This is a genomic window from Streptomyces sp. NPDC091279 (assembly GCF_044757465.1).
Taxonomy (GTDB): Bacteria; Actinomycetota; Actinomycetes; order Streptomycetales; family Streptomycetaceae; genus Streptomyces.
In genome coordinates this window covers 473,721-531,391 of record NZ_JBIVVA010000002.1, presented here as the reverse complement: position 1 = coordinate 531,391, position 57,671 = coordinate 473,721, and the positions used below count along the sequence as shown (strand labels likewise).

The window sequence follows — 57,671 nt, the reverse complement described above, 5'->3', positions numbered from 1 at the left end:
AGTCCCCCGGCACTCAAGAACCGTCGACCCGACGCCGCGAGACCGGGCCGACCGAACTTGGCGTCGTGGTAGGGCAGTTGGAGAACGCCGCCCCGGCCGTCCGCCGTATCTGGCTGCCCCCGTTGCCCGCCGCGATCTGTCTGGACACGGTCGCGGGACCGCTCGACGTCGGCGTGCGCGGCATGCAGCTCTCCAAGCGGCGCGGTCGCCTCATGGTGCCGCTCGGTCTGCTCGACGACCCGACCCGGCAGTGGCAGGGCGAGTGGTATCTCGACCTCACTGTCGCGGGCGGTCACGCCGCCGTCATCGGCGGCCCCCAGTCCGGCAAGACCACCCTCCTGCGCACCCTGGTTCTCTCTCTCGCGCTGACCCACACCCCGCAGGAGGTCGGCGTCTACGGCCTCGACCTGGTCGGCGGCGGCCTCCAGGCCCTGTCCGGTCTACCGCACGTCGGCGGGATCGCGGGACGTGCCGATCGTGAACGCGCGGCCCGTACCGTCGAGGAGGTACGGAACATGCTCGCGATCCGCGAGGACCTCTTCCGCCTGCACGGCATCGACTCCGTCGAACAACTGCGTACCCTGCACGCGGCCGGCCGGCTTCCCCAACTCGCCTCCGCGGAGATCGTCCTCGTCATAGACGGCTTCGGCGCGCTGCGGGACGACTTCGAGGAACTCGACGATGCCGTCGTCGACATCCTCAAGCGTGGTGGCGGCTACGGCATCCACATCGTCGCGGGCATGCTCCGCTGGAACGACGTCCGAATCGCCACCCAGTCGAACTTCGGCACCCGCGTCGAGTTGCGGCTCAACGACCCCAGCGAGTCCAGCATCGAGCGCAAACTCGCCGAGACACTGTCGGCCGACGAGCCCGGCCGTGTCCTCACCGACCGCAAGCTCTTCGCGCAGGTGGCGCTGCCGCGCACGGACGGACTCAGCGACACCTCCGAGCTGGGTTCAGTCCTGGAGCGCACGGCCCGTACGGTCCGCGCCACGTGGAGCGGAGACGCCGCGCCGCCGGTCCGGGTCCTGCCTCACCTGGTCGAGCCGCACCTGCTGCCGGGCCCGGTCTCCGAGCCCAGCCGGGTGCCGATCGGCCTCGACCAGAACGCGTTGGCGCCCGTCCTCCTCGACCTGTTCCAGCATGACCAGCATCTCCTGGTCCTCGGCGACAGCGAGTGCGGCAAGACGAACCTCCTCAAGACCGTCGCCGACGGCCTCATCGAGCGCTACGGCGAGGACGAGTTGGTCTTCGCCATCATGGACCCGCGTCGCGGCCTGCGTGGGGCAGTACCGGAGGAGTTCAACGGCGGCTACGCGTACAACGCCAAGATGTGTGCGGGTCTGGCCAACGGCATCGCCACCGAGCTGGAGCGGCGGCTTCCCGACGACAGCGCCCGCCTGGAGGACCTTGAGCCCGGCAACTGGGGTGGCGGCCCGCGGATCGTGGTGCTCGTAGACGACTATGACGTGCTGACCACCGCCGGGCAGACACCGCTCCACCCGTTCCTCCCCTATATCCCGTCGGCAGTGGACATCGGCCTGCACTTCGTGCTGACACGCCGCGTCGCGGGTGCCTCGCGCGGAATGTACGAGCCTCTGGTGCAAGGTCTGCGCGAGTCCGGCGCCTCGGCCGTCCTGATGGCGGGCGAGCGGAGCGAGGGCCAGTTGTTCCCGGGGGTGTACGCCTCTCAGCAGCCCGCCGGCCGTGGCGTCCTCGTCCGCAGAGGCCAGTCCAACCGCCTCATCCAGACCGTGTACACCCCCAAGTGAAGGACCGGTCGACCACATGACCAAGGACGTCATAGCCCTCACGCCACGGATGCCCGACCCCTGGAGCGTGCTCGTGGGTCTGTTGTCCGGGGGGCCCGACAAGTTGGTGGACGCTGCGGGCGAAGGGGCCGTCGTGCAGCTCTGCGACCAGGAGGGCAGGCCGCTGGTCTCCATCGAGGCACCGCTGCTCGTGCAGGTCCCCGGCGAGGCCGAGCGGCTGCTCGGCAGCGCGGCGCCGCCGGTTCCCTTCTGGTGGACGGAGGCTCGCGCCACGACCGGTGTCGCGGAGGCCGAGCGGTTGGCAGACACGTTCGCCGCCCGGCTCGCCGCCCTGGCCGGCGGTACCGCCTGGCCCCCGCGGGCCGTACGTTCCGTCGGAGTGGTCGCGTCCGAGGGGGTGAGCGTCGCGCCCGTGCCCGCCGCCGCGCAGCCGGCCGTCGACGTCCTGACCGACAAGGTGGCCGTCGTCATCATGGACCGGCCCGTGATCGCGATGACCGCCTGGCTCTCCGATGCCTTCAGGGCCGTCGCCGCCGCCGAGCGAGGCCTCCAGATCGTCACCCCGGCGGGAACCACACTCTCCGCAGCCGTACGGGACACCCTGCCCGGCTGGCCTTCACGCTGGGTCGTCCAGGACGAACGGGAGGGCTACTACGACGGCCGCTCGGGCGCGGTACTGCGCTGGCAAGAGGGTATGTTCGCGCCGGTGACCTCGCCGGACGCCACCGAGGACGATCCCCACACCCCGGTGGCGGCCTCGTACCAGGAGTTCACGGACACCGGGGAACGACAGCTGGCCGTCACCCTCCGTACGGTCCACCCCGCAGACGAACGGTTGATCCTCGGGGGCGCGCTGGAGGCAGTGTGGCGTGAACTCACCGGTGAGCCCCCGGTCGGCTGGGGCAGCGCGGAGCCCGCCACTCTGCCCTGGTCTCCGGGGCGGCTGACCGACGTCGCGTTCACGCGGGCGCCCGAACCGAGCTGGTTCGTGGTGGTCGGCAGTCCGGAACGCCCTGGCCTCGCGACGGTCCGCGTCAAGCGAACGAAGGCCGGCGTGGAGGAGGAGGTCACGCTCGCGTTCGGCTACGGGGCAGACGAGCAGGTCCCGCGGGACGCGCTGCCGAGAGCGGCGGAGGTGCTCGCCACCCGCCACCGCCTCCAGTCGATGCTTGTGCAACTGCGCAAGGCTCGAAGGGACTTGGCGGTGCCACCACGCTTCGAGGGACCAGGCGTGCCGCTGGCCTTCGTCCTCGGCGCGGAGGAGGTCCACGCCCTGCCGGACGACCGCGCGTGGCGTACTCCTCTGCCGCAACAGCCGCTCAGACTGGGCCCGAAGGCCCGACCGGCCTTGTACTACCCGCTGCCCGGAGACCCCTCGGACCTGTCCGGATGGAGCGACTTCGAGCGGCTCGTGCGACATCTGAAGGGAGCGTGAGGGCCCTACCCTTGTGTCAGGGCTCAGTCACAGAAAGCTAGTTGCCGCTTGCCGCGGCGACATGAGTTGATAAAAAGAGATAGATATCATCAGTCGAGCATGCGGGGGAACGGTATGAAGTTCGACATGGGGACACAGGTTCTGACAAACCTGATGTCAGGGTCGCAGAACTCAAGTACCGACCTGGGGACGCTGATCCAGCAGCTGCTCAACGCGGCGCAGCCGCTGGAGGGCAAGTTCAACGGTCAGGGTAAGGTCGCGTTCGACTCGTTCAAGACTCGGTCGGACGAGATCACGAAGGAACTGAACGCCGCCTTGTCGGCCATCCTGGGTGGCCAGTCGGGCATGGAGCGCGCCTTCGGCTCCGGCGACCTGGAGCAGGGCGACAACGCCCGCACGCAGATGGGAGCGGGGAACTTCGACGCTGCCCGCTTCTCCGGCCGCTGAGCCGCTTTCGAACCTTCAACCACACGGGGAGTGTGATCAGTGATGGCCGGAGACACGGACCGTCGGTCGTACGACACGGGAGCCTCAAGCGAGGCGCAGGGGAACATCCAGGTGGTCATCGGCCAGTTGGAACAGGTGATCACCGCCCGCGACGCGCAGGTGAAAGCCGCCATGTCGGACTTCGCGGCCGACGGTGTGGCCGACGACTACCACGCCAAGGAACTGCGCTGGCAGAACGCATCGCAAGAGGTGAAGAACATCATCCACCTGCTGCGGACGACGTTGGAGAAGAACGACGCGACGGCGCACCACACGCTCACACGGGCGAAGTCCGCGGTCGACGACATCGGCTGATCCAGCCGGCTCGCAGGGTTTACGGGGGAGTTATGACGTCGTGGGACATCAAACCGCAGGGTGTGCAGGGCCAGCTGAGGCTCACGGGTGAGCGGGCGGGCGACCTGGAGAAGGCTCTGAGGACGTTGATGACGCACGTGTCGGAGGCGGCGTACGCGGCCGGTACGGCAGTGCCGGGGTCGGCAGCAGCGCTGCCGACACCCACCATGCAGGGTCCGGTGCCGACCGGGCAGGTGCCGTTGTCGCAAAGGGGCTCGACAGGTCCCGTGGGCGCGGCGCTCAGCCAGTATCTGGAGAAGCGTCAGACGGACCTCAAGGCCATGGGGGAACGGATTCAGGCCGCGTTGCTGGGCGCGGCGAAGGCGACGAACGAGTATGTCGAGGGCGACTTGACCGCGGCGAAGCACGCCCAGGACGCGGCCAAGAACATGCGACTGGACCAGCTGAGGGATGCGGCGGGGGGCGACAAGTGAGCAACGCACCGGTCAACCCCGCCGAAGTACCCGTGTTCACCGGGCAGTTGTCCGTGCTGGACGAGAAGGTGAAGTCACTGTCGGGCGACGGCGGCGCGCTCGCGGACGCGGGCTCGTCCGTGCACACGACGTTCGGGGGGATGTCGGCGTACTACCAGGCCCCCGAGGCGGAGCAACTCTTCGCGGTGACGAAGCCGGTCGTGGACATCACGCTCTCGTTCAGCTCCGACATGTGCACCATCGGGGGCGCGCTGGGCACGTACGCGAACGAGATCCGCCCGCTGGTGAAGCAATTGGAGACGCTGAAGGCCGAGGCGGAGTCGTTCCAGGCGAAGGTCGCCGACGACGAGAAGTGGAACGAGGACGGGGATCTCGTCGATGAGAACCTCGACCGGCGCAACAAGATCGCCGAGGTGTGGTCCCAGTTCCAGGCCGCCGAGCGGCACGCGCACGACACGATCGTGGCACTGGTGGGCGGCACACCGCTGAAGGTCGACGACGGCTCTCACGGCGATGGCATGTATGGATACGACGCCGAGGCCCTGAAGCATTCCAAGAGCCTGCCATGGGGTGAGGCGGTCGAGGAATCGGTCCCGTGGTGGCAGGTGTGGGAGCACGCGTACGACTTCGGCAAGGGATTCTTCGTCGATGGTGGGTGGGCCACCATCAAAGGACTGGGCACCCTTGTCGGGTTCGACGGCTGGGACGCGGCCGGGCAAGCCTGGATGGGCCTCGCGAAACTCGCGACGGGCCTGGTGATCACATCCGTTCCGGGTGCCGGAGCGGCATTCTGGATGGCTGACGACGAAGAACTGCCGTCCTGGCTCCGTGATTCCCGTACAGCGATGAAGGAGACCGGCAAGGCGCTGGTGGCCTGGGATCAGTGGGGTACGAACCCCTCCCGTGCGGCGGGTGCGGTCACGTTCAACGTCCTGACCACCGTGTTCACCGGCGGCACGGGCGGTGCGGTGTCCGGGGCGGGCAAAGCCGGCGTGGTGGCCAAGGCTCTCTCGTTCGCGAGCAAGGCCGGCCGCGCGATCGACCCCATGACCTACGTGTTCAAGGGTGCCGGCGCCGGCCTCTCGAAGATCGGCGATGTCATGGCCGGCCTCAAGGACTTGGGCAACTTCGAGATACCGAAGATCAATGAGGGTGCGTTCAGCCTGCCGGAGGGCGCTCTCAAGCTGCCGGACGGAACGGTCCGGTTGCCCGAGGGCTCTGCGGTTCCGGACGGGGCGATCAAACTCGGCGACGGCACCATCGCGCTGCCCAAGGGCACCATCACCTTGCCCGCCGGTACGGTCAAGCTGCCCTTCGACGACAGCCCCGCGAAGTACATGGACCCCAAGGGCAACCTCTACAAGGAGGACGGCAGCGTCTACCAGCGCGCCGAGAATGCTCCCAAGGTCGAACTCCGCGAACTGGCAAGCGTGGGCGGCCGCACGGGCGACGACGTGATCCGAGTGGGCAGCGACATCTCCGACCCGGCCCGCACCGCCGACAACCTGCCCGAAACCCGTCCCGGCAAGATACCCGGGGACGACGTGGGCCACCACACGCCCAGCAACGCCCTGGACAACACCGCCCAGGGCAGCCACAGCAACACTCCGGCCAGAGGCGGGCAGGCGGACGCTCCGTCGCACGCAGGCCACACCGACGGCCCTGCCAGAGGCGGCGGTTCCCACGCGAACGGCACGGGCGGCCACCACAACGAGTCGTCGTCCGGTAGGAGCAGCAATCATCCCGGAGTCCCCGGCAGAAACGGACTGGACGACGCGGCGCACGCCGGCAACGACGGTTCCCGGGGGAAGGTAGACAGCGATCACGATTCCAACCCCGCGACTGAGCATGGCGCGACCGATCACGACGGTAATAACTCTCACGAAGCACCCGATTCGCCCACGGAACAGGCAGGCCACTCGGCTGACCCCCACCAGCACGGCCATTCCAACCTCGACACCCAGCACACCCCCCGTGAGCTTCCGCCGGGCAGGGCGGAGCGTACCCTTCGTGAGATGCGCGCCATGCGCCACGGACGAGATCGGTACAAGGGGGCGGAGGACTTTCTCCGCGAAATGATGGGGGGTTCGCCGGAACGGCACTATCCCGTGCCGACCCATGACCACCCCTATTACCCTGTAGAGACGCCAGGTGGGCGCCACGTCGATGTTCCGGTGGATATGCCGGACGGTCGCACGCTCGCAATGGAAGTGAAGCACTACCTTGAATGGCGAACAATCACGCTCAAGGATGGCTCCACTCGAGTCGTGAAGGGCGAGGTCCCTCTGAGTAGCGGCCTGATTCAGCAGATCAACAAGGATCTGGCCCTCCGTCGAATGGACCCGAATTTCGATCCGCGCTGGGTCTTCCTGCACGCTCCCCCGTCAGAGGCCTTGAGGAACTATCTCATCCAGGCTCGAATAATTTTCGTCGAGTACGGGCCTGCCCCAAAAAAGTAGCGTCAATGAAAGGATCAAGGCGTGAGCAAGGCGAGCGAAGCGAATCTTCAAGAATGGATTGAAGGTGGACGCCGGAACATTATCGACGTGGCTGACATGCTCGGAGTGGATTCTGAGATCTATACCCGCGATCCAATGAGCCTTATCCCAGCTCTTCAGGATTATGTTTCACGTGCCCCGTTGGGTGAATTTGAAGAATCAGACTGGATCACTCTGCATGCCGATCTGATGTCCTACGTCGCCGATTATCTTATTCAGAGGCATGGAGCACAATGGGGAATCGCAGAAGATCCCAGCACGCCCCGCGGGTATCGATATGTCATCGAGGCGATGGGGAAGGATTCTCTCACCCGGCGCATTGACCCAGCCGATGTAGTGCGAAAGGAATTCTCCAACCTTCCGATCGATATTACCCGGATGCTGGCCAGCGCGGAACTCACCCTTCGCCTAACATCGCACCCCGGCGAAGACGAATAACACCCCGGCAGCTCCCGGACTCCGATGCCGACGTCAAGATCTTCGTCGCCGACACAAAAACAGCCCGGCACTCGGGACCTGTATCCGCCCGGCGCCAGCTTCATGCCAGAAGGACGGTCTTGATCGCCAGTACACCCGTCGCGCGATGGTCGTGGGGAGAGAGTGGGCATCGGACCGATCTGGTGCGGGAGGCCGTTCGGAGGTTTTCTCTGGCGCTCGGAGTGCTCGACCGGTATCGCCTCGGAACTCCGCATGGTGGGCGCGTGAGCGTAGTGGTTCCCGAACCGGGTCGCCGGAGCGTGCTCGTACGGGCGGACTTCCCTGTCGGCGCGCTGGTCTCGGATGCCGGGGCCGCCGAAGCGCTGGTGGCGCGGGTCAAGGGACGTCTCGCCGACGGTGAGATCGGTGGGGTGGAACTGTTCGCGTCGTGCGACGGCGTCGTGGAGACCGGTACCGGCGCGGTCCCGGTGGAAGGGATGTTCGCGCTCACCGTCGAAGTGTCCGAGGGTTTCTTCCAGGTGGGGCTGACGACGTTCTCCGATGCCTGGATGCCGTTCGATCTTCGGGGGCGCGAACAGGAAGCGGTGTTCACCGCGAACCGCCCGCGACTGGCCTCGGCCCTGGCAGAGATTTCCCGGCTTCTCGACGTGGAGATCGATCCGGAGGACGCGACCTGGTTCGCAGTCGCGACAGAATCTGGGGCCGAGAACCACTTCGAGGACGATGACGGCACCCCGTCCGACGTATGGGGGCGCTTCGAGATTCCCTATCGAAACGGCGTCTTCAGTCAGACCCCGAAGTTCACGGCTGGGTACGGACGACAGACCTCCGGTCCGGTGCGGTATGTGCCGGTTCTCGGTGAAGACGGGACGCTGGGATACCTGTGGGCCTCGGACACCGACGGCGCGGCCAGCTTCGAGGCGCGCGACGCTGCGGATCTGGACGCCTATCGGGCCGGTCTGGTCTGGCTGGACCGCTTGCAGCAGGCGTACGACCGAGGCCTGCTGCCCAGTGCCGCACTGACCGAGCTGAGGGAGTATCCGGGTGACCTCGTGTCGGGGCAGCCGGATGCGGCCGAGCCGGTCGAAGTGGACGAGTTCTGGAAACTCCGGGAACTGGCCCAGTCCTGACCGGGACGGCCCGGACAGCCGACGGGTGAAAGCCTCAGCCCCGCCTCAACCGCTCACGTTCCTCGTTGTCAGGATCTCCGTGGCTTCCTCGATCAGGGTCGGGGACGGGGTGTTGAGGCAGGCGTAGCCGGTGCGGGGGGTCTGGGGGGCGTCGGTCGTGCGGGGGACGCGGATCAGTTCCTGGGTGCCGCCCGCTCGGTGGCACCAGGTCTCCAGGTGGTCCAGGCGGCGGACCGCGACGCGGGGGGAGCCGGGCTCGGCCTGGGTGTAGAGGACCAGGGCTCCGCCCCGGGGGATCTGGCTGAGGGGGGACGTGGTGGCCTTCGGGCGGTACGTGGCCACCACGGCCGTTCCCGGTTCGGCGTTCGGGAGCGGCTCGCTGTGCCAGCCGGCGGGGCGGGGTGCGGGGGCGTCGGAGAGGGGGAGGTCGGTGAAGCCCGGTGGGGCCCAGGAGGCCGTGGGCGTCGCCGTGGTGCTGTTCCCGGCCCGGGGTGAGAGGAGCGTGTGTGCGGTGATGGCGCCCAGCACCGTCAGCGCCGCCGCGCTCGTCAGGGCGATCCGGCGGCGCCGCCGGGCCCGTACGCGGTGCCGGATCTCGCGGATGCGGCCGGGGTGGGTGCCCGAGGGGGTGATCCGGGCCAGCATGACCCGCAGCGCCTCCTCGCCCTCGGGTTCTTCCCTGTCCTCACGCGGGTGTGTCACGGCTGGTCACCGACCTCCAATAGGTGCTGCGCCGGACCGAGGTGCCGGCGCAGCATCCCCAGGGCCTTGGCGGCCTGGCTCTTGACCGTGCCGGGACGGCAGCCCAGCAGGTGTGCGGTCTCCTCGACGCTGAGGTCCTCGAAGTAGCGCAGGACGACGACGGCCCGTTGCCTCGGTGGCAGCCGCCGGATGGCGCCGGCCAGCGACTGTTCCAGGTCGACGTCGGCGAAGACGTCCCGGGCCCCGGTGGCGTCCGGCAGTTCGCGGGTGGGCGTCTCGCCCCGCCAGCGCCGGCGCCACCAGGAGGCGTGGGTGTTGATCAGCGCTCGGCGGGTGTACGCCTCGGGGTTGTCGCCCGCGATCCGGGACCACTTGGGCCACACCTTGGCCAGCACCGTCTGGAGCAGGTCCTCGGCCGCGTGGGCGTCGCCCGTCAGCAGCCACGCCGACCGGTAGAGACGGTCTCCGCGAGCGGCGACGAACTCCTCGAAACTCCACTCGGTGTCCGCCGTCTCCACCTGCTCCACGCCGCTCTGCCCTCGCCGTCGTCCTGGGTCCGCCACACCCGGGGAACTACGTGGCGGGCCAGTTCGGTTGCCCGACCACCGGCAGCCGCAGCGAGGTGTGCGCCAGATCGAGGGTGATCGTCGGCCGTTCGGCGCCATGGTAGAGGAGGCTCTTGCCGCTGCCCGCGACGACCAGGGCCAGCCGGTGGCCCGCCGGGACGACATGGTCGGTGCTGCCGAGCGTGAGCGTCAGCTCGTACGGCTTGCCCGGGGTGAGCGGCTGGACCTTCGTGGCGGAGTCGGCGGTGCCGAGCGCGGCCCAGCCCCGGCTGAGGACGGTGCTGGTGACGTGGGTGGTGTCGGCCACCGTTTTCTGGTAACAGGCGCTGTCCTGCGCGGTGTTGGCCCCCCAGCAGTTCTTCGTGGTGAGCGTGGAGATGCCGAGGTTCTCGGAGCGGTAGTCGCGGACGGTGGCCGGGCCGAGGTCGACCAGGATCGCCGTGAGGTTCGCGGACGTGGTCGTCGCGGTGGCGGTGACCGTGACCCGCGCGGCCCCGGAGACGCGCACCGGTTTCGCCAACGTCCCGGTGACGAAGCCCGACTTCGCCTTGGTCGGCTCGTCGACGTGCGCGGCCCAGTCGGCCTCGCTCACCTCCGGGTCGTCGGTGAACGTCGCGGTGCCGTCCCCGGCGTCGGTGCCGAGGGTGCCCACCCCGGCCTCTGTGCCCCGGCCGGGGTCGAGGGTGGTGGTCGCCGTGGACTTGGGTGGCCAGACGGCGTCCGTGGTCCAGTGGTCCGGGGTGCGTTCGATGTCGGCCATCGGGGCGCGGTCGATGCCGTTGTCGTAGCCGAGGAGGGCGTGGTCGAACCACTGGTGCAGGGTGTCGACCCAGGCGCCGCGCCGGTAGTCGAAGGGGTCGACGTGCCCGGTCTGGGAGAGCCAGATCTTGCGCGCGACGCCGTTCTTGGCGAGCGCGTCCCACCAGGCGCCGAACTCCTTGGTGCGGACGGTGAGATCGTTCAGCCCGTGGGCGATGAAGACGCTGGCCCTGACCTTGTCGGCGTGCGCGAGGTAGTCCCGTTCGGCCCACATCGGGGACCAGTCGCCGGACTTGGCGGCCGCGTCGCCGAGGGGCCGGTTGACGGCGGAGCAGCGGACGCCTGCGGCGTCGGTCTCGACGGTGCGGATCAGCGCGGCGGGCGTGGGCGCGCTGCCGGCCAGCAGGGCGCCCTGGGAGAAGTAGGCGTCGTACCAGGTGGAGATGGAGCTGATCGGGACGATCGTCTTGAGGCCTTCGACGCCGGTGGCGGCGACCCCGTTGGCGATGCTGCCGTCCCAGCTCTTGCCGATCATGCCGGTGGCGCCGTCGGTCCAGGTGGCCTGGGCGGGTGTGGTGCCGGTGTGGGTGGTGTAGGCGTGGGCGCGGCCGTTCAGCCAGTCGACGACGGTCTTCGTGGACTGGATGTCGACGGGTCCGCCGGCGTCCGTGCAGCCGTCGGAGCGGCCGGTGCCGGGGAGGTCGACGGCGACGAAGGCGTAGCCGCGCGGGACGAAGTAGTTGTCGTAGAAGAGCGGGAAGCCGGTCGGTCGTCCGTCGGCGTCGTAGGTCTTCTTCTGCTGTTCGTTGCCGCGTCCGCAGCAGGAGTAGTAAGGGCTGGCCTCCATGATGACCGGTATCTTCCGGCCCTGGTCGGCGGGTTCGCGCGGGCGCACGATGTCGACGGCGACCCGGTCCTTCGTGCCGTCGCCGTCGCTGTCGAGGCCGGCGTCGACCCAGACGGTCTCCCGGACGGCCTTCGCGTACGAGTAGACCGGCGTGCTCTCGCCGGACCGCCCGGCCGAACCCTTCGTCGCCGAGCCCTTCGTCGCCGAGGCCGCCGCGACCGGGTCCGGGTCGCCCGGGCCCGCCGAGCCGCTCGGGGAGGAACAGCCGGTCAGCAGGATCGCGACGGCGAGCAGGGCGATGGTCGCGAGCGGCTTGCGGGGGCGGCGTTGGCGAGGTGATGCCACAGAGGTGTTGGGATGCACGCACGGGTAACCGCCTGGCCCCCGCCGGAGGTTGCCCCGTCCAGGAAACTCCTCCCGCGCGGCCGGGCGGAACGGCTCGGGGCGCGTGGCACGAGGGCGGGGTCAGCCCGCCCGGTGTTCCTCGGCGCCCGCGCCCAGCAGTTCCCGTACCGCGGTGAACGTCGCCTCCACGGTCGCCGGGTCCGCGCCCCTGCGGGCCAGCGCGCTCATCGGGATGGGGGTGACGGCGGGCAGGTCGGCGTAGGGGCTGAGGCCGTCGGGGGCCGGGCCGACGGAGGCGAGCAGGGCGACGCCCTGGCCGGTGCGGGCGATGTCGAGGACGCCCGCGAGATAGCCCGCGTCGCCGACGACCGTCGCGGGCACGTTGTGCGCGGCGAGCGTCGCGATGGCCCGGCGGCGGATCGCGCACGGGTCCTCGACGGCGATCAACGGCACCGGCGCGGGCGCGGCCGGGCGCCGCCAGCCGGGCGTGGCGTGCCAGGTCAGCGGGAGTCCGCCGACGGGGGTGCCCTCGGTGGCGGCGGCCTCGGTGACGTACACGGCGACGTCGACGCTGCCCCGTTCCACGGCCTCCACCAGCCGGGCGGAGCGGTCGATGCGGTACCGGACCCGGCAGCCGGGCCTGGCCTGGAGCACGGCGGCAGTCAGCCGGGGCAGGAACTGGTCGGCGGCGTGCTCGGTGGAGCCGATGGTGACGGTGTCGACATCGACGTCGAGCAGAGTACGAACGGCTTCGTCGTGGACGGCGAGGATGCGGCGGGCCTGTTCGAGGAGCAGCCGCCCGGCGGGCGTGAACCGCGTGCCGCGGCCCTCGCGCTCGACGACGGGCTGGCCGAGCGTCTTCTCCAGTCGGCGGACATGCTGGCTGACCGCGGACTGGCTCAGGGCGAGCGCCTCGGCGGCCCGGTGGAAGCCGCCCCGGTCGGCGATCGCGGTCAGGCTGCGCAGGGCCACGAGGTCGAGCACGGGTTGGGGCATGTCGGCGACGGTAGCCGCTTCGCCGATCGATCGCGAGAGCTGATCGGTTTCGATGCGGAAACATCGTTGGACGGTGTCGGTGGTGGCCGGTCATGATGGACGCATGTTGCCCGCGACCGCATCTGCTGCCCTTCTGACGCAGCGCCGAGTCATCGACTTCGGCGTGGCGTGCAGCGCGCGCTGTCGCTGAACCCTTCCGCCGTCCGCACGGCGACCTTCCCCCTTTCCGGCCCGGCGCGCTCGCGCCGTCCGGCCGCCTGCCCGCCCCACTGATCGCCGCGCACAAACGGATCACTGGTCGGTGGCCGGTAGTCGGTAGTCGGTAGTCGGTAGTCGGTAGTCGGTAGTCGGTAGTCGGTGATCGCCGGTCACTGGTCACCGGTCGCTGGTCACTGGTCACTGGTCGCCGGGTCGTGATGGCTGCCGGGGCCCGCCCCTCCTTCCCTCGCCTGCCCTTCTTTTCCCGCCCCCCTCACGGGAGTTGCTCTGTCATGTCCTTCTCCTCCTCGCCCTTCTCCTGGGACGAACCCGACGGTCTGGCCGCTCGCGGCACCCTGATCGTGCTCGCCGGACGCGGTGAGCACGGCGGTGTGTACGAACGGTTCGGCCGCCGCCTCGCCTTCGACGCCTACCGGGTGCGTGCCCTCGGCGACCCGTCCACCGACCCCGGCGTTCTCGACGAGGCCGCGAAGCTGCTGGCGGACGAGTCCCTGCCGGGCCCGAAGGTGCTCGTGGGCTCCGACACCGGCGCCTCCTACGCCGTCCGGCTGGCCGCCGAGGACGTCCCGGGCATCGACGCGCTGATCCTCGCCGGGCTGCCCACCAGCCCCTGGAGCGGCGGGAGTTGGGAGGCGGAGGCCGAGGCGCGCACCGCCTGCCCCACCCATCAGGGCAGGCTGACCAACGACCCCGCGTTCCGGCGCGGCGCCCTCGCCGGGCCCGTGCGGCTGCCGTCGCTCCGGCTCGACCTGGTGCGGGTTCCGGTGCTGGCGCTGCACGGCGCGGACGACACGGTGAGCCCGCTGCCGACGGCGCGCGAGGTCTACGCGGACACCGACGCGCGCCTGGTGACCTTCCACGGCGGGCGGCACGACGTCCTCAACGACGCCCTGCACCGCACCGCCGCCGCGACGGTCGTGCGGTTCCTGGAGCGGCTGCGGCTCTCCCCCGAGCTGCCGCTGATCGCGGAGGGCCCGGCATGAGCGTGACGACCAGCGTCGCGGAACTCCGCGCCGCCCTCGCCGGGGACGAACCCCCCGTCGTCCTCGACGTGCGCTGGGCGCTGGGCGACCCGCACGGCCGCGCGCACTACGCCGACGGCCACATCCCGGGCGCCGTCTACGTCGACCTGGACCGCGAACTGGCGGCCCCGGCCAGCGCCGAGGGCGGTCGGCATCCGCTGCCCGACCTCGCCGATCTGCAAGCGGCGGCCCGGCGTTGGGGCGTGCGCGCCGGTCGCCCCGTGGTGGTCCACGACGACCTCGGCAACACGGCGGCGGCCCGCGCCTGGTGGCTGCTGCGGTACGCGGGCGTCGACGACGTCACGTTGCTCGACGGGGCGTGGGGCGCCTGGCGCGCGGCCGGGCTCCCGGTGGAGACCGGCGTTCCCGCGGACCCGGCCCCCGGCGACATCGTGCTGCGGCCGGGCGGGCTCCCGACCACCGATGCCGACGGCGCCGCCGAACTCGCCCGCACCGGGCTGCTGTTGGACGCGCGGGCCGGTGAGCGGTACCGGGGTGAGGTGGAGCCGGTGGACCCGCGGGCCGGGCACATCCCGGGCGCGGTGTCGGCGCCGACCGGGGAGAACCTCACGGCGGACGGCCGGTTCCGGTCGGCCGAGGAGTTGCGGGAGCGCTTCGCGGCGAAGGGCGCGACAGCGGGGCCGGCCGGGCGGATCGGCGTGTACTGCGGGTCCGGGGTCACCGCCGCGCACCAGATCGCGGCGCTGGAGATCGCCGGTTTCGAGGCCGTGCTCTTCCCGGGCTCCTGGTCCGCGTGGTCCGCCGACCCCGCCCGCCCGGCCGCCACCGGGCCCGAGCCCGCCCGGCACGAGAAGGAAACCTCACCATGACGACGAAACCGCTGGAGGCGAGCGCACCGCCCGCCCAGGACGCGCCGCCCGCCCCGCCGCCCCCGGACGCCCGCGTCACCATCCGCGGCGCCGCCACCTCCGCCCGCCGCCTCACCGTCCCCCGCTCGGTGCGCCGGACCGCGGGACCCGTCGGCCTCGTGCTGCTGTGGTTCCTCACCTCGGCCACCGGACTGCTCCCGGAGTCGGTGCTCGCCTCCCCCGTGGACGTGATCCGGCAGGCCGTGGAGCTGACGCGCGACGGTGAACTCCCCACCGCCATCGCGGCGTCGGGCCGCCGGGCCGCCGTCGGCTTCCTCATCGGGGCCTCCGTGGCGCTGGTCCTGTCCCTGCTGGCCGGCCTGTTCCGGCTCGGCGAGGACGTCATCGACTCCTCGATGGGCATGTTCCGGGCGATCCCCTGGGTGGGTCTGATCCCCCTGTTCATCGTCTGGTTCGGCATCGACGAGACCCCGAAGATCGCCCTGGTCGCGCTCGGTGTGACCTACCCGCTGTACTTCAACATCTACGGCGGCATCCGCTCCACCGACTCCCAACTCATCGAGGCCGCACGGATGATGGGCCTGGGCCGGTTCGGGCTGATCACCTATGTGATCCTGCCGAGCGCGCTGCCCGGCGCCCTGGTGGGGCTGCGGTACGCGCTGTCCACCGCCTGGCTGGCGCTGGTCTTCGCCGAGCAGATCAACGCCGACGCGGGCCTCGGCTACCTGATGAGCAACGCCCAGCAGTACTTCCGCACCGACATCATCGTGCTGTGCCTCGCGGTGTACGCGCTGCTCGGTCTCGCCTGCGACTTCGCCGTGCGGGTCGCGTCACGTCGGCTGCTGACCTGGCGGGCCAACTTCGAGGGCGAGGCGTAGAGATGGCCAACAGCATTGAGATACGCGGACTTTCACGGTCGTTCGACGGCAACACCGTGCTGCACGAGCTGGATCTCGACATCCGGGAGGGCGAGTTCGTGGCCCTGCTCGGGCACAGCGGCTGCGGCAAGTCGACGCTGCTGCGCATCCTCGCCGGTCTCGACGAGGAGATCGGCGGCGAGGTGACCGTGCCGGCCCGGCGCAGTGCCGCGTTCCAGTCGCCCCGGCTGCTGCCCTGGCTGAAGGTGTGGCGCAACGTCGTCCTCGGCCTGCCGGGGCGGCCCGACAGGGAACGGGCGCGCCGGGCGCTGGACGAGGTCGGCATCGGGGAGCGCGCGGACGTCTGGCCCAAGACGCTCTCCGGCGGCCAGGCGCAGCGCGTCTCGCTCGCCCGCGCCCTGGTCCGGGAGCCCGAACTGCTGCTCCTGGACGAGCCGTTCGGGGCGCTGGACGCCCTGACCCGGGGCAAGGTCCAGCAGTTGGTCGCCCAGCTGTGGGCGTCGCACGGCTGCGCGATCCTGCTCGTCACGCATGACGTGGAGGAGGCGCTGCTCCTCGCCGACCGGGTCCTGGTGATGGACGAGGGCCGGATCGCCCATGAGGTGACCGTCGACCTGCCCCGCCCCCGTGACCTGACCGCCCCCGATTTCGTCGCCCTGCGCGCCCGCCTGCTGGGCTGGCTCGGCGTCACCCGCACTCTGGAAGGAACCCCCTCGTGATCCGCCGACTCGCCCTGGCCGCACTGAGTTTCACCGCCCTGCTGGCGCTGACCGGCTGCGGCTCGGGCTCCTCCGACACCTCGGCCGACGGCCAGGTCACCCTCACCGTCGGCGACCAGGCCAAGACCCTCCAGACGATCCTCGCCGCCTCGGGTGCCCTCAAGGGCGCCAAGTACCACGTGAAGTGGGCGGAGTTCGAGGGCGCGGCCCCGCTGTTCCAGGCCGTGCAGGCGGGCGCCGCCGACACGACGTACTCGGCGGACCTGCCCGCGCTCCAGGCCCTCAGCGGCGGGGTGCGGTTCAAGAACGTGGCCGCGCTGAAGAACGACGGCCGGCACGTCGGCATCGTCGTCTCCAAGAACTCCGGCATCAAGAGCGTCAAGGACCTCAAGGGCCAGAAGGTGGTGGTGTCCTCGGCGAAGGGCAGCGTCGCCGAATACCTGCTGGCCAACGTGCTCAAGCAGAACGGCCTCAGCTACTCCGACGTCCAGGTCCAGTACCTGCTGCCGACGGACGCGCAGGCCGCGTTCGCCTCCGGGAAGATCAAGGCGTGGGCGACCTTCGGGGTCTACCAGGCGGTCGGCCTGGAGCAGGGCGGCCGGCTCCTGATCGACGGCGCGGACGGCCGGACCAGCGGCTACGGCTTCATCGGCGCCTCCGACAAGGCGCTCGCCGACGCCCCGAAGAAGGCCGCCCTCGCGGACTTCCTCCAGCGCCTCGGCACCGCCCTGAAGTGGACGACCAGCCACCAGGCCGCGTACGCCAAGGCCATCCAGACCCGCAACGGCGCCGACGCGTCCGTCGCCACCACGCTCGCCTCGGCCGCCTACGGCCAACTCCTGCCGGTCACCAGCGAGGTGAACCGGACCGTGCAGGGCGTCGCCGACCTCATGAACGGCATCGGGGTGCTCGACCCGAACGTCGACGTGGCCCGGGCCGCCGACGCCTCCCTCCTCAAGTAGCCGCACAGCGGCCCCGGTCGACCAAGGAGTCACGCATGCCTGTCGAGTTCATCAGCGCCGTCCACACCGACGCCGGTGCGTCGGGGCCCGCCGCGGCCAGCCGTACCGGTCTCGACGTCGACCATCTGCGCCGTTACGCACGGGCGTTGGACGACGGAGGGTTCGATCACACGCTGGTCGCCTACCACTCGGCGTCCCCCGACGCCTTCCAGATCGCGCAGTTCGTCGCCACCCACACCGAGCGCATCCGGCCGATCCTCGCGCACCGGCCGGGGGTCATCTTCCCGACGCACGCCGCGCGGGCGCTGGCCACCCTGGACCGGATCAGTGACGGGCGGCTGACCCTGCACATCATCTCCGGCGGCAGCGACGAGGAGCAGCGGCGGGAGGGCGACTACCTCAACAAGGCGGAGCGGTACGAGCGTTCGGACGAGTACATCCAGATCCTGCGCAGGGTGTGGCAGGCCGAGGGGCCGGTCTCGCACGAGGGGAAGTACTTCCGCTTCGAGGGCTACCACTCCGATGTGAAGCCGGTGAACGGGCTGGTGCCGATCTCGGTCGGCGGTTCGTCGCAGGACGCCTACCGGGTCGGCGGGCAGCAGGGCGACATCTTCGGGCTGTGGGGCGAGCCGCTGGCGGAGACGAAGGAGCAGATCGCCGCCGTCAACGCGGTCGCCGACGCCGCGGGCCGCGGGCGCCCCCGGATCTGGGTGTCGTTCCGCCCGATCATCGCGCCCACCGACGAGCTGGCCTGGGAGAAGGCGCACCGCACGCTGGGGGTCCTCAAGGACCAGGCCCGCAACACCGAGCTGCTGCGGCACTACCGCACCGACGGCCGCCCGGCCAACGTCGGTTCGCAGCGGCTGCTCGACATCGCCGAGCGGGGCGAGGTCCACGACCGCTGCCTGTGGACGGCTCCGGCGATCGCCACCAACGCGGCCGGTGCCTCCACGGCGCTCGTCGGCTCCCCGGAGACGGTCGCCAAGGCGCTGCTCGACTACGTGGACATCGGCTGCGACCTGCTGTCGATCCGCGGCTACGACCCGCTCAACGACGCCATCGACTACGCCCGTCATGTGCTGCCGCTGGTCCGGCAGGAACTCGCCCACCGCGCCTCCCCCGCCCACGCCGCCTGATGGAGCCCCCGTGTCGCTTCGCCGTCTCCGTGCCCTGCGCACGTCCGCCGCCGTCCTCTGCGTGCTCGCCGCGCTCCTGCCCTTCGCGACCGGCTGCACCCGCTCCGCCGAGGCCGGCTCCCCCGCCGATGTCACCCTGCGCGCCGGCGCCACCGGGTGGAAGGTCGAGGAGGCGGTGCTGAAGTTCGCCCACCTCGACGACACCCCGTACACCGTGCGCTGGAGCCTGTTCCAGGGCGGTGACCAGCAGCTCCAGGCCGTCCGGGCCGGCGCCCTCGACCTGGCCCTGTCCAGTGAGATCCCGCCCGTGTTCGCCGCCGCCGACGGCAGACCCAACTTCAAGGTGGTCGCCGTCGAACGCGGCTCCACCCTGAACCAGGAGGTCGTCGTCCCCAAGGGCTCCCAGGTCACGAGCATCGCCGGCCTGAAGGGCAAGAAGGTCGGCTACGTCCAGAACACCACCGCCCACTACTTCCTGTACGAACTGCTGAAGCGGGCGGGCCTCAAGTGGTCCGACGTCGACGCCAAGCCGCTGCTGCCCAACGACGGCCTCGCCGCCCTCAACGGCGGTTCCCTGGACGCGTTCGCCTCCTACGGCACCTCGGTCATCACCGCCCACCAGCGGGGCGCGCGGACGATCGGCTCGGGCGCGGACGTCCTGTCGGGCAACTTCCTCTGGTCGGCCCGGGACAGCGTCCTCGGGAACGACGCCCAGAAGGCGGCCGCCGCCGATCTCATCGCCCGTATCGACACGGCGTACGCGTATGTCCGGGACGGGCGTGAGGCCGCGTTCGCGAAGGTGATCGCCGCCCAGACCCATCAGCCCGTCGCCCAGGCCGAGGCGGACCTCGTCGCGCAGCAGAAGCAGCGGCCGACGACGCTCCACCCGGTCGACGACGCGGCGATCGCCTCCGAGCAGAAGGTCGCGGACGTCTTCACCGAACTGGGCGCCCTCACGTCCCCCTTGACCGTGAAGTCGTTCTGGACCACCGCCCTCGACGCCGACCTGGAGAAGGCCCTGTGACCGCTCTCGACACGGACCTGGTGGAGGCCCTGTGACCGCCCGTATCGCTGAACTGGCCGCCCGTTACGACGAGTCGGGCGATTTCCCCGCCGAGTCGCTGCGCCTCGCGCACGAGGCGGGCCTGCTCACCGCGACCGTCGGCCGGCGCTACGGCGGCCCCGGCGGCGGCGTCGAGGAGTCGGCGCGGGTCCTGCACCGGCTGGGGCGACTCGATCCGTCCGTCGCCCTGATCGCCGCGATGACGCTCTCCGTGCACGCCCGGCAAGCCCAACAGCCGCACTGGCCGGGCGAGTTGTACGCACGGGTGGTGAAGGAGTCGTTCGAACGGCCGGTGCTCGTCAACCATGCCCGGGTGGAACCGGAGTTGGGCTCACCGGCGCGCGGCGGGCTGCCCTCCACCCGGGCCCGGCGTACCGCCGACGGGTGGGCGATCAGCGGCACGAAACGGTTCGTGACCGGCGCGGAGGGGCTCGACTGGTTCCTGGTGTGGGCCACCACCGACGAGGCCGAGCCGCGGGTGGGCACGTTCCTGGTGCCCGGCGCCTCGGCCGGCATCGACGTCACCGGCCGGTGGGACCAGTTGGGGCTGCGGGCCAGCGGCAGTCACGACGTGACGTTCCGGGACGTGGAGGTGGGGGCCGACGATGTCATCGGGCTCGGCCCGCACGGTCGGGCGGCCGAGCAGGACAACCGGGCGGGCGCGGCGCTCCATCTCCCGTTGGCCGCCCTGTACTTGGGGGTGGCGCGGGCGGCGCAGGAGGCGTTCCACACGTTCGCCCATGCCCGGGTGCCGGCCAACCTCGGCCATCCGGTGGCCCGTACCGAACGGTTCAGGGCCGCCGCCGGGGAGATCGAGGTGCTGCTCGCCGCCGCCGAGCACCTGGTGTTCGGCGGCGCCGCGAAGGTGGACGCGGGCGACCCCGCGTACACCCCTGAACAGGCGCTCGGGGCACGGGTGTTGGCCGACCGGCACGGGCTGCGGGCCGTGGAGCTGGCGGTGCGGCTGCTCGGCAACCCGGGGCTGGCCCGCGGCAACCCGCTGGAGCGGCACTTCCGCGACATCCAGTGCGCGCCGGTGCACGCGCCCCAGGCGGACGTCTCCCTGCTCACCGTCGGAACGAAGGCGCTGTCGCTGTGACCCTCGCCCTGCCCACCACCTCCGCCCGTCTCCTCGGCCTGCTCGCCCGGGACCTGCCGCCCGACCGGCTGGTCACGGAGCCGCGCACGCTCGCCGCGCACGCCACCGACCGCTCCGGCACCCGCCCCGACGGACTCCCGCTGGCCGTCGTGCACGCCCGGCACACCACCGAGGTGACGGTCACCCTGCGGCACGCGCACGACCTGCGGGTGCCGGTGGTGCCGCGCGGCGCGGGCACCGGTCTGTCGGGCGGCGCGACGGCGGGCGAGGGCACCCTCGTCCTGGACCTGTCCGGGATGGACCAGATCCGGGAACTCTCCGTCGACGACCAGCTCGCCGTCGTCGAACCCGGAGTGATCACCGCCGACCTGGACCGGGCGGCGTCCGCCCACGGGCTGATCTACGCGCCGGACCCGGCCAGCGCCGCGTGGTCGACGATCGGCGGGAACATCGCGACCAACGCGGGCGGGCTGCGGTGCGCGAAGTACGGGGTGACCCGGGACAGCGTCCTCGGCCTGGAGGCCGTCCTCGCCGACGGAACGGTGGTGCGCACCGGCCGACGGACCGTCAAGGGCGTCACCGGGTACGACCTGACGGCGCTGCTCACCGGCTCGGAGGGCACCCTCGCGGTGATCACGTCGGCGACGCTGCGGCTGCGGCCCGCCCCGGCCGCGACGGCCACGCTCGCCGCCTACTTCGCGACCTTCGAGGCCGCCGCCGAGGCGTCCTACGCGATCGGGCGGGCGGGCATCGTGCCGGCGCTGGCCGAACTGGTCGACGGCCCGGTCCTCGAAGCCGTCGATCCGGCGCTGCGGGCGCGGGGCGCGGCCCTGTTGATCGTCCAGTGCGACGGGGCCGGCGCGGCGGTGGAGACGGCGGCGGTCGCGGCGTTGCTCGCCGGGTCCGCGACCAGCGTCGAGACCACCGAGGACGCGGCCGAGGCGGAGGCGCTGCTCGCGGCCCGGCGGCTCGCGCTGCCCGCGCTGGAACGGCTGGGCCGGCCGCTCATCGAGGACATCGCGGTGCCGCGTTCCCGGCTGGCGGAGGCGGCGGCGGAGATCCGGGCCATCTCCGCCCGCCATGCCGTGCCGGTGTTCACGATCGCCCACGCGGCGGACGGCAACCTCCACCCCATCGTGGTCGTCGACCCGTCCCTCGACCGGCTGCCCGACGCGGCCTGGGAGGCGGCGGGCGAGATCTTCGCCCTCGCCCTGCGCCTGGGCGGCACCCTCACCGGCGAACACGGCGTCGGCACCCTCAAACGCCAGTGGGTGGCCGAGGAGCTGGGCCCCACGTCCCACACCCTCCAACGCCGCATCAAGGAGGCGTTCGACCCCCGGGGGATCTTGAACCCGGGGAAGGGGTTGTGAGTCCGGGGAAGGCATGGTGAGCGGCGGTGGTCCGGGTCACCCGGACTTCGCGCACTCTCTGCCGTTCAGCATGACCTGGGTCGGTGGGGTGTTCTTGCCCTTCCAGGTGGCGAGGAAGCCGAAGGTGAGGGTGCCGTCGGCCGGGACGGACCTGTTGTAGTCGGCGGCGACGGCGGTGACGCGGGAGCCGTCCTGGCTGACGCTCGCGTCCCACATCTGGCCGACCCGCTGGCCGTCGGCGAAGGTCCAGGCGACCCGCCAGCCGTCGACCGCGCCGGCGGTGGTGACGCTGAGGGTGGCCTGGAAGCCGTCGGGCCACTGGTTGACGAGGTCGAAGGCGAAGGTGCAGCTCGCCGGAGCGTCGCCGTCCGCGTCCGGGTCCTCGGCGGTGGAGGAGGAGGTGCCCTGCGGTTCCGGGTCGGAGTTCTCGCCGTGGGTGTCGGTGGGCGGCCTCGGGGAGGAGGTCGCGGGCGGGATGGAGAAGGACGGGCTGGGGAACGGCGCCGGTTCGCCCCCGGCCGGGGCGGTGCCCTCGGAGGCGCTCGTCTCGGTGCCTCCGAACGGCATCATCGACACCGCGAGCGCCAGCAGCGACACCGAGACGGCGGCGGCCAGCAAGCTGGTGCGGACCATGCGGGCGCGTTGCGCGCCGGGCTTCGGGTCGGGGCCCTCTCCTGCGGCGAGTTCGGGGCGGCCGACGCCGAGTCTGACCTCGGCGGCCCGGCGGCGCCGTTCCAGGTAGGCGAGGCCGCCCCAGCCGATGACGCCGCCGACCAGCGCGGCGGGCAGACCGCCGCCGTGCGGGCGCAGACAGGCGGCCGCCTCGGCGCAGTCCACGCACCGGGAGAGGTGGCGGGAGAGGTCCGGGGGGATGTCGGCGGCCGGTGAACGGGTGACGCCGTCGAGGAGGCGGGCGTAGCTGCGGCAGTGCGCGGCCATCGGGGAGTCGAGCTGGGCGCGGTGGCAGCGGTCCCTGAACAGGCCCCGCACCTGGCCGAGTTCGTCGCCCACGGCGGCCGGGTCGAGGCCGAGGCGGCGGGCGACGACGGTGAGCGGCAGCGTCTCCACCTCGGCCAGCCACAGCAGCGCCGCGTCCGCCTCCTGGAGGTCCCTCAACCCCCGCAGGGCGAGGGGGCGTTGGAGCGGGGGGCCGGTGTAGCGGGCGGCCTTCTCGGAGTGCAGCCAGAGCCGGAGGTCGGGGTCGAGGTCGTGGCCCTTGCCGCCGCTCTCCCAGGCCGCCGCGGTGGTGCGTACCGCGGTCAACAGCAGGGGAATCACCGGGAGTCGGGCGGCACGGCGGCCGGTGCCTCGGGCACTCGCGCTCTCGACGACGCGGGCCTCGCGGATACCGAGGGCGAACGCCTCCGTGGCCAGCTGCGTGGCCGCGGCGGAACCCGCGGTGCACAGGTCGGCGTAGGAAAGCACCGCGTCCCAGCACTCCGAGAACAGCGCGGCCTCGGCGGCGTCGTTCGGGGTCGGCAGGTCGGGCATGAGTCTCCTGCATCCACATGCGAGGCCAACTCGCCTTATTGGCAACGGAGTTGTGGGGACCCTCGCGGCAGGCCCCGAGCCTTTCACGTCTCCCGCACAACTGACAAGCGCGCTCTTCACCTCGGGTGTCCCGGCGTGGCCCGCCGACGCCCCGAGGGTGATACGGAGCAAACGCCCCGGCTTCTCGATCCCGGGCGGGGAGGGTTCCGCACGCCGACGGCAGCGGCGCGGGCGGTCCCCGCAAACGCCGACGGTCCCGGGCGGTGCCGACGGCGGCGTTGTCCACGCCCTCCGCCGGTCCCTCGCCCGGGACCGTTCCGCTCAGCTCACGCCTCGGGCGTCGCCGCCGTCGCCGTTGCCTGTGACGTTTCGGCCGCCGTTTCGCGTCGTTCCGGGAGGCTGTCCATGAAGGAGCTGACGGAGAAGACCGCGCGGCCGGGTCCGGGCGGGCCGTAGCCGGGCGGGGAGGAGAGGCCGAAGTCGTCCATGGTGGCGCGGTAGGCCTCCAGGAGCCGGATGTGGTACTCCAGCGGGGCGCCCTGCGGGTTGGCCTTGCCGAGCGGGGTGGTGGGCTCCGGGCACCAGGTGGTGAAGCGGGGCGTGATGCCCTGCGACATGAAGAAGCGCAGGCCCTCGGTGGTCGACGCGATCGCCTCGTCGACGGTCTTGAAGCCGAACGGCTCCGCCATCTCCACGCCCGCGACGAAGTTGGGGATCACGTTGCGGGCGCCGAAGATGTCGGCGGAGTCGAGGATGCGCTTGTGCCACTCGGCGCGGCCGACGTAGCGCTCCTTGCCGGGGCAGTGCAGCTTGAAGAGGTACTCGTCCCACACCTCGTAGTTGGGGTGGTAGATCTGCACGCCGTAGTCCTTGAACCGCTGCACGTCGTCCTTCGGCAGCGCCTGGGCGACGACCTTGCCGATCCAGCGGCCCGGGAAGCGCTCCTCGATGGCCTTGGCGTAGTGGCCGTAGAAGTCGGCCTCGTCGCGCCCGGCGACCGTCTTGGTGATGGCGCCGCCGGTGAGGGTGTAGGCGGTGGAGGTCTTCGCGGTGTCGTACCGGTCGATGATCTCCAGGGCTTCGAGGACCTCCTCGACGTCCTTGACGCCGGTGTAGGGCCGCCCGGCCGCCTTGTGCTGGCGCCAGTTGTGGTTGATGTCGCAGTACTGGCACTCCTCCTTGGCGCCGAAGTACTGGCAGACCCGGAAGACGGTGAGGTAGATGAGGTAGCCCCACTGGATGGTGGGGGCCACCTCCATCACGGACTTCCCGTTGGAGAGCTTGTGCCGGTAGTACTCCGGCATCGGCGGCACCCCGACGTCGGCGATGCGCTTGCCGTCGAGGTAGAGGCCGAGGACGCCCTCGTCGTCGGAGGCCACCCGGTACGGCGACGACGGATTCACGCGCACGGAGACGACGGTGCGGCGCAGGTCGTAGGGGCCGCCGGTGAGGATGATCTCCTCCGGCGGGCGGCGCAGCGCGGCCTCCCCCAGCTCCGGCAGGGTGCCGTGGTCGAAGGAGAAGATGAAGTACGACTTCGGCTTGACCTCGCCGGATTCGTTGTCGCTCAGCGCGGAGGGGTCGAAGGCCACACCACCGCGCAGCAGGTCCTCCTTGAAGACGGCCTCCCGCGGTACATGCGGGAACCGCTCCATCAGATCCTCGACCAGCGCGGTACGGCTGCCCATCCCGATCTCTCCTCCCGGCTCAGTCCAACGACTCCTCACGGTATGCCCCGGCGGCCGGAGCGTGCCGGTCGGGGTCGCGGTGTGGCGTGCGCCACGCCCCGAACGAGGCCGGAAACCGCCCCCGCTCACGGGTGTTCCGGGGGAGAACGGCCGACCCGTCGAACACCTGTCGATCACGGGGACGTCCGCGCCGCCGGATGAGAAGGTCGGCCCACACGCGCTTTCCCGCGCGCACTTTCCGGAGGGACGGCAAGGATGACGGCGGAGACGGTCACCAACTGGGCGGGCAACATCACCTACGCGGCCAAGGAGGTGCACCGGCCGCGTTCGCTGGAGGCGCTCAGGGCGCTGGTGGCGGGCAGCGCGCGGGTGCGGGTGCTGGGCAGCGGGCACTCCTTCAACCGCATCGCCGAGCCGGGCCCCGAGGGCGTCCTGCTCTCCCTGGCCGCGCTGGCGCCGGTGATCGACGTGAACGGCGCGGCCCGCACGGTCCGGGTCTCGGCCGGGGTCCGGTACGCGGAGCTGGCCCGCGTCGTGCACGCGGCGGGCCTCGCGCTGCCCAACCTGGCGTCCCTGCCGCACATTTCGGTGGCCGGCTCGGTGGCGACCGGCACCCACGGCTCGGGCGTGACCAACGCCCCGCTCGCGTCGTCCGTGCGCGAGGTCGAGCTGATCACGGCCGGCGGCGAGGCGGTGACGATAGGCCGGGGCGACGCGCGGTTCCCCGGCGCCGTGACCTCGTTGGGCGCCCTCGGAGTCGTCACCGCGCTCACCCTGGACCTGACGCCCGCCTTCGAGGTCGAGCAGCAGGTGTTCACCGAACTCCCGCTGGACGGGCTGGACTTCGAGACCGTCGCCGGATCGGCGTACAGCGTGAGCCTGTTCACCGACTGGCGGGCGCGGGGGTTTCGGCAGGTGTGGCGCAAGCGGCGCCTCGACCAGCCGCCGGCCGACTTCCCGTGGGCCGCGCCCGCGACTCTCGCGCTGCACCCGGTGCCGGGGATGCCGGGCGGCAACTGCACCGAGCAGTTCGGGGTGCCGGGCCCCTGGCACGAGCGACTCCCGCATTTCCGGGCGGAGTTCACGCCGAGCCGGGGCAACGAGCTTCAGTCGGAGTACCTGCTGCCGAGGTCGGCGGCGACGGCCGCGCTGGCCGCGCTGGACGCCGTTCGGGAGTCGTTCGCGGGGCCGCTGCTGACCTGTGAGGTGCGGACGGTGGCCGCCGACGAGCAGTGGCTCAGCCCGGCGTTCGGGCGGGACTCGGTCGCGCTGCACTTCACCTGGACCGAGGACACGGCGGTGGTGCTGCCGGCGGTGGGGGTGGTCGAGGAGGCGCTCGCGGCGTTCGAGCCGCGTCCGCACTGGGGCAAGGTGTACACGGTGCCGGCGCCGGTGGTGCGCGCCCGGTATCCGCGCCTCGGGGAGTTCCGGGAGCTGGCGCGGGCGCTGGACCCGGGGGCGAAGTTCGCCAACGCGTTCGTCCGGGACGTGCTGGGCGACTGACCCGGCCACGACTTTATAAAGCCCCTTTCCTAACCCCTTGTCGAAAGCGGAGGGGAGCCCATAGCCTGGCGCGGCGCCGGGGCCGACCCGCTCCGGCCTGCCCGAGCTGAAGGGATGGGGGGTCGATCAGGTGAAGCGCACCTCACGTGACATCCGTACCGCGAACCGCTACGAGGTGCTGCGCCAGATCATCGCCGCGTCGCCCACCTCCCGGCAGGAGTTGGCGGCGGCCACCGGGCTGAGCCTGGCGACCGTCGCCACCCTCATCAACGAGCTGACCGACCTCGGCATGATCACCGAGGTCGGCTTCGAGGACTCGGCGGGCGGACGCCCCCGGGGCCTGGTCGCCGTGCACGCGTCGGGGGGCGCGCTGATCGGCGTCGACATCGCCGAGACCTATGTCCACGTCGAGCTGTTCGACCTCGGGCTGACCGTGCTGGCCCGCGCCGAGGAGCACATGCGCCCCGGGGAGAACCGGCCCGAGCAGGTCGTCAGCCATGTCACGGCCGCCGTCGGCGCGGTCGTCGCGCAGGCCGGGGTGGAGGGCGCCCGGGTGCTCGGCGTCGGGGTGAGCGTGCCGGGGCAGGTGGACCGCTCGACCGGCGTCTGCGAGTACGCGCCCAACTGGGACTGGCACCAGGTGCCGTTGCTCGATCTGCTCGCCGAGCACCTCGCCCATCCGCTGTATCTGGACAACCCGCTGCGGGCCTGCGCGGTCGCGGAGTTGTGGTTCGGGGCGGCCCGGGGTCGCGGTGACGCGGTGATCGTGAACCTCGGCACGGGTGTCGGCGCCGGGCTGGTGCTGGGCGGCGCGGTGCACCGGGGGGTCAGCAACAGCGCGGGTGAGTGGGGGCATACGACGCTGGTGCTGGACGGCCGCCGCTGCCACTGCGGCAACCACGGCTGCGTCGAGACGTATGTCGGGGCGCCCGGGATCATGCTGAACCTGCGGGAGGCGCACCCGGGCAGCCCGCTGCTGCGGCCCCGGGATCAGACCGCGACGATCGACGCGCTGGCGCTCGGCGTCGCGGCGGGCGATCCGGTGGCGGTCGGCGTGGTCCGGGAGACCGCCCGTTACCTCGGCGCGAGCATCGCCGACCTGGTGAACGTCCTCAACCCCGAAGTGGTCGTCCTGAGCAGCTGGGTGGCCCGCCGCCTGGGCGAACCGCTGCTGGACGCGGTGCGCGAGGCGGTCGCCCGGCGCGCGCTGCCGCGTCCGCTGGCCACCACCGAGATCGTCCTCTCCCCCATCCCCACCGACCCGGTGTGTCTGGGTTCGGCGACCTTCGCCCTCGAAGGCGCGCTGCAATCCGCGGGGCAGAGGTCCGCCGCCCGCACCACCCTCGCGAGGAGCCGTACCGCGCCACCGTCCTGACGGGCGAGGCGACCGGCCCGTCGTTCCGGCCCGGTGACCGAGGGCCGCCGACGGTCCGGACCCGGCGGCCCGCAACCCTCGTTCAGCTCCCGGATGTTCGGCATTCCGAACCGGGCACAACGCTTCGAACCGGCTTTGTCCAACCCCTTGCCGAAGCCTTAGCCGAAGGTTAACGTCCCCGCACCGCTACCTGATTCGAGCCAGCTGGCCACAGGGCGATCGAGCCGCAGCCGCAAATCGAGACAAGGACGTCCAGCATGTCGGCAACGAGCAACAGCAACTGGTCCCGCCGTTCCCTCCTCCGGGCCGCAGCGGGCGTGGCAGCCGCCGGTTCCCTGGCCGCGTGCGGCAGCAACACGGGGCGCGGGGGCGGTGCGGGGTCGGGGAAGCATCTCTCCCAGTACTTCCACGCCTACGGCGAGTCCGGGACCGAGCAGGCGATCAAGCGCTACGCCGCCGCCTACCAGGGCGCCAGCGTGAACACGCAGTGGATCACCAGCGCGGACTTCGAGAACAAGCTCTTCGCGACGCTGCTCACCAAGAACGCGCCCGACATGTTCGAGTTCCACCCGCAGATCCAGATGGTGCGCAGCGGCCAGGTGGCGGACCTGACCGACATCGTCACCCCGGTCAAGGACGACTTCAACCCGGCCGACATCGCCTCGCACACGGTCGACGGGAAGATATACGGCGTCCGGATGATCGACGACCCGCAGTTCTTCTTCTACCGGAAGTCGCTGTTCGAGAAGGCCAGGGTGGAGGTGCCGGAGACCCTCGACGAGCTGATCGAGGCCGCCGCCAAGCTCACCACCGGCAAGGTCAAGGGCGCCTTCCTCGGCAACGACCTGCACGCGGTGATCAGCCCGCTGATCTGGTCGGCGGGCGCGGACACCCTGAACGCGAAGAACGAGATCGCGTACCACACCGACGGTGTCATCGACGGCCTGAAGAAGATGCGCAAGCTGTTCACCAGCGGCGACCTGCTCCTCGGCGCCCCGACCGACTACTGGGACCCCTCGGCGCTCAACCAGGGCCTGTGCGCCATCCAGTTCTGCGGCATGTGGGCGATGCCCCAGTTCCAACAGGCGCTCGGCGACGACTGGGGCATCTTCCCCTTCCCCAAGGTCACCGACTCCGGCAAGCCCTCGGTCTACAACGGCGGTTGGTCGATGTTCGTCAACGCCAAGAGCGAGAACGTCGACGCGGCCAAGGAGTACGTGAAGTGGCTGTGGATCGAGCAGAAGAAGTACCAGGAGGAGTGGGCCACGTCGTACGGCTTCCACATCCCGCCGCGCACGTCGATCGCCGCGTCCGCCAGCAAGCTCAAGAGCGGCACCCCGGCCGAGGGCGTCAAGCTCTTCAACGAGTACGGGCACTTCGACAACATCGGCTGGACGCAGGCGATGATCTCCGCGCTGGAGGACGTCTTCGCCAACAGCGTCCGCAAGAACGGCGACCCCGAGGCCTCGCTCGACAAGGCCGACACGGCGGTGGGCCGTGAGCTGAAGAAGCTGTTCGGATAGGCCGGGGGACGGAACCCGACATGGCGACGACCACGACACGCGACCTCGCGCGCCCCACCCCGGCGAAGGCCTCCCCGGCCCGCCGCCGACGGGGTCTGGGCGGCAACCGCGCCTTCAACTTCTGGCTCTTCATCGGCCCGTTCCTGCTCGGGCTGGCCCTCTTCGTCTACGTCCCCATCGGCTGGAGTCTCTACCTCAGCTTCTTCGACGCCCGGTTCACGGTCACGCCCGAGAAGTTCATCGGCTTCGACAACTACAGCTACATGCTGACGAACCCCGACTTCGTCGGCTCCCTCGTCACCTTCACCGTCTTCGCCGCCTTCATCGTGCCCACCACCTGGGCGCTGTCGCTCGGCCTCGCCCTGATGGTGAACCGGCTGCGGTTCCTGCGCGGCTTCTTCCGGTCGGTGTTCTTCCTGCCGACCGCGTGCAGCTATGTCGCCGCGTCGCTGATCTGGAAGATGTCCATCTTCAGCGGCGTCCGCTTCGGCCTGATGAACACGGTCCTCGGCTGGTTCGGGGTCGAGAACATCGCCTGGCTCGCCGACCCGAACCCGCCCTGGTACTGGCTGGTCATCGTCAGCGCCCGGCTGTGGTTGCAGTCCGGGTTCTACATGATCCTGTTCATCGCGGCCCTCCAGAACATCCCGGCCGAGCTGTACGAGGCCGCCGCCATCGACGGTGCCAAGCCCGGCTGGCAGACGTTCCGTCACATCACCCTGCCGCAGCTGAAGGCCACGTCGACGGCGGTGGTGCTGCTCCTGCTGGTCGCCGCCTACCAGGCCTTCGACGAGTTCTTCAACCTGCTCTCCAAGACGACCTGGGGCCGGCCCCCGCTCGTCGAGCTGTACTACACCGCCCTCGGCGAGAACCAGGACTACGGCGCGGGCAGCGCCGGTGCCGTCGTCCTGACCGTGCTGATCTGTGCCGTCACCCTGCTCCAGGGGAAGTTCATGGGATTCGGAAGGGGGGAGGAGTCCAAGTGACCACCACCGCACCCGGGATACGCAAGGCCACGAGGGCGACCGCGCCCGAGCGGCGGCGCGGCGGCGTGATGAGCAGCACCGGCCTCTACCTCGCCACCGGTGTCGCCACGTTCCTCTTCCTCGTCCCCTTCTACCTGCTGATCCGCAACGCCCTGTCCACGGACGCCGAGATCACCGGCGAGCACTGGAAGTTCTTCCCCACCGACCTCCAGTGGGGCAACGTCGGCGCCCTGTTCGACGACACCTCGGTGCCGTTCGCCCGGTCCCTGCTGAACTCCACGGTCGTCGCCGTCCTGCACACGGCGGGCGTGCTGCTGCTGTGCTCGCTGGCCGGGTACGCCCTGGCCCGCATCCCCTACCGGCACGCCAACAAGGTGTTCTACGCGGTGCTCGGCACCCTGATGGTCCCGACCGCGGTGACCTTCGTGCCGAGCTTCGTGCTGGTCTCGTCGCTCGGCTGGGTGGACACCTACCGAGGTCTCATCATTCCGGGCCTGTTCAGTGGTTTCACCTGCTTCCTGTTCCGGCAGTACTTCCTGGGGTTCCCCAAGGAGCTGGAGGAGGCGGCGCGGGTGGACGGGCTCGGCTACTGGGGTGCCTACTGGCGTGTCGTCGTCCCCAACTCGCTGAACTTCTTCGCGGCCATCGCGACGATCACGTTCATCAACGGCTGGAACGCGTTCCTGTGGCCGCTGGTGATCGGGCAGGACCCCAGCGCGTGGACCGTGCAGGTGGCCCTCTCCTCCTACATGACCAACCAGACCGTCGTGTTCCACCAGATCTTCATGGCGACGGCCATCTCCATCCTGCCCCTGCTGTTCGTGTTCCTCTTCCTCCAGCGCTGGCTGGTGCAGGGGATCGCACAGACCGGCATCAAGGGCTGAACCCCCCGATCGAGAACCTGGAGACCGATGTCCATCCGCACCACCTCCTCCTCCGTCGACTACGTCGAGGACGTCTCACCCGGCTCCGGGGCCCTCGCGCCCCGGGCCTGGTACGCGTCCTCGGACGCCATGTCCCTGTCTCTGAACGGCAGTTGGCGGCTTCGGGTGTCGCCGACCGCTGATGCCGAGGACGACACGTTCGCCGCGCCGGGCTTCGACGCCGGCGGGTGGGCGGAGGTCACGGTCCCCGGCCACTGGGTCCTCCAGGGCGACGGCGCCTTCGGCCTGCCGATCTACACCAACCACCTCTACCCGTTCCCGGTCGACCCGCCGCATGTGCCGACCGAGAACCCCACCGGCGACCATCTGCGCGTCTTCGACCTGCCGTCCGACTGGCCCGACCACGCCGAGGGCGCCGGGGCCGTGCTGCGCTTCGACGGCGTCGAGTCCTGCGCCCGGGTCTGGCTGAACGGCACCGAGATCGGCGAGTTCAAGGGCTCCCGGCTGCCGCACGAGTTCGCCGTCGAGCAGCTCCTGAAGCCGACCGGGAACGTCCTCGCGGTGCGCGTGCACCAGTGGTCGGCGGGCTCCTATCTGGAGGACCAGGACCAGTGGTGGCTGCCCGGCATCTTCCGTGATGTGACGCTCCTGCACCGCCCGGCGGGCAGCGTCCGGGACTTCTTCGTGCACGCCTCCTACGACCACGTCGGCGGCGCGGGCACCCTGCGGGTCGACTCCGAGGTGGCCGGACGGGTCCTGGTGCCCGCCCTGGACATCGATGTCGCGACCGGCGAGAGCGTGACCGTGCCGGTCGAGGCGTGGACGGCCGAGACGCCGACGCTGTACGCCGGTGAGCTGGTCACGGCGGGCGAGCGGGTGCCGTTGCGGATCGGCTTCCGGACGGTCGTCGTCGAGGACGGGCTGATCAAGGTCAACGGCGCACCGCTGCTGTTCAAGGGCGTCAACCGGCACGAGTGGCACCCGGTCAACGGCCGCGCGCTCGACCTGGAGACGATGCGCGAGGACGTGCTGCTGATGAAGCGGCACAACCTCAACGCCGTCCGCACCTCGCACTACCCGCCGCACCCGGCCTTCCTGGACCTGTGCGACGAGTACGGGCTGTGGGTGATCGACGAGTGCGACCTGGAGACCCACGGCTTCACCGAGCAGGACTGGCGGGACAACCCCGTCGACGACGACCGCTGGACCCCGGCGCTCCTGGACCGCGCGGCCCGGATGGTCGAGCGGGACAAGAATCACCCGTCGGTCGTCATCTGGTCGCTGGGCAACGAGGCCGGCACCGGCCGGGGTCTGACGGCGATGGCCGAGTGGATTCACGGCCGGGACTCCTCGCGCCTCGTGCACTACGAGGGCGACTGGAACTGCCGTGACACGGACGTCTATTCGCGGATGTACGCCTTCCACGACGAGGTCGAGAAGATCGGCCAGGGACTCGACGGCGGCACCCACAAGCGCCGTCAACTCCCCTTCATCCAGTGCGAGTACGGGCACGCGATGGGCAACGGCCCGGGTGGCATCGCCGATTACCAGGAGCTGTTCGAGACGTACGAGCGGCTCCAGGGCGGCTTCATCTGGGAGTGGATCGACCACGGCGTCCAGGACGAGCGGTTCGGCTACGCCTACGGCGGCGACTTCGGCGAGGAGCTGCACGACGGCAACTTCGTCTGCGACGGCCTGGTCTTCCCCGACCGCACCCCCTCCCCCGGCCTGCTGGAGTACAAGAAGGTCATCGAGCCCGTCCACATCGAGGGCAACGGCGGTGACGGCACCGTCCGCATCACCAACAAGCAGGATTTCGCGGACCTTTCGGCGTTCGCGTTCACGTGGTCCTACCAAGTGGACGGCGAGAGCGTCGAGTCGGGCAGCCTGACCGTCCCGGCGCTGGCGCCCGGCGCGTCGGCGGACGTCAAGTTGCCCGCCCCGCCGGAGAGTCGGGGCGGTGAGACGGGCTGGACGGTGCGGGCCCTGCTGGCCGCCGACACTCTCTGGGGCCCGGCCGGTCACGAGGTCGCGTGGGGCCAGGACACCATCGTCGCGCGCACGGCACCGTCCGTCGCCGCGACCGTCGCCCCGGCGGCCGACGGCGGTGTGATCACGCTGGGCCCGGCCACCTTCGACGCCCGCACCGGCACCCTGCACGCGCTCGGCGGCGTCGAGGTCACCGGCGGCCCGCGCCTGGACGTGTGGCGGGCGCCGACCGACAACGACGACGGCGCCGAGTGGCAGTCCGACACCCGCTACGGCGTCCTCTGGCGCAAGCTGGGCCTGCACCGCATGCGGCACCGCATCGTCGCCGTCGAGGCGGACGGGAACGCGCTGACCGTGCGCACCCGGGTGGCACCGGCCGCCTGGGAGGTGGGCCTCGCGACGGTCTACCGCTGGACCACCGACGGTGAACGGCTGCGGCTGACCGTGTCGGTGACGCCCGAGGGCGACTGGAACGTGCCGCTGCCCCGGCTCGGCGTCCGCTTCGGGCTCGCCGCGTCGGCGGACCGGGTGCGCTGGTTCGGCGGCGGCCCCGGCGAGGCCTACCCGGACACCAAGGGCGCCTCGCGGATCGGGAGTTGGGAGTCCACGGTCGACGGACTCCAGACCCCCTACGTCCGCCCGCAGGAGAACGGCGCCCGCGCGGACGTCCGTTGGGCCGAACTCGGCGGGCTGCGCGTCGAGGGCGACCCGGAGTTCTCGTTCACCGCCCGGCGCTGGACCACCGAGCAGCTGGACGCGGCGACCCACCGCACCGACCTCACGCCGGGCGACACCGTGTGGGTCAACCTCGACCACGGGCAGCACGGCATCGGCTCGCAGTCCTGCGGTCCCGGCCCGCTGCCTCAGTACCATCTGCGGGCCGAGCGGGCCGAGTTCACCTTCGTGTTCTCGGAATCCCGTTGACCGCGACCGACATAGGGTCCACCGCGGCCGGCCGGCTCTTCAGCCGGCCGGCCGCGGTGGCGTCGTGCGTCGGGTTCGTACTCATCGGCATGGTGCAGGCCCTGTACGGCCCGGCGGTGCCGGGGCTGCGCGCGGAGTTCGGGCTGTCCCCGGCGGGCGCGGGCCTCGGTCTGAGCCTGCACTTCACGGGCGGGGTACTGGGCGTCCTCGCCTGCAACGCCGTTCAGCACCGGGTGGGCAACAGGGCGCTGCTCGCGGCGAGTTACGCGCTGCTGGCGGTCGGCGGCGCCGGTGTCGCGCTGGCCCCGAACTGGCCGCTCGCGCTGGTCGCCGCGTTCCTCGGCGGGCTCGGTTTCGGCGGCATCGACTACGGTCTGAACCTGCTGTTCGCCGTCGGCTTCGGGGACCGTTCCACGGCGATGCTGAACGTCCTCAACGCGCACTTCGGCATCGGGGCCGTCCTCGGCCCGGCGCTGATCGCCTGGCTGGGCCCGGACCGGTACGGGTACGCCTTCGGGGCGTGCGCGCTGCTCGCGGCGCTGCTGGTGCCGTGCACGGCGGGGGTCCGCACCCGCGAGGAGCCGCCCGGATCGACGCCGGGCGCGTCCGCGCCGCTCCTTTCCCGGGTGCTGGTCGGTTTCCTCGCCCTCTACGTCCTCAACGTGGCCGTGGAGGCCGGTGTCGGCGGCTGGGAACCCACCCATCTGGAGACCGTCGGCCACACCGCGACCGTGGCCGCGTCGGCGACCTCGGTGTACTGGCTGATGCTGACGGCGGGCCGGTTCCTCGTCGTCCCGCTGGCGCTGCGCCACTCCCCCGAGCGCATCCTCACGATCTGCGCGGCCGGCATGACCGGCTGCCTGCTCCTGACGCTGGTCACCCCGCTGGCGCCGGTGGCGTACGCCGGTGTGGGCCTGTTCATCGCGCCGGTCTTCCCGACCGGTCTGCCCTGGCTGAACCGGGCTCTTCCGGGGGCGCGCAGGGCCGGGGCCTGGGTGATCGCCGCGTCGATGGTCGGCGGGGTGGCGGCGCCGCCGTTGCTGGGCCTGGGCATCGAGGGCTGGGGCATCCACGCCGTCCCCTGGCTGCTGACCGCACTGTCCGGCGCCTCCCTGCTGGCGACGCTGTGGCTGATCCGACTGACGAGGAGACCGGTGAAGTGAACGTGGGAGCGAGGGCGAGGGTGCGCGTGAGGGTGGGCGTGGGAGCGAGGGCGAGGGTGGGAGCGAGGGCATGAGAACCGGTCCCCGTTCCGCCTCCGATCTGCCGTCCCGGCTCGCGGTGCGGCTGGTGTTCGTGGTGCTGGGCGGCACCCAGGGCGGCTGGATGGCGCGGATTCCGGCGATCCGGGACGCGGTCGGCCTGGACACGGCCGAGTGGGGGGTGCTGAGTACGGCGTCGGCGTTCGGGGACGTGATCGCGCTGGTGCTGGTCACGGTGTTGATCGGCCGGGTCGGCAACCGGCTGCTGAGCCTGGCGGCGGCCACCCTCGTCCTCGCCAACGCGCCGCTGCTGGCAGGCGCGTCGACCGTGCCCGCGCTGGTGGCGGGCCTCGCGCTGTGGGGCCTGTCGGCGACGTTCCTGGCGACCCCGGTCAACGCCCTCGCGGTGGCGGTCGAGCGGGACGCGGGGCGCCCGTTGATGTCCGGGTTCCACGCGTCGTACAGCTGTGGGGTGTTGGCGGGCGGGGCGCTCGGCACCCTGGCGGCGGCGACGGGAACGACGCCGGGTGCGCAGCTGGCGTGGAGCAGTGGCGTCCTGGGCACGCTGCTCGTGATCCTCGCCCCGAGGCTGCCGAAGGACCACCCCGGGGGCCGCCCGAAGTCCGAACGGCGTTCGCTGCGGCACCGTTTCACTCCGCACCTGCTGGTGCTGGCCGGGGTGGCGTTCCTGGGGTCGTTCGTGGAGGGGGCGGCGTCGCAGTGGAGTTCGGTGTACACGGCGGACCAGTTGGGCGAGGGCGCGGCGCTCGGGGCGACGACGTACACCTGCTTCTCGGTGGCGATCCTCGCGGGCCGTCTGTTCGGGGACCGGCTGCCCGATCGCCGCACCGCCCTGCGCGTCTGCCTCCTCACCCTCCTCACCGGCGTCATCGTGACGTTGGCGCACCCGAGCCTGCCGTTCGCCCTGACCGGCTTCGTCCTCATCGGCCTGGGCATCTCGTGCGTCCTCCCGGCGGTGATCGTCCTCGCCGGGAGGCAGAGCGACGTCCCGGCCGGCGAGGCCGTCTCGGTCGTCTCGATAGGCCAGTGGCCGGGCTTCCTGCTGGCGGGCCCGGCGGTGGGCGTACTGGCGAACGCGACCTCACTGCGGGTGGCGCTGGGGATGTTGGGGGTCGCGGCGGTCGGGGCGTTGGTGCTGTCGGGGAGGGTGCGGGTGCCGGCGGACTGAGGGGGGATCGGGCCGAGCGGAGCATCAACCGGGCGCCGACACAGCACCTTTGAGCAGGTAGTCCAACAAATACCCCCATTTGCAGGCACGTTCGCGCTGGCGAAAACTTGAACCCCGCCGGTAGCGTTCGCCCTCTTGACGAACTTCAGTCTCCCGGGGGACCACCGTGAAGCGCCGCACCTCGCCCATAGCCGTAGCGCTGGCGACCGCCACCGCCCTATCCCTCACGGCGTGCGGCGGCAAGTCCCAGCAGGACAGGGCGGCATCGGCAAGCCCCAACTCCGTTGACAGCAGCCCCACTTCACCGAGCGCGTCGGCGGGGGCGGCCGCGAGGGACAAGGGTCCGGTGTGCGTGGGCGCTGCTGGGGCCGATGGGGTGCATGTGCTGCGGGGTGGCGGGTTCCGGCTGCCGGGCGGCGGGGGTGTGCGCTACGACGCCGCGACGGCGGACGGTACGGCCCGTACCGCGATCCTGCGGGACGGGGCGAGGTACGCGGCCGGGCAGAAGGAGTGGACCGTCCGTGCCGGGCAGCGGATCACCGTGTCCGGGCACGCCTACACGGTCAGCCAGATCTGCTCCTACCGCGTCGTCCTGCAACCCCAGGACACGAAGGCCAAGGCCGCCCTGGCCGCCGCCCCCAACTCCCTTGAATCCCAAGGCGGAACGGCCGACAACGCCCTCTGCTTCACCACCGCCCCGTCCGTCCGCGCCGCCGCAGCCAAGGGCTTCCCCGCCAAGGGACACACCCTCTCCCTGCTCGACAACAGCACCGTCACCCCCTTCCCCACCGGCCTCTCCCTCACCGTCTCCTACCTCGACACCACCACCCACACCGCAGGCATCAACGCCAACTGCGCCGCCACCCCCGTCGCCCTGTACAAGAACCTCCACACCGGCGACACCCTCGAACTCGCAGGCGTCCTCTTCACACTCACCCACCTCACCGACAAAGCCGCACAGCTCACCCGGACGAGCGCGTAGGGGGAGGAAGGGCTGGAGTTGAAGGAGAATGGTCAGCGTGCTCTCCCTCAACTCCCCCTCCGGTGAACCCGTTCCGCGCCAGGTCGAGCCCGGTGAGGCTCCCGTCTGGGCGGACGCCCTGGCACGGGTCGAGCAGGATCTCGCGGTGACGCTTCCCGAGCACCGTGGGCTGCAACTCCTGGCCGTGCCCGCGTGGGAGGAGGGCGAGCCCGAGCAGGTGTACGTGGCTCTGGCAAGCGGCACCTGGTGGGGGAACCCCCTCTCGCTCGACCCCGGCGCCTCCCCCGACGACGCGCTGGGCACCGTTGCCGCGGCGGCCCAGGACACCGTCTCCGAACGCCTCTGGCAGGCCTGGCCGGTATGCGCCACGCACCACCTCGGCATGCATCTGACGCAGGAGGAGAGCCGTCCGGCGTGGTGGTGCGGCGGCGGGCTGAAGGAGCCGGGGCATGTCCGTTGCCTGGTGGGCGAGTTGGGCACGGTCCGACAGCTGCCGGGGTGAGGCCGGGGCGGGGTGAGCGGTACCCGGGGGCGAGGGGCAGTGGCGGTAGCCTGCGTCATCATGATGCGTGCGTGGACCTTGCCGATGCTGCTGGTGCTCTGCGGCTCAGCCGCCGCAACTGGGCCGATCCTCAAGGGGAGTCCGGGCACGGCCGCAGTACTCCTGTCGGTGTTCCTGATACTCGCCTTCGTCAACTCGCCCCTGATATACCCGCGTTCGGTCGATGCGCGGGAGGCGCAACGCCGCAGCGCGGTCGACGGCAGGCCGATCGTCTTCTGGCGGCCGGGCTGCACGTACTGCCTGCGGCTGCGCATCCGGCTGGGCCGCGCCGCCCGCCGGGCGCACTGGGTCAACATCTGGCGCGACCCGGCCGCAGCCGCAGCGGTCCGGGCCGCCAACGACGGCAACGAGACCGTGCCGACCGTCATCGTGGCAGACCGGCCGCACACCAACCCCGACCCCGAGTGGGTGCGGGAACAGCTCGGCCGTTCCGCGTGATCAGAGGCCGTGCGCTGTCGGAGGCTGGGCCGTCCGTTCGTTCCTCAGTGGTCCGCGCAGCACGGTGTGGGGTTCGGTACCTCGAACGGGATCAGGGTGTCGGCAGGGGCCGGCATCGTGGTGAGGACGAGTTCGTCGTGGTGCCAGTGCGGACGGACGTGGTCGCGGGTCAACAGGCGGGTGTGCGGGGCGGGTTGGGTCGGGGTGCCGAGGACTGTCACGCGGGTGATCGCGGAGCGGGAGAGGAGTTCCGCGAGGGTGACCGTGCCGGTGAGGGTCGTCGCGCCCGGGTAGAGGACCGCGCGGCCCAGCTCGTCCGGGGCGCCCTCGGTCACCTCGAAGCCACGGGCCGCGAGCCGCTCCCGGACGGTGTGCGGGAGCGGTCTCGACGGCAGGGACAGCGACACGGCGACCCTCGGACGGTCGCCGCGGACCAGGTGCGTGCAGCCGAACACGTCGTCGGTGAGGGCGAGTTCGGCGGCCAGCGTGTGCAGCAGATGGTCCGCGGCGGCCAGGTCGCGCACCCCGGGGTCGAGCGTGAGCGCGTGCCGGAAACGGGTCACGAGGGCAGGACCCACACCGGGTTGGAGTAGAACCACAGGTCGAGCCACGGGTCGGCGGAACCGACGACGTCGATCGCGGGCCCGGCCGGGTCGACGGCGGCGCCGCGCGCGCCGACGGCGGACCGGTTGCCGTCGGTGCCGCGCAGCCGCACGTACTGCGGGTGGTCGACGCGGCCGAGGTCGTAGGAGATCCGGACGGTGCCGGTCGCCTTGTCGACCTCGTAGGACTTGACGACCTTGGCGGACGGGGCGGTGAAGGTGTCCTGGTCCTTGACGGGCCCGGTCACCTCGCCGCGCACGACGTCGACCCGCGCCAACTTCGGTACGAAACCGGCCCAGTTGGCGCCGCCTGCCAGGGCGATGTCCACGGTCAGCGTGACCTTGGCGCCCTTGCGGACATGCAGCGCCCCGCCCAGCGTGGCCCACCGTCCGCCGCCGGAGAGGCGGGCGTCGAGGCCGCTGACCAGGCCGCCGTGGTCGACCCAGACCCGGCCCGCCCGGATGCCGTCCATGACGGCGGCGTAGGAGAAGCCGTCCGCGCCGACGTGGGTCCTGCTGTACTGGCCGGGCCAGTAGTCGCCCTGGCTGATGTCGATCTGGCCGCCGTACACCGGGTCGGGGTAGCGGCCGTCGGTGGTGAAGTCGCCGCCCGGGCCGCGCACGGCGGTGTCGGCGTACACCTGGTGGGAGTCGGAGTTGGCGGTGATCCACCAGGGCTTGCCCTCGGCGAGGAGGCTGTCCCAGAGCCCGCCGACGGTGGCCGTCATCCAGTCGAACCCGCCCCAGGTGCGGTAGCTCTCCAGCGGGAAACCGGCGAACGAGTTGGCGCTCGGGCTGTTGTCGTAGATGCCGCGCGCCCGGCCGGGGCCGTTCGGCGCGGGCAGGCCGGCCGCCTGGTGGCCGGGGGCGCCCTCGAAGCCGACGGCGATCTGGTGACCGGCGGAGGTCGCGTCGCGCCAGGCGCGGATCTCGTGCGGGGAGTCGACACCGCGCCGCGCCGGGTGGTTGGCGAGCATCAGCGCGTCCTTGACCTTGCGCCGCTTGACCTGCTCGCCGAGGAAGGCGAGGCCCGCGACGGCCAGCGCCTCGTTGGCGGGCGTCGAGTCGGAGGCGTTCTTGACGCTGCCGTCGTAGTCGGTCTCGAACTGCTTGAGGACGGACACCTCGTTGCGGCCCGGGTGCACGAACACGGTGCCGTGCTCGGCGGCGGGGATGTTCCACTCCAGGCCCTGGAAGACGAGGGTGTCCTCGTAGGCGTCCCGGGCGGCCACGATGTCCGGATTCACCTTCTCCACACCGATCTTGGCGTGCGCCTCGCTGCCGTGGTCGGTGATGACCATCCAGTCCAGACCGTGCCGGGCGCCCTGGCGGACCTGGTCGACGACGCGGTACTTGCCGTCGCTGCTGTACTGCGTGTGGATGTGGTGGTCACCGGCCAGCCACAAGAATCCCTTCGAACGACGGCTGCTGGAGGGGCCGTTGGCGTACGCGGGGGCGGCTCCCGCGGCGCCGGTCAGCACACCGGAGGCGGCGAGCCCGGCGCCGAGCAGGCCCGCGCGGCGCAACAGGCTGCGGCGCGAGGCCTGTTCGGGGGTGAGCGCCTCGTCGGGCACGGCCGTGTCGAACGCGGCCGGCAACGGCGCCGTCACCTCGTCCGCCTGACCATGACCGTGCGTGTGGCCATGACCGTGCTGGTGATGGTGACCGTGTCCCATGAACCCCTCCGGAATCCCGCTGCGTTCGCCGCCGACGGCTGCCCTCACCCGTCGCCCCACGGCTGTCTGCCCCACGGCCATGCCCGCCGGGCGCGAACTCGCGCCACCTGGAAACATGCCGTCCGAGGAGAATCGACGCGGGAGATGAACGCCCGGCGACCGGCGCGTGAGCGGCGCAGGACTCCGGCGCGGCGTCTCCCCTCGTTCCCCACTGTTTCCTCAACGACCCTTGTTCGTCACACTGTTGGCGCTGAACCTGAGCACCGTTCACTTTCGTCTCCCCACCCCCGAAGCGGAGTCGCCCCCACCATGAGAAGACTGATCGGCACCCTCGCCGCCGCCGCGCTCGCCGTCACCGGCCTCACTGCGGCGACCTCCCCGACGGCATCGGCGGCCACCGCCGCGACCGGCACCTTCAACGTCCTGACGTACAACGTCGCCGGCCTCCCCGAGGGCCTCAGCTCCAGCCACCCGGCCACCAACACCCCGTTGATATCCCCGAAGTTGGCGCCCTACGACATCGTCAACGTCCAGGAGGACTTCAACTACCACGCGGCGCTGTACGCCGGCGACCACCACCCCTACCGCACCGCCACCAGCGGCGGCGCGGCCTTCGGTGACGGCCTCAACACCCTTTCCAGCTACCCGTTCGACGACTTCGAGCGGGTCAAGTGGAACGACTGCACCGGCACCAACTGCCTGACCCCCAAGGGCTTTTCGCTGGCCCGGCTGCGGCTCGCCGAGGGCGTCTACGTCGACCTGTACAACGCCCACCCGAACGCCGACGACAGCGACGACGCGCTCGCCGCCCGGCGCGCCAACATCGCCCAGCTCTCGGCGTTCATCCAGGCCAACTCGGCCGGGAACGCGGTGATCGTGATGGGCGACACCAACACGCGGTACACGCGTGCCGGGGACAACATCCGCACCCTCGTCCGCGACAACGGCCTCACCGACGCGTGGGTCGAGCTGGTCAAGGGCGGCACCGAGCCGACGCAGGGCGCGGACGCGCTGCTGTGCCCGACGACGGCGCCGACCAACGACTGCGAGGTCGTCGACAAGGTCTTCTACCGGGGCAGCAAGCTGGTCTCCCTGGACGCGACCCGCTACAACGACGAGTGGGCGGCGTTCCTCGACTCGGCGGGCGGCAACCTCTCCGACCACTTCCCCCACACGGTCGACTTCTCGTACGCCGTCAACGTGTCCCTGAAGGCCAGCGACTTCTTCGGCGGCCCGCACGGCACCGCCTTCAACGACGCCGCCGCCCTCCCGGCCACCGTCTCCCCGCGCACCCTCACGCTGCGCGGCAGCGCCCGCCTCGACGCGGTCTCCCTGACGCACGACGGCGGAACGACGCTGACCCACGGCGGCACGGGCGGCACCGCCGCCTCACTGACCCTCGCCTCGGGTGAGCACCTCACCTCCGTCAAGCTGACGCAGGGGCAGAAGGACAGCCGCACCCGGATCTTCTCGGCGGCGTTCACCACCGACAAAGGCCGCACCCTGTCGGCGGGCACGGCGACCTCCGACACGACGACCTTCACGGCCCCGACCGGCTGGCAGATCGTCGGCTTCACAGGCCGCGCGGGCGACGAGATCGACAAACTCGGGGTCCTCTACGCCCCGATCAGCTGAGCGACGGCGTCCCTCCGGGGAGCTACGGGGGCCAGGGGTATCACGGGTGCGAGCAGGGACCACCCCTCGCACCCGCCGCACCCCAACCCCCTAGGGGCCCTACGGGTCCTACGGGTCCTACGGGTCCTACGGGTCCTACGGGTCATTCTTCAGGGACCGTAGGGTTCGGCCTGGTGCCCCTGGGTTTCAGGGGGCCGGGTCCCACGTTCCAGGAGACGTTCCATGCCCCGAGCCGGTCTCACGGCCGACCGCGTCGTCGCAGCCGCCGCCGATCTCGCCGACGAGGTCGGCTTCGAGCAGGTCAGCGTGTCGGCGCTGGCCCGGCGTCTCGACGTGAAGGACGCGAGTCTGTACTCGCACATCAAGAACCTCCAGGATCTGCGGACCCGGATCGCCCTGCTCGCGGGCGGCGAGCTGATCGACCGGATCGCGGCGGCCGTCGCGGGCCGCTCGGGCAAGGACGCGCTCACGGCGTTCGCCGACGCCTACCGGGAGTTCGCCCTGGAGCGGCCCGGCCGGTACGCGGCGACCCAGGCGCGCATCGACCAGGCCCTGATCGCCGACTCCCCCGCCCTGCACCGCACCGCCGAGATCACCTACGGGATGCTCCGCGCCTACGGTCTGGCCGAACCCGACCTCACCGACGCCGTCCGCCTGCTGCGCAGCACCTTCCACGGGTACTGCGCCCTGGAGGCCACCGGCGGTTTCGGCGCCCCGCGCGAGGTGCGCCGGTCCTGGGACAAGGCGGTGGCGGCCCTGCACATCGCCCTGGAGAACTGGCCGCGCGAGACCCACCCCTGACGACGACCGGCCACCCCCTAGGGGCCGCCCCTGACGGTGATCGTCGTCACAGCAACCCTGGCGCGTCCGGCGGCGACCAGGGGGCATGACTTCCGCACGACGCACGACGTCCCACCGCCGGGTGCGGGCGGCCCGCCGCCCGGTGATCGCCGGGCTCGCCGCGACCGCCACGCTGGTCGCCGCCTGGTACGCGACCGCCGGTGCCGCGCCGGCCACCGGCCTCACGGTCACCACCCCGAGCACGCTGACCCTGTCGGCCAAGTTCCCCTATCTGTCCGCCGGTTACAACGACACCCGGGAGTGGACGCGGACGTCGACCGCCGTCGCCCCGAACGGCACCCTGCGCGTGGCGTGGCCCGCCGCCGACGGCGTCCATGTCACCCCGCTCACCGCCGCCGGGAAGCGCTCGGGCGCGGACACCGTGGTCAAGGGCGCCAAGGAAGTGGGCGGTCTGGTCGCGCACGACAACGGCTTCGCCCTGCTCACCCGGGTCTCCGACACCAACAAGTGGAAGGAGACGGCGGCCGCGATCGTCCGGTACACCAACGGCGCCCGGACCTGGTCGACCAAGCTCACCGGCACCGCGAGCAACGACACCGCACCGCTGCTCGACGGCCAACTCACCTGGAACGGCAGCAAGTACGGCGCCTACTTCGTCGTGCACGGCGCGGGCGGCGCCGCAGACGGCCACTTCGGCGACAAGTTGGCGTACATCAGCGCCAAGGGCGCCAAGATGAGCGGCGGTTGGGGCTGGGGTTGCAGCCACAACGAGGGCATCGCGCTGCACGCCGAGAAGACCGGCGCGTTCACCTCCCTCTGCTTCGACGACTGGCGTTCGGGCCTGTTCGTGTCGACCGGCATCGGCGCCCCGGACACGGCGCCGGTCGTGCAGCGCGAGCAGTGCTGGGCGGGCTACTGCGGGGGAACGTTCCCCGGCCGCACCGGTGATCTGGTGCGCTCGGCGACCGGCCGGTACGCCACCGCGTTCGCCTCGCGCGGCGCGGCCTCCGCGAAGAAGAACCCCGAGGACTCCTCCGGGCGCGGCTGGACGGTCACCCCGCAGACCGCCACCCACCAGGTGTCCGTGGCGTTCCTCAAGAACCGCAACTCCGGTCCAGGCAAGGCGATCCGCCTCTCGAACACCAAGGGCACGGAGCACGTCAACGTCCACCTCGCGCCGTACGGCAAGGACCGGCTGCTGCTGTCCTGGGAGTCCCTGAAGAACGCGTCGTGCGCGTCCGGCACCTGCACCGGCACCTTCGCGGGCACCCACCTGCGGCTCATCGACTGGAACGGCACGTTCCAGTCGGCGGACCAGGTGGTGCGGGCCCGGATCGCGGGCGACCTCGCGGTGGCCGCCGACGGGACGCTGACCTGGGCGTACGCGCCGGTGACGCCGTCGTACGCGAAGCCGCTGACCGGGGCGTCGCCGACGTCGACGACGTTGCGGATCGCCCGGCTGAAGCCGTGATCCAGACCGGCGGGGTCTCAGACCTCCTCGACGGCCACCTCGACGCCCCGGGCGGTGAACCGGACGTGTACCTCGGCTCCGGAACTCCAGCTCGCCGTGAGGCCCTCGACCCCGTCGGTCGTCACGTCCACCGTCTTGGCGAGCGGCACGGGGTCGGGCTCCGCCGTGAGCCGGACCAGCGCGACGTACAACCCGCTTCCCTCGCCGGTGAGTTGGCCGGCGAGTCGGGCGGCGAGTCCGGCGGCCGGGTGGATCTCCGCGTGAACGTCCGCCCCGGCCGCCCATCCCGTGATGCGTACCGGCGTGCCGGGTGCCGCGCCCGACACCAGGTGGGCCCGCACCTCGACGGCGCCGTGCGCCAGGACCACGTTGGTCACCCGCACTCCCCCGGCCGCGGTGTGCCGGGAGGCCGCCCAGCCGTCGCCGGCGCCGAGCGGTTCGATGCCGGTGCGGGAGGGGTCGCCGTCGACGATCACGCTGTTGTCGGCGTCCTGGCCCTGGACGGGTCCGGTGCGGGTCGAGTAGGCGAGGCGGGTGTAGTAGGGGTCGTAGCGGACGTCCTCGCTGCCGTGGTTGTGCAGGCGGACGACGCCGTCCGAACGGGTGGACTGCACCAGCCAGTTGGGGGCCGCGACCGGGGTGAGCGCGTCCGCGCGTTCCGCCGGGGCCGGTTGCTCGGTGGCCGTCCACGCCGGGTGGTCCGGGGGCAGCAGCAGGCCGAGGAAGCCCTTGCTGGCCCAGTACGGCGACGCCGGGCCCGAATAGCCTTGCAGGAGTGCGTCGTCGGGGCCGTGCCAGCCGAGGGTGAGCAGGCCGCGCTCGTCGAGGGCGTCGTGGTCGAGGAAGTACTTCAGGGCGCCGGACGCCAACCGCCGTGTCTCGCCCGGCGCGAGCGGGGTGTGGCCGGTCAGGGCGCCCAGCCAGAGCGGGGCCGTCGTCGCGAACCGGTAGGTGAGGGACCGGCCTTGACGCATCGGGGCGCCGTCACCGCCGAACAGCCGTGCGTAGTCGGTGAGATGGCGGGTGAGGCGGCCGCCGTAGAGGTCCAGGAGGCGGCTGTCGTCGGCGAGCCAGGCGTGCAGCACCGGGTAGAGGTGCATCGCCCAGCCGTTGTAGTAGTCGAACTTGCGGCCGTCGCCGTCGGTGTACCAGCCGTCACCGACGTACCAGTCCTCGATGCGTGCCAGGCCGCGGTCGACGGCCCGGGCGGCGGCCTCCGGCTCGTGGCCGATCTCCTGGAGGAAGCCGCCGACCGTGACGGGGAACAACTCCCAGTTGCAGGGCCAGGGTTGGGCGGTCAGGGCATCGCAGAGCCAGTCGGCGGCGCGCTGTCGGACGGGGTCGTCGAGCCGGTCCCACAGGAGCGGGCGCGTCAGGCGCAGGGCGAGGGCGATCGACGCGGCCTCGACCAGGGGCTGGCTCCGGTCCTCGATGCGGGGCCAGACTCCGCCGACGCCTGCGGCGAGGCCCTCGGCGTACCGCTGGAGGGCGTTCTCGTCACGGCGGAACGCGGCCAGCAGCAGCGTTCGGGCGTACCCTTCCAAGCCGTCGGAGAGGCGCCCGGACCAGCTGGTGTGCTCACCGGGCAGGTGGTAGAGGGCGCCGCCCTCGGCCGCGTACGGCTCGACGGCCGCGAGCAGGGCGTCGGCGGCACCCTCCCAGTGGGCTCGGGTGTAGCCGGTGCGCGGGCTGCGGACTCGGTCGTCGACGGGGAGACGCATCAATTCGCTTTCCAGGTCGGGCGGTTCACTGTCGGAGGCGGTCACTTCACCAGCCCGAACGGCTGGTTCAGGCACCGCGCCATTCAACTCACCTGTGCTGCACCACCGTTCACCCTCACCATGGGGCACGCCCAGCAGCACCGCACCCCCACCCTCACCCTCGGCACCGGCACCGGCACCGGCACCAGCACCAGCACCAGCACCAGCACCAGCACCAGCACCGGGCGGTTGAGGCCTGGGGCGCCCCGGTTCCGGTCGGGACGCCCCAGGGTTCCTTCACTCCCGCACCAGCCTGGCGGGCACCAGGTGCAGGGCGACGAGTTCGTCCCGGACCAGGCCCGCGTACACGGTCGCGCCGTGCACGGAGGTGTGGGTGTTGTCCTTGTTCTCGTTGTACAGATAGACCGCCTTGGAGCCCTCCACGCCCAGGGACTCCACCAGCGCCTTGGTCTTCGCGGTGAGGTCGACCAACGGTACGCCCAACTCGGCGGCCACGGACCGGATCACGACAGGATGGTTCACGCCCAGGCCGTTGACCAGAAGTGCGATGTCGTTGTTCAGGGTGCCGTCGGCGTTGAACCAGCGACGCACGATCGGTGTCACCAGCACCGGTTCGCCGCCCTGGTGGCGGACGCCCTCGACCAGGGTCTGGAGGTTCGCCCGGTAGGTCGCCTCGTCGGTGGTCTTGTCGTTGTGGGCGAGCTGGATCAGGACCAGGTCACCGGGGCGGATCAACGGCCTTACGGTTCCCCACAGTTGAGGGTTCCCCAGATAGCTGACCGTACTCTCGCCGGAGTCCGCGTAGTTGGCGACGGAGACGCCCTTGTCCAGGTACTGGGGCAGCTGTTGGCCCCAGCCGGAGTAGGGGGCGCCGGGCTGGTCGCAGACCGTGGAGTCACCGACGAGGAGGATCTGCCGGGCCTGCCGGGCCGGGGTGACACGGATGTCGGCGAGGGCGGGCGCGGAGCCGCCGAGGACCAGGTCGAGGCCGGGCGTGCCGTCGGGTCCGGTCGGCTCGCCCTCGGGGGTGCGGACGTTCACGGTGAAACTGCGGGCGACCCGTTCCCCGGCCGGGGCCGCCGTCTCCGGGAGCAGGGAGCGCCGGGTCTCGCCGCTGACAGCGGTACGGGACGCGGCGCCGCCCCCGAGCAGTACCCGTACGTCGTAGGTACCGGGTGGGACGTCGAAGTGGCAGGCGTCGGCCGCGCAGTTCTCGATGCCGAGGTCCCGTTGTCCCGGGTGGGCCTGGGCCGGGGTGGCCGTCAGCCCGGCGCCCAGGGTCAGCGCCGCGAGAACGGCGAGCTGGAGACGTCTCATTTCGGCTCCTCGAACGGGTCGGCAAGGCCTGGCGGAGGGACCGTACCCCCGGGGACAAGCGCTTTCTACCCCCTGGACCGATTTCATAAAACTGCCAACCTCCAGAGCGCGAAAGCCCTTTCGCGAAATCGATTCAACTGTCACTCTCACAGCACCCGAACCCCTGAACCTCCCGAAGGAGGCACCCCCATGTCCGAATCCGCTCAGAACGCGGTAGGACGCCGCACCTTCGTCGTCGCCGGCGCGGCACTCGCCGGTGGCGCGGCGCTCGCCGGTCCCCTCGCGTCGTCGGCGTCCGCCGCCGCTTTCGGCTGGAGCGACGACGGCAAGAACTACGTCGTCGACACCGGCGCCAGCCTCGTCTTCAAGGTCAGCAAGACCAACGGCGACCTGACCTCCCTGGTCTACAAGGGCACCGAGTACCAGGGCTACGGCGGCATGAACTCGCACATCGAGTCCGGCCTCGGTACCTCGACGGTGACCATCAGCCAGTCCGGCACGAGCATCCTCATCTCGGTCACCTACGGCACGCTCAAGCACTATTACGCGGCCCGCAGCGGTGAGAACAACGTCTATCTGTGGACCAACAAGGCCGACACCTCCGTCAGCGCCACCCGTTACATCCTGCGGGTCAAGCCGGGCATGTTCCTCAACGACCTGCCGGATTCCTATACTTACGCGCCGACCACCGTCGAGGCGTCCGACGTCTTCAAGAAGTCCGACGGCCAGACCCGCTCCAAGCACTTCTCCAAACTGCGCGTCATCGACTACGACTACGTCGGCTGGACCACCGGCAGCGTCGGCCTGTACGTGGTGCGTTCCAACCACGAGAAGGCGTCCGGCGGCCCGTTCTACCGCTCGCTGCTGCGCCACCAGAGCGCCGACGGCGGCGGCCTCTACGAGATCCTCTACTACGGCGAGAACCAGACGGAGGCCCAGCGCTTCGGCCTCCAGGGCCCGTACGTCATCGCCTTCACCGACGGCGGCGCGCCCTCGTCCGCGCTGTTCCCCGCCAACCTCACGACGTCCTGGGCGGATTCGTTCGGCATGTCCGGCTACGTGTCCGCGAGCGGGCGCGGCCGGGTCGCGGGCGTCGGCATCACCGGCCGGAACACGGCGTTCGCGTACACCGTCGGGCTCGCCAACTCGGCTGCCCAGTACTGGGGTTCGGCGCGCGCCTCGGACGGCTACTTCTCGATCACCGGGGTGCTGCCGGGCACGTACACCCTCACCGTCTTCAAGGGTGAACTCGCCGTCTACACCACGTCGGTGAGCGTGACGGCCGGTGGCACGACCACGCTCAACAGCATCGCCATCCCGTCGACCAACGACCCGGGCAACGCGGGCGCGATCTGGCGGATCGGCACCTGGGACGGCACGCCGAACGGCTTCAAGAACGCCGACCTGATGACGTACGCGCACCCCTCCGACACCAGAGCGGCGTCCTGGACCGGGAACGTGGTGATCGGCAGCGGCACCGAGACCTCGGCGTTCCCCTGCTATCTGTGGAAGGACGTCAACAGCGGGATCATCGTCTACTTCAGGCTGACCGCGGCCCAGGCCGCCGCCGCGCACGCCCTGCGGATCGGCGTGACGACGGCCTACGCGAACGGCCGGCCGCAGATCACCGTCAACGACAGCTGGACCTCGGCCGTCCCCTCGCCGCCCTCCCAGCCGAGCACCCGGTCGCTGACCGTGGGCTCCTACCGGGGCAACAACTACACGTTCACCTACAACGTGCCGGCGTCCGCCTGGCTGACGGACCCCAGCGCCTACAACACGTTGAAGATCTATGTGGCGAGCGGTTCGGGGACGACGTCGTTCCTCAGCGCGGGGACGTCGATCGACGCGATCGATCTGCTGACCTGACGTCAGGTCCCGCGTGTCCACTGCTGGTTGGTCGCTCCGTTGCAGGTGTAGGTGATGAGCGCGGCGGAGTCGGCGGTGGACGCGCCGGACACGTCCAGGCACTCGCCGGTGGTGCGGGCCTTGACGAGGACGTAACCGCCGGACGTGGTCACGCTCCACTGCTGCCCCGTGGCGCCGGTGCAGTCCTCCTGGGTGATGTTCGCCGCGTTCTCCTGGAGGCACAACGAGCTTCCCCGGCCCACCAGTTGGTAGTAGCCGGTGCCCAGGTCCTTGAACCACCACTTCTGGTTGGCGCCGCCGTTGCAGGTGTACTGGCTGATCGCGGCGGCCTGCCACAGGGACTGGTTCGGCACGTCCGCGCACTTGGAACTGGAGCGTGACACCAGGGTGTTGTAGGTGGCGCCGGTCCCGCTGACGGTCCCGGCGGCGGTGTCGATGGTGATCTCCGGCGCCCAGGACATCGACAGCGAGGTGGCCGACGGGAAGGTCAACGGCAGCCATACGTAACGGGAGTCGTTGACGGTGCCGCCGAAGGAGTTGCCCCAGCGGTCGCCCAGGTACAGGTACGAGGTGCCCGACGTCCCCTGGACCGGAAGGACGTACGCGGTCTGGGAGTTGAAGGCCGTGGAGTCGCCGACGTTGGTCATCGCCGTCCACGGCCCGGCCGGTGACGAAGCGGTGGCGTACTGCTGCTGGTTGGCGCTCCAGCCGGTGGCGCCCGAGGTCAGCATGAAGTAGACGCTGCCCCGCTTGAACAGCGCCGGAGCCTCGCGGTGACCGCCCGGCCACGGGTTGGCGACCAGGCTCGCGATGCCGGTGTAGTCGGCGGTGAGCCGGTAGATGTGCAGGTCGTAGTTCTCGTTGGCGGCCGACACCATGTAGCCGGTGCCGTCGGTGTCGACGAACGTCGTGATGTCCCGGGACATGGTGTCGCCGAGCGGCCGGAAGCTGCCCTGGTAGGTGTAACTGCCGTCCACCGTCGAGGAGATGGCGACGGCCGCGCGCGCCTCGCCGTAGTCCGTGCCGTTCTCCTTGTGCATCCACATGACGAACTTTCCGGTGGACGCGTTGTACATGACCTTGGGCCGCTCGATGTAGGCGGTGCCCAGTTCGGCGGCGCTCGACTGGGTCAGGACGTGGCTTCTGAACTCCCAGTTCTTGAGGTCGGTGGAGCGGTAGGCGTCGACGTACCGGAAGGTGTTGTCGGCGTTGCGGTCCTCGCCGAACCAGTAGAAGGAGGAGCCGACCTTGATGACGCCGCCGCCGTGCGCGTGCAGGAGGTTGCCCGACGTGTCCGTGAACTGGACGCCGTTGGGGATCGTCTGGGCGGCGGCGTGCGCGGGTCCCGCGGTCAGCAGGGCACCGGCGAGGGCGCAGACCAGGGCGAGCAGGACGGCGTGCAGACGTCTGGTCATCACGCGCTCTCCTCAAGGGAGTTGGAGCCGGATGCGGAGGTGATGGCGGTCGTGTCGGCGACGGGGAAACCGAAGTCGGGGGTGCCGTCCGGGTGCCAGCCGAGGCGCTGGACGCGGGTGTGGCGGTTGGGGTCGTTCAAGGGGTCGCCGGTGATCTCCTGGTACTGCCGGGCGTGGTAGACGAGGACGTCGGCGCGGCCGTCCTCGGCGAGCGTGAAGCAGTTGTGGCCCGGGCCGTACTGGCGGGTGGTGTCGTTGCTGGTGAAGACGGGGGTCGGCGACTTGGACCAGTTCGCCGGGTTCATCAGGTCGGCGTGCGCGTCGACGGTGAGCAGGCCCATGCAGTAGTGGTGGTCGGTGGCGCTGGCCGAGTAGGACAGGAACAGCCGCCCGTCGCGGGCGATCACCGCGGGCCCCTCGTTGACCTTGAACCCGATCCGCTCCCAGTCGAACTCCGGTGTGGAGAGTCTGATCTGAGGACCCGTCAGAGTCCAGGGGTTCGCCATCCTGGACAGCCACAGGGCGGTGTTGTTGTCCATGCCGGGTTCGTGCTGGGCCCAGGCCAGGTAGCGGCTGCCCCGGTGGGAGAAGGTGGTGGCGTCGAGGGCGAAGGTCTCCCACGCCGTCCTGACCTGCCCGCGCTCCACCCAAGTCCCCCTGAACGGATCGGGGTTGGCGTTCTCCAGGACCCAGATGCGGATGTCCCAGACGCTCTCGGCGGGCGCGGAGGCGAAGTAGATGTACCACCTGCCGTCGATCCGGTGCAGCTCCGGCGCCCAGATGTGCGCGCCCATCACGCCGGTGGCGTGCCTGGTCCAGATCACCGACTCGGCCGCCGTGGCGAGGCCGCCCAGGGTCCGGGACCGGCGCAGGATGATCCGGTCGTACTCCGGCACGGTCGCCGTGAAGTAGTAACTGCCGTCGGTGTGCCGGTGGATGAAGGGATCGGCACGCTGCCGGACGAGGGGGTTCACGAAGGGGGCGGCTGCCGGGCGCGGGGCGACGGAGGCACCGACGGCGGTCTCGGCGGTGGCGGTGGCTGCGGTGGCCGGGCCCACGGCCAGGGCGCCGACGGCCAGGGCGGCTCCCTTCAGCACCGATCTGCGGCCGGCGGGTTCGGAGGACTGGGGCAGGTCGTGATCGCGGCTCATGCGCTGCCTCTCAGGGGTGGGGAGTGAGGCTGGGGAGTGAGGCTGGGGAGTGGGGCATGCGGGAGGGCAGAAAACGGCTCTTGTTCGACATGCCGAATGGCATCTGTCATGACGAACGCCGAAAAGGTATGGGGGCGCACCCAGGAGGTCAACGGATCTGACACGACGAACGGAGAGCGCTTTCGGGATGCGGATCGGCACCCCTGGTCACCCGGACGTCCCCTACGGGTACCCGGGATACCCGTACGCCCCCGACCGGGACCCGCAGTACCCGCACACCCCCGACCCGCGCCCCTACCCCTACCCCTACCCCTACGGCCCGACCCCGAGTTTCTGTTATCCCGCGTTGCCCCGGGCCGTCTCCCTCCCGTGCGCCCTCTCACCCACCGGACCGCAGCCGCCGCCGGAGCCTTCGCGGCCGTCGCCGCCCTGCTGACGTCCGCTTCTCCCGCCACCGCCGCCGACGCCCGGGACGTCACCGCCGATGTGCTCGCCGGGCGGGACGTGACCCTCACCGGCGACACGGTCGTCACCGTGCCGTCCGGGACGACGACGTTCGACGGCGTCTTCCGGGGCGAGGGCACCCTCACCGTGCGCGGGACGGGCACCCTGATCCTCACCAAGGACAGCGACTTCACGCTCCCCAAGGACCGGCAGCACCAGGTCGTGCGCACCCAGGGCGGCAACCACCCCTACACCACGGTCACCCGGCCCGACGCGCCCGCTATCACCGTCGCCCGCGGAGCGACCCTCCAGTACGGGACGGGCGGCGGCACCGGTCTGATCGGGCACTTCCCCTACAACACCCCGGGGTACCAGCTCAACCAGCTCAACGTCCGCGTCGACGGCACGCTGCGGCTGTCGTTGACCCGCACCTTCAACATCGGCACGATCAGCGGCTCCGGCCTGGTCACGCAGCCGCGCGGCATGTGGGGCACCCTCGACCTGGCCGGCACCCATCCGTTCTCCGGCGTCATCGACAACGGCACCGGCATGGCCGTCGGCCGCCCCGAGTACCCGGTCGCGCTCCCGAACGCCCGCGCCGTCCTCAACCAGGGTTCCTGGATCATCGACACCCCGCTCCACCAGACCATCACCCTGCGCCAGGACTTCTACCAACGCGCCTACGGCAGTGACGTCAACGTCCATACGCGGCCCGGCAGCAAGGTCGTCCTCACCGGCCAGTACAGCTACTCCGACCGAGGCGGCGACACCGCCCCGTCACTCAGCGACCCGGGCCTCAACTGGCGCCCGATCGCCCACCAGTTGAACAAGCGGGGCACCAACATCGAGGGGGCCGACGTCCATTGGGGCGACGGCACCACCCACCGCATCTTCATGCCGGGCACCAAGGACACCGTCTACATCAACCTCCATGAGGCGAGCGGCCGGCGCTCAAAACTGACCTTCGACTACAACGGTCCCGTCACCCTCGGCGCCCCCATCGGCGGCGGCCGGTACCACGACACCCTCGCCGCGCCCGGCGCCGGTGACATCGTGATCGCCGGCACCCGTGGCAACGACGTGACCTTCGCGGCCCGGCAGGACTACGACGGCTCCACCACGATCGAGAAGGGCGCGGTGCTGCGGCTCGGTTCGGCCACCGGCGACGGCTCCCTCCTCACCGGCACCGAGCGCCGACGCGTGGTGAACGACGGCACGCTCGTGGTGCACAACGCGCGAACGCCGGTGACGTTGGCCCGAGTCGGCGGCTCGGGCGCGTTGGTGCAGTCGGGCGCGGCGACGACGACACTGACCGGGAGCGCGGTCACGTACACCGGGGCGACGACGGTCCAGAAGGGCACGTTGGCGCTGCGCGGCGGGGCAACGCTCGCGCACAGCAAGGCGATTCGGCTGACCTCCGCTGCTTCGACGCTGGACGCGGGGACGCTGGGAGTGCGGGTGACGAGCACATTGGCCGGGAAGGGCACGGTGCGGGGGGCGGTGACCAACGCGGGCGTGGTCGCGGGCGGAGTGACGGTGGCCGGTGCCTACACGCAGGACGCGGGCGGCGAACTGGCGCCGGAGAAGGCGCCGTTGAAGGTCACCGGCGGGGTCCGGCTGGCCGGGCGCCTCGATCTCTCGTCGGTCCCGACCGGCGCCGCCCGTACGATCACCGTCCTCGACCACACCGGCACCGCGAAGAACTCCGGGACCTTCAAGGGCCTCAAGGAGGGGGCCCGGCTGAAGCTCGCCGGCACGGCGTACCGCATCAGCTACCGGGGCGGCGACGGCAACGACGTCGTCCTCACCCCGGCGAAGACCGCGAGCGCGGCCCCCGCCACCCGCTTGGGCCCGGCGTCGGCCGCCGCCCCGGAGTCGACCCCGCGCACCGCCAACACGGCGTCCAGCAGCGTGGGTTGGTGGCCCTATCTGGCCGGGGCCGCGCTGCTGGCCGGGCTGGCCGTGCCCGCCACCCTGCGCCGCAAGCGCCGCCGGGGCGGTCGGCACGCGGCCCAGGGCTGAGCAACGGACGTACGGGACAGGGCCGTTGCCGCTCCTGGGCAACTGGCCCACAGCTCAAGGCCGTTGCCGCTCCTGGGCAACTGCCCTGCGGGGCACGGTCGTTACGTGGTGACGGGCTCGGGTTCGTGGCTGCGGCCGCGCAGCCACACGTACACCGGGATGCCCGCGAAGAGGAACAGGGTGCCCTGGTAGACGGCCGCGTAACCGGCGCCCGCGATCAGCCAGAAGGAGAAGCCGAAGGACAGCGCGGCCACGATCAGGTCGCGGACCAGACCGGCCGGGCGGACCCGTTCCCGGCTGCCCTGGGCCAGCCAGTACAACTGCGCGGCGGCGGACAGGAGATAGGGGACACAGCCGGTGAACGTCGTGATCAGGACGAGGACGCGGAACGTCGTGTCCGGGCCCGCCGTGTAGTTGAAGGCGATCAGCAGCGTGCCGAGCACGGCCACCGCCCACACCCCGAACCCGGGCACCCCGCCCTTGCCGACCTTCGCGAACGGCGCCGGGAAGAGTCCGTCGCGGGCGGCGGCGTACGGCATCTGCGCGGCCAGCAGAATCCAGCCGTTGAGGCAGCCGGTGATCGAGGCGACGGCGACCAGCGCGATGGCGATACCGCCCCATGAGCCGCCGGTGACGGCGTTCACCGCGTCGGCGAACGGCGCCCCGGAATGGACCAGTTGATCGTGCGGGACCAGGCCGAAGACGGCGACCGTGCCGAGGATGTAGACCAACGCCGAGGCGAGCGTGCCCAGGACGCTGGCCCGGCCCACCGTGCGCTGCGGGTCCTTCACCTCGCCCGCGCTGACCGCCGCCGACTCGACGCCGAGGAAGCTGTAGAGGAGCAGCGCGGCGGAGGCGGCGAGGGCGCCGGGAACGCTGTCCCCGGTGGCGTTGAACGGGCCGAAGTTGTCGGTGTCGACGAAGAACAGGCCGACGGTCGCGACCAGCAGCAGCGGCACGAACTTCAGGACCGTCGAGATGATCTGCACGGTGCCGACCCAGCGGGTGCCGGCGAAGTTCGCGGCGGCCGGCAGCCACAGCGCGGCGAGCGCGACGAGGCCTTCGAGGAGGTGGTTGCCGTGCAGCGGGATCAGGACGTCGACGTAGCCGACCACCGCGACCGCGAGGGCCGCGATGCTGACCCAGCACATCGTCCAGTACGACCAGGCCGACAGGAACCCGGCGAACGGGCCGAACGCGTCCCTCGGGTACACGTACAGGCCGCCGGTGACCGGGCTGCGCCGGGCCAGCTTGCCGAAGAGCAGGGCCAGCAGCACCGCCGCGACCGACAGCACCACGAAGGCGAGCAGGCTGAGCGTCCCGTAGGGGGCGACCGCGGCGGGCAGCGCGAAGATGCCGCCGCCGATGATGTTGCCCATCACCAGGGCGGTGGCGGCGGCGAGGCCGAAGGTACGGCGGCGCGGGGCCTCGGGGTCCGTCTCCGGGGCCGTCTCGGGGTCGGGGGCGGTGGGGTCGGGTGCCTCGGCGGGGCGGGTGGCGGTCACGGCGGTTCCATGGGGACGTGGGAGCGGGGAGTACGGGTGCTAGGGGGACTACGGGGGGACTACGGGAGCTACGGGGACTACGGGTGGGGGGCTTGCCCCAGGGGAAGGCGCGATCGTATCCCGGCGTTTCATATGACGGGCAAACTGTTCATTTTTTGGACACAATATGGTCGGTGCACCCGGATGGCTGGTTTACCGTCGTGGAATGACCAGCGACACCCCTCCCCTCTCCTTCGCCCCTCCCGTCTCCTTCACCGCCGCCCTCGCCGCCGAGCCGCTCGTCCTCGACGGCGGCATGTCCAACCAGCTCGCCTCCGCCGGACACGATCTGAGCGACGAGCTGTGGTCGGCGCGGCTCCTCCTGGAGCACCCCGACTCGATCACCGACGCGCATCTCGCCTACTTCGAGGCGGGCGCGGACGTGGCGATCACCGCGAGCTATCAGGCCACGTTCGAGGGGTTCGAGAAGCGCGGAATCAGCCACGCCGAGGCCGCCCGGCTGCTCACGCTCAGCGTGACACTGGCCCGCGAGGCGGCCCGGCGGACCCCGACCGAGCGCCCGTTGTTCGTCGCCGCCTCGGTCGGCCCCTACGGGGCGATGCTCGCCGACGGCTCCGAGTACCGGGGCCGGTACGGGCTCACCGTCGACGAGCTGGAACGTTTCCACCGGCCCCGTCTGGAGGTCCTCGCCGCCGCCGGGCCCGACGTCCTCGCCCTGGAGACCGTGCCGGACGCCGACGAGGCACGGGCGCTGCTGCGGGCCGTGCGCGGACTCGGGGTGCCGGCCTGGCTGTCGTACACCGTCGACGGCGACCGCACCCGTGCCGGGCAGCCGCTCGACGAGGCGTTCGCGCCGGCCGCCGACGCGGACGAGATCGTCGCCGTCGGCGTCAACTGCTGTGCGCCCGAGGATGTCGACGGTGCCATCGCGGCGGCCGTCCGGGTCACCGGCAAGCCGGTCGTCGTCTACCCCAACAGCGGCGAGGCCTGGGACGCCGAGGCCCGTGCCTGGACCGGCCTTCCCACCTTCACCCCGGAACAGGTGACCCGCTGGCAGAAGGCCGGGGCCCAGGTCATCGGCGGGTGCTGCCGGGTCGGCCCGGAGGCGGTGACGGACATCGCGGGGGTACTGGGGTAGGGGTTTCCCCGGAGGGGTTTCCCCGGAGGGGTTTCCCCGGAGGGGTTTCCCCGGAGGGGTTTCCCCGGAGGGGTTTCCCCGGAGGGGTTTCCCCGGAGGGGTTTCCCC

47 protein-coding genes (1 of these 47 only partly in view) are annotated in these 57,671 nt (G+C 71.2%); 34 read left to right on the top strand and 13 right to left on the bottom strand.

The features are described 5' to 3' along the window. From eccCa to ACIQOU_RS05880, 8 genes are all read left to right on the top strand, one after another. Positions 1–1,772: the 3' end of a type VII secretion protein EccCa gene (gene eccCa / locus ACIQOU_RS05915; RefSeq protein ID WP_401534213.1), read on the top strand. 2,203 nt of this gene lie to the left of the window's left edge; 1,772 of the gene's 3,975 nt are visible here — the last part of the coding sequence; its start codon lies beyond the left edge, outside the window; it ends in the stop codon at positions 1,770–1,772. Positions 1,773–1,788: 16 nt separating this feature from the next. Next, entirely contained in the window at positions 1,789–3,207 is a 1,419-nt protein-coding gene (locus ACIQOU_RS05910; RefSeq protein ID WP_401534211.1) for a DUF6177 family protein, read from the top strand. A gap of 114 nt (positions 3,208–3,321) precedes the next feature. Next, positions 3,322–3,654 carry a hypothetical protein gene (locus tag ACIQOU_RS05905; protein WP_401534209.1) on the top strand — a complete coding sequence of 111 codons (333 nt, stop codon included), beginning with the start codon at positions 3,322–3,324 and terminating at the stop codon, positions 3,652–3,654. Positions 3,655–3,696: 42 nt separating this feature from the next. Further along, positions 3,697–4,008, top strand: coding sequence for a pore-forming ESAT-6 family protein (locus ACIQOU_RS05900; protein ID WP_401534207.1), 312 nt, complete (start codon positions 3,697–3,699; stop codon positions 4,006–4,008). A gap of 32 nt (positions 4,009–4,040) precedes the next feature. Beyond that, a complete protein-coding gene (locus ACIQOU_RS05895; protein ID WP_401534206.1) occupies positions 4,041–4,481 on the top strand; it encodes a DUF6507 family protein in 441 nt (146 codons plus the stop codon). Further along, positions 4,478–6,940: a hypothetical protein gene (locus tag ACIQOU_RS05890; protein WP_401534204.1), complete on the top strand. Its 2,463-nt coding sequence runs from the start codon at positions 4,478–4,480 to the stop codon at positions 6,938–6,940. The genes ACIQOU_RS05895 and ACIQOU_RS05890 overlap by 4 nt, the downstream gene beginning before the upstream one ends. A 21-nt stretch (positions 6,941–6,961) precedes the next feature. Then, complete coding sequence (locus ACIQOU_RS05885; protein ID WP_401534203.1) at positions 6,962–7,417, top strand: hypothetical protein; 456 nt, start codon at positions 6,962–6,964, stop codon at positions 7,415–7,417. A 263-nt stretch (positions 7,418–7,680) separates the two neighbouring features. Continuing rightward, positions 7,681–8,547, top strand: a complete 867-nt coding sequence (locus ACIQOU_RS05880; protein WP_401534201.1) for a hypothetical protein — start codon at positions 7,681–7,683, stop codon at positions 8,545–8,547. 45 nt (positions 8,548–8,592) lie between these two features. On the opposite strand, the gene ACIQOU_RS05875 is transcribed toward ACIQOU_RS05880, so the two are convergent. From ACIQOU_RS05875 to ACIQOU_RS05860, 4 genes are all read right to left on the bottom strand, one after another. Then, positions 8,593–9,249 carry a hypothetical protein gene (locus ACIQOU_RS05875; protein WP_401534200.1) on the bottom strand — a complete coding sequence of 219 codons (657 nt, stop codon included), beginning with the start codon at positions 9,247–9,249 and terminating at the stop codon, positions 8,593–8,595. Further along, a complete protein-coding gene (locus tag ACIQOU_RS05870) occupies positions 9,246–9,776 on the bottom strand; it encodes a SigE family RNA polymerase sigma factor (protein WP_401534198.1) in 531 nt (176 codons plus the stop codon). The genes ACIQOU_RS05875 and ACIQOU_RS05870 overlap by 4 nt, the downstream gene beginning before the upstream one ends. 46 nt (positions 9,777–9,822) lie before the next feature. Beyond that, entirely contained in the window at positions 9,823–11,766 is a 1,944-nt protein-coding gene (locus tag ACIQOU_RS05865) for a Xaa-Pro dipeptidyl-peptidase (protein ID WP_401534197.1), read from the bottom strand. A gap of 120 nt (positions 11,767–11,886) precedes the next feature. Further along, entirely contained in the window at positions 11,887–12,762 is an 876-nt protein-coding gene (locus ACIQOU_RS05860) for a LysR family transcriptional regulator (RefSeq protein WP_401534196.1), read from the bottom strand. A gap of 491 nt (positions 12,763–13,253) precedes the next feature. Between ACIQOU_RS05860 and ACIQOU_RS05855 the strand changes: the two genes are divergently transcribed. From ACIQOU_RS05855 to ACIQOU_RS05815, 9 genes are read left to right on the top strand one after another with little or no spacing between them, the layout of a single operon-like run. Further along, positions 13,254–13,964, top strand: a complete 711-nt coding sequence (locus ACIQOU_RS05855; protein WP_401534194.1) for an alpha/beta hydrolase — start codon at positions 13,254–13,256, stop codon at positions 13,962–13,964. Continuing rightward, positions 13,961–14,833 carry a sulfurtransferase gene (locus ACIQOU_RS05850; protein WP_401534193.1) on the top strand — a complete coding sequence of 291 codons (873 nt, stop codon included), beginning with the start codon at positions 13,961–13,963 and terminating at the stop codon, positions 14,831–14,833. The genes ACIQOU_RS05855 and ACIQOU_RS05850 overlap by 4 nt, the downstream gene beginning before the upstream one ends. Then, positions 14,830–15,711, top strand: coding sequence for an ABC transporter permease (locus ACIQOU_RS05845; RefSeq protein WP_401534191.1), 882 nt, complete (start codon positions 14,830–14,832; stop codon positions 15,709–15,711). The genes ACIQOU_RS05850 and ACIQOU_RS05845 overlap by 4 nt, the downstream gene beginning before the upstream one ends. A 2-nt stretch (positions 15,712–15,713) precedes the next feature. Beyond that, positions 15,714–16,430: an ABC transporter ATP-binding protein gene (locus tag ACIQOU_RS05840; protein WP_401534189.1), complete on the top strand. Its 717-nt coding sequence runs from the start codon at positions 15,714–15,716 to the stop codon at positions 16,428–16,430. Continuing rightward, positions 16,427–17,392 carry an ABC transporter substrate-binding protein gene (locus ACIQOU_RS05835; RefSeq protein ID WP_401534187.1) on the top strand — a complete coding sequence of 322 codons (966 nt, stop codon included), beginning with the start codon at positions 16,427–16,429 and terminating at the stop codon, positions 17,390–17,392. The genes ACIQOU_RS05840 and ACIQOU_RS05835 overlap by 4 nt, the downstream gene beginning before the upstream one ends. A gap of 35 nt (positions 17,393–17,427) precedes the next feature. Then, entirely contained in the window at positions 17,428–18,528 is a 1,101-nt protein-coding gene (locus ACIQOU_RS05830; protein WP_401534185.1) for an LLM class flavin-dependent oxidoreductase, read from the top strand. A gap of 10 nt (positions 18,529–18,538) precedes the next feature. Next, on the top strand, positions 18,539–19,552 hold the full coding sequence (locus ACIQOU_RS05825; protein ID WP_401534183.1) for an ABC transporter substrate-binding protein: 1,014 nt from the start codon (positions 18,539–18,541) through the stop codon (positions 19,550–19,552). A 31-nt stretch (positions 19,553–19,583) separates the two neighbouring features. Next, entirely contained in the window at positions 19,584–20,690 is a 1,107-nt protein-coding gene (locus ACIQOU_RS05820) for an acyl-CoA dehydrogenase family protein (RefSeq protein ID WP_401534181.1), read from the top strand. Next, complete coding sequence (locus tag ACIQOU_RS05815) at positions 20,687–22,060, top strand: FAD-binding oxidoreductase (RefSeq protein WP_401534180.1); 1,374 nt, start codon at positions 20,687–20,689, stop codon at positions 22,058–22,060. Before ACIQOU_RS05820 ends, ACIQOU_RS05815 begins: the two co-directional genes overlap by 4 nt. A gap of 36 nt (positions 22,061–22,096) precedes the next feature. Here the strand turns inward: ACIQOU_RS05815 and ACIQOU_RS05810 are convergent, their stop codons facing one another. Both ACIQOU_RS05810 and ACIQOU_RS05805 read right to left on the bottom strand, forming a co-directional pair. Beyond that, positions 22,097–23,551 (bottom strand): cellulose binding domain-containing protein, encoded by a 1,455-nt coding sequence (locus tag ACIQOU_RS05810; protein ID WP_401534179.1) that lies wholly within the window; start codon positions 23,549–23,551, stop codon positions 22,097–22,099. A 326-nt stretch (positions 23,552–23,877) separates the two neighbouring features. After that, the gene (locus ACIQOU_RS05805; protein ID WP_401534178.1) at positions 23,878–25,239 is read right to left on the bottom strand and encodes a radical SAM protein; all 1,362 of its coding nucleotides are present in this window, start codon (positions 25,237–25,239) and stop codon (positions 23,878–23,880) included. Between the two features lie 255 nt (positions 25,240–25,494). Here ACIQOU_RS05805 and ACIQOU_RS05800 point away from each other — a divergent pair, with 255 nt between their 5' ends. The 11 genes from ACIQOU_RS05800 to ACIQOU_RS05750 all read left to right on the top strand — a co-directional run bounded on the left by ACIQOU_RS05800 (position 25,495) and on the right by ACIQOU_RS05750 (position 38,796). Beyond that, on the top strand, positions 25,495–26,742 hold the full coding sequence (locus ACIQOU_RS05800) for an FAD-binding protein (protein ID WP_401534176.1): 1,248 nt from the start codon (positions 25,495–25,497) through the stop codon (positions 26,740–26,742). 130 nt (positions 26,743–26,872) lie between these two features. Then, complete coding sequence (locus ACIQOU_RS05795; RefSeq protein ID WP_401534174.1) at positions 26,873–28,117, top strand: ROK family transcriptional regulator; 1,245 nt, start codon at positions 26,873–26,875, stop codon at positions 28,115–28,117. Positions 28,118–28,374: 257 nt separating this feature from the next. Then, entirely contained in the window at positions 28,375–29,640 is a 1,266-nt protein-coding gene (locus ACIQOU_RS05790; protein WP_401534173.1) for an ABC transporter substrate-binding protein, read from the top strand. A gap of 20 nt (positions 29,641–29,660) precedes the next feature. Then, on the top strand, positions 29,661–30,626 hold the full coding sequence (locus tag ACIQOU_RS05785; protein ID WP_401534172.1) for a carbohydrate ABC transporter permease: 966 nt from the start codon (positions 29,661–29,663) through the stop codon (positions 30,624–30,626). Further along, on the top strand, positions 30,623–31,510 hold the full coding sequence (locus ACIQOU_RS05780; protein WP_401534170.1) for a carbohydrate ABC transporter permease: 888 nt from the start codon (positions 30,623–30,625) through the stop codon (positions 31,508–31,510). Before ACIQOU_RS05785 ends, ACIQOU_RS05780 begins: the two co-directional genes overlap by 4 nt. Positions 31,511–31,537: 27 nt before the next feature. Further along, a complete protein-coding gene (locus tag ACIQOU_RS05775) occupies positions 31,538–34,423 on the top strand; it encodes a glycoside hydrolase family 2 TIM barrel-domain containing protein (protein ID WP_401534168.1) in 2,886 nt (961 codons plus the stop codon). After that, positions 34,420–35,586 (top strand): MFS transporter, encoded by a 1,167-nt coding sequence (locus ACIQOU_RS05770; RefSeq protein ID WP_401534166.1) that lies wholly within the window; start codon positions 34,420–34,422, stop codon positions 35,584–35,586. Before ACIQOU_RS05775 ends, ACIQOU_RS05770 begins: the two co-directional genes overlap by 4 nt. 70 nt (positions 35,587–35,656) lie before the next feature. Beyond that, positions 35,657–36,814: an MFS transporter gene (locus tag ACIQOU_RS05765; RefSeq protein WP_401534164.1), complete on the top strand. Its 1,158-nt coding sequence runs from the start codon at positions 35,657–35,659 to the stop codon at positions 36,812–36,814. Between the two features lie 352 nt (positions 36,815–37,166). Then, entirely contained in the window at positions 37,167–37,796 is a 630-nt protein-coding gene (locus ACIQOU_RS05760) for a hypothetical protein (RefSeq protein WP_401534163.1), read from the top strand. Positions 37,797–37,824: 28 nt separating this feature from the next. After that, positions 37,825–38,298 carry a hypothetical protein gene (locus ACIQOU_RS05755; RefSeq protein ID WP_401534161.1) on the top strand — a complete coding sequence of 158 codons (474 nt, stop codon included), beginning with the start codon at positions 37,825–37,827 and terminating at the stop codon, positions 38,296–38,298. A gap of 60 nt (positions 38,299–38,358) precedes the next feature. Continuing rightward, positions 38,359–38,796 (top strand): glutaredoxin domain-containing protein, encoded by a 438-nt coding sequence (locus ACIQOU_RS05750; RefSeq protein ID WP_401534159.1) that lies wholly within the window; start codon positions 38,359–38,361, stop codon positions 38,794–38,796. A gap of 44 nt (positions 38,797–38,840) precedes the next feature. On the opposite strand, the gene ACIQOU_RS05745 is transcribed toward ACIQOU_RS05750, so the two are convergent. Both ACIQOU_RS05745 and ACIQOU_RS05740 read right to left on the bottom strand, forming a co-directional pair. Beyond that, positions 38,841–39,359: a hypothetical protein gene (locus tag ACIQOU_RS05745; protein WP_401534157.1), complete on the bottom strand. Its 519-nt coding sequence runs from the start codon at positions 39,357–39,359 to the stop codon at positions 38,841–38,843. Next, the gene (locus ACIQOU_RS05740; protein ID WP_401534155.1) at positions 39,356–41,074 is read right to left on the bottom strand and encodes a PHP domain-containing protein; all 1,719 of its coding nucleotides are present in this window, start codon (positions 41,072–41,074) and stop codon (positions 39,356–39,358) included. The genes ACIQOU_RS05745 and ACIQOU_RS05740 overlap by 4 nt, the downstream gene beginning before the upstream one ends. 309 nt (positions 41,075–41,383) lie before the next feature. On the opposite strand from ACIQOU_RS05740, the gene ACIQOU_RS05735 reads away from it, so the two are divergent. From ACIQOU_RS05735 to ACIQOU_RS05725, 3 genes are all read left to right on the top strand, one after another. Then, a complete protein-coding gene (locus tag ACIQOU_RS05735; protein WP_401534154.1) occupies positions 41,384–42,709 on the top strand; it encodes a jacalin-like lectin in 1,326 nt (441 codons plus the stop codon). Positions 42,710–42,931: 222 nt separating this feature from the next. After that, entirely contained in the window at positions 42,932–43,510 is a 579-nt protein-coding gene (locus ACIQOU_RS05730; RefSeq protein ID WP_401534152.1) for a TetR-like C-terminal domain-containing protein, read from the top strand. Between the two features lie 85 nt (positions 43,511–43,595). Further along, on the top strand, positions 43,596–44,981 hold the full coding sequence (locus tag ACIQOU_RS05725; RefSeq protein ID WP_401534150.1) for a hypothetical protein: 1,386 nt from the start codon (positions 43,596–43,598) through the stop codon (positions 44,979–44,981). 17 nt (positions 44,982–44,998) lie between these two features. On the opposite strand, the gene ACIQOU_RS05720 is transcribed toward ACIQOU_RS05725, so the two are convergent. Then, on the bottom strand, positions 44,999–46,702 hold the full coding sequence (locus ACIQOU_RS05720; protein WP_401534148.1) for a DUF2264 domain-containing protein: 1,704 nt from the start codon (positions 46,700–46,702) through the stop codon (positions 44,999–45,001). Positions 46,703–46,978: 276 nt separating this feature from the next. Continuing rightward, positions 46,979–48,019 carry a rhamnogalacturonan acetylesterase gene (locus ACIQOU_RS05715; protein ID WP_401534146.1) on the bottom strand — a complete coding sequence of 347 codons (1,041 nt, stop codon included), beginning with the start codon at positions 48,017–48,019 and terminating at the stop codon, positions 46,979–46,981. Positions 48,020–48,208: 189 nt separating this feature from the next. Between ACIQOU_RS05715 and ACIQOU_RS05710 the strand changes: the two genes are divergently transcribed. Next, a complete protein-coding gene (locus ACIQOU_RS05710) occupies positions 48,209–49,888 on the top strand; it encodes a rhamnogalacturonan lyase B N-terminal domain-containing protein (RefSeq protein WP_401534144.1) in 1,680 nt (559 codons plus the stop codon). 2 nt (positions 49,889–49,890) lie between these two features. Here ACIQOU_RS05710 and ACIQOU_RS05705 read toward each other — a convergent pair whose 3' ends face one another. Then, complete coding sequence (locus ACIQOU_RS05705; RefSeq protein ID WP_401534142.1) at positions 49,891–51,303, bottom strand: RICIN domain-containing protein; 1,413 nt, start codon at positions 51,301–51,303, stop codon at positions 49,891–49,893. Next, positions 51,303–52,454, bottom strand: coding sequence for a family 43 glycosylhydrolase (locus ACIQOU_RS05700; RefSeq protein ID WP_401534140.1), 1,152 nt, complete (start codon positions 52,452–52,454; stop codon positions 51,303–51,305). The genes ACIQOU_RS05705 and ACIQOU_RS05700 overlap by 1 nt, the downstream gene beginning before the upstream one ends. A gap of 369 nt (positions 52,455–52,823) precedes the next feature. Between ACIQOU_RS05700 and ACIQOU_RS05695 the strand changes: the two genes are divergently transcribed. After that, a complete protein-coding gene (locus ACIQOU_RS05695) occupies positions 52,824–54,920 on the top strand; it encodes an autotransporter (RefSeq protein ID WP_401534138.1) in 2,097 nt (698 codons plus the stop codon). A 101-nt stretch (positions 54,921–55,021) separates the two neighbouring features. Here the strand turns inward: ACIQOU_RS05695 and ACIQOU_RS05690 are convergent, their stop codons facing one another. Next, entirely contained in the window at positions 55,022–56,425 is a 1,404-nt protein-coding gene (locus ACIQOU_RS05690; RefSeq protein WP_401534136.1) for an APC family permease, read from the bottom strand. Between the two features lie 205 nt (positions 56,426–56,630). On the opposite strand from ACIQOU_RS05690, the gene mmuM reads away from it, so the two are divergent. After that, positions 56,631–57,563, top strand: coding sequence for a homocysteine S-methyltransferase (gene mmuM, locus ACIQOU_RS05685; RefSeq protein WP_401534134.1), 933 nt, complete (start codon positions 56,631–56,633; stop codon positions 57,561–57,563). Positions 57,564–57,671: the final 108 nt, after the last annotated feature.

Bases quoted from the DNA above. Each gene is read 5' to 3' on its own strand.
- ACIQOU_RS05830 (WP_401534185.1), top strand. From the start codon at position 17,428: ATGCCTGTCGAGTTCATCAGCGCCGTCCACACCGACGCCGGTGCGTCG.
- ACIQOU_RS05750 (WP_401534159.1), top strand. From the start codon at position 38,359: ATGATGCGTGCGTGGACCTTGCCGATGCTGCTGGTGCTCTGCGGCTCA.
- mmuM (WP_401534134.1), top strand. From the start codon at position 56,631: ATGACCAGCGACACCCCTCCCCTCTCCTTCGCCCCTCCCGTCTCCTTC.
- ACIQOU_RS05790 (WP_401534173.1), top strand. From the start codon at position 28,375: ATGTCGGCAACGAGCAACAGCAACTGGTCCCGCCGTTCCCTCCTCCGG.
- ACIQOU_RS05765 (WP_401534164.1), top strand. From the start codon at position 35,657: ATGAGAACCGGTCCCCGTTCCGCCTCCGATCTGCCGTCCCGGCTCGCG.
- ACIQOU_RS05905 (WP_401534209.1), top strand. From the start codon at position 3,322: ATGAAGTTCGACATGGGGACACAGGTTCTGACAAACCTGATGTCAGGG.
- ACIQOU_RS05805 (WP_401534178.1), bottom strand. From the start codon at position 25,239: ATGGGCAGCCGTACCGCGCTGGTCGAGGATCTGATGGAGCGGTTCCCG.
- ACIQOU_RS05900 (WP_401534207.1), top strand. From the start codon at position 3,697: ATGGCCGGAGACACGGACCGTCGGTCGTACGACACGGGAGCCTCAAGC.
- ACIQOU_RS05810 (WP_401534179.1), bottom strand. From the start codon at position 23,551: ATGCCCGACCTGCCGACCCCGAACGACGCCGCCGAGGCCGCGCTGTTC.
- ACIQOU_RS05785 (WP_401534172.1), top strand. From the start codon at position 29,661: ATGGCGACGACCACGACACGCGACCTCGCGCGCCCCACCCCGGCGAAG.
- ACIQOU_RS05895 (WP_401534206.1), top strand. From the start codon at position 4,041: ATGACGTCGTGGGACATCAAACCGCAGGGTGTGCAGGGCCAGCTGAGG.
- ACIQOU_RS05840 (WP_401534189.1), top strand. From the start codon at position 15,714: ATGGCCAACAGCATTGAGATACGCGGACTTTCACGGTCGTTCGACGGC.
- ACIQOU_RS05710 (WP_401534144.1), top strand. From the start codon at position 48,209: ATGTCCGAATCCGCTCAGAACGCGGTAGGACGCCGCACCTTCGTCGTC.
- ACIQOU_RS05850 (WP_401534193.1), top strand. From the start codon at position 13,961: ATGAGCGTGACGACCAGCGTCGCGGAACTCCGCGCCGCCCTCGCCGGG.
- ACIQOU_RS05735 (WP_401534154.1), top strand. From the start codon at position 41,384: ATGAGAAGACTGATCGGCACCCTCGCCGCCGCCGCGCTCGCCGTCACC.
- ACIQOU_RS05800 (WP_401534176.1), top strand. From the start codon at position 25,495: ATGACGGCGGAGACGGTCACCAACTGGGCGGGCAACATCACCTACGCG.
- ACIQOU_RS05720 (WP_401534148.1), bottom strand. From the start codon at position 46,702: ATGCGTCTCCCCGTCGACGACCGAGTCCGCAGCCCGCGCACCGGCTAC.
- ACIQOU_RS05725 (WP_401534150.1), top strand. From the start codon at position 43,596: ATGACTTCCGCACGACGCACGACGTCCCACCGCCGGGTGCGGGCGGCC.
- ACIQOU_RS05715 (WP_401534146.1), bottom strand. From the start codon at position 48,019: ATGAGACGTCTCCAGCTCGCCGTTCTCGCGGCGCTGACCCTGGGCGCC.
- ACIQOU_RS05855 (WP_401534194.1), top strand. From the start codon at position 13,254: ATGTCCTTCTCCTCCTCGCCCTTCTCCTGGGACGAACCCGACGGTCTG.
- ACIQOU_RS05705 (WP_401534142.1), bottom strand. From the start codon at position 51,303: ATGACCAGACGTCTGCACGCCGTCCTGCTCGCCCTGGTCTGCGCCCTC.
- ACIQOU_RS05730 (WP_401534152.1), top strand. From the start codon at position 42,932: ATGCCCCGAGCCGGTCTCACGGCCGACCGCGTCGTCGCAGCCGCCGCC.
- ACIQOU_RS05845 (WP_401534191.1), top strand. From the start codon at position 14,830: ATGACGACGAAACCGCTGGAGGCGAGCGCACCGCCCGCCCAGGACGCG.
- ACIQOU_RS05755 (WP_401534161.1), top strand. From the start codon at position 37,825: ATGGTCAGCGTGCTCTCCCTCAACTCCCCCTCCGGTGAACCCGTTCCG.
- ACIQOU_RS05910 (WP_401534211.1), top strand. From the start codon at position 1,789: ATGACCAAGGACGTCATAGCCCTCACGCCACGGATGCCCGACCCCTGG.
- ACIQOU_RS05740 (WP_401534155.1), bottom strand. From the start codon at position 41,074: ATGGGACACGGTCACCATCACCAGCACGGTCATGGCCACACGCACGGT.
- ACIQOU_RS05860 (WP_401534196.1), bottom strand. From the start codon at position 12,762: ATGCCCCAACCCGTGCTCGACCTCGTGGCCCTGCGCAGCCTGACCGCG.
- ACIQOU_RS05775 (WP_401534168.1), top strand. From the start codon at position 31,538: ATGTCCATCCGCACCACCTCCTCCTCCGTCGACTACGTCGAGGACGTC.
- ACIQOU_RS05700 (WP_401534140.1), bottom strand. From the start codon at position 52,454: ATGAGCCGCGATCACGACCTGCCCCAGTCCTCCGAACCCGCCGGCCGC.